Source organism: Nostoc sp. ChiVER01, assembly GCF_034531155.1.
GTDB lineage: Bacteria > Cyanobacteriota > Cyanobacteriia > Cyanobacteriales > Nostocaceae > Nostoc.
This window is the reverse complement of the sequence record NZ_JAVRBS010000002.1, coordinates 417,046-474,716: the sequence shown is the minus strand read 5'-3', so window position 1 is coordinate 474,716 and position 57,671 is coordinate 417,046. Positions and strand designations below refer to the sequence as shown.

The following is a 57,671-nucleotide window of genomic DNA, read 5'->3' as shown; positions in this document are numbered from 1 at the left end:
TTGGAACTGCTTAAAAGCTGTCACCAAGTCACCTTGATTGCGTTCCCATAGCTGACGCGCTTCTTTAAACTCTGTAATGTAATGTTCAGCTAAATAACGAAGATGTCCGTTATTGACATTATGTTCTGCTTCTAGTTCTATAAGTTCTTCTAGTTGGGTCAAGTGTGCGTCATAGCGTTCTTGCAGCAGAGGGTCACGAAGCATCGACACTAGAGGTGGTGTCATACTCATCGTGATTTTAAAGTCGATACCGTCTCGCTTTAAGCCTTCAAATACTTTCAATAATGGAATGTAGGTTTCTGTGATGGCTTCATAGAGCCATTCTTCCTCCAGCACGTAGTCACTTTCAGGGTGACGAACGAAGGGCAGATGTGCGTGAAGTACAAGCGCGACGTAGCCGATAGCCATAGTGATTTTGGGGTGATACTTGTAAGTTGAAGGTCGAGAGGTTTGGCTGAAATTAACAATATTTTAAGACTTTATGGGGATAGTGAAGATACGAGTATCAACTTTTCACATAAAAGGAACGCTTAGGCTGCTGCTTCGTGTTAACTATTCATCTGTAACCAAATTATTAATCCTAATCTCTAGTACCTACTAGATGTACATGACCTAAAGTCGTGACAAGTCTATTTTCCAACTTTTTAGGTGCATGGTGTAAAAGTAGCGAAATTGGAATATATCTGCTAATTACTATTTTCATGTTCAGCAATATATTGGTATCCAGCTTCACTAATTTCCCATCCGCGTCGGGAATCACTTTTTACAAGTCCTTCTTTCATCAATTTGTAACGAATCCATTTTGTTCTTTTTTGCCAACGAGGTTATACAACAGTATAAATACCTGCTATATTTTTATACTTATGCTCTAGATAATCTGTTCCCCAATCTGGAGTACTGAGTTGAATTATTTCTCCAGTACAAGGAATTCTACTCACTTTAAAAACTAATGCACCCGAACTCTTTTCTGTCAGTTTCCTAAATAAATTTTTCAACTTGTAGATTTGGCCCTTTTATCTCTATGTTGATCAAGTTTATTTCGTGATGTGTATGATTACCCCTACTATTTTTTGATTGGCGATCGGCAGAATTATCCAAAAAAACGCTCAACTCGAACGCCGAAGCTTGGTAACAGAGGCGATCTAATTTCGTCATTAGCCAGCAAGGTTGCAATCAGTTTTAATTGGGCTGCTTCTCGGCGATAAACTTCTAACTGCTGTAATTGCCAATTTGCAATCCAATATTCTTGCACCTCTAAGCGAAGCTATGCCGTTGGCGTTCGCGCAGCATGTCGCAGACAAGCCTCTTGAAGAGAAGCTTTAGGCTGTGCTATCGAGCGTCATAGCCCGTCGTAGACATCGCATTCCTTATTCTTCATCCCGGTATAACTGCTGCAAGTCCTGTAACTGAGTCTTGCGAGAAATTCGGCGATATTTTTTACTTTCTAGCTTGGGTTCGTATTGACTCTGCCCTTTGCCTTTGCTTTTTAACTTCATCGTAGATTCAGGATCAGCTTGTTGGTGCAGCTGAGTTTGACGAGCGATCGCATCATCCAAAAATTCTAAATAATGTTTATATCGTTCCCAGTCTCCCCGCACCACACATTCCGGCTCGTCTCGATGCAAGCAATCACTAAACCGACAGCTAGCAACTGCTAACCGCTTTCTTGCTTCTGGAAAATAATGAATTAATTCTTCTGGGATACAATCCATGTCCGGCTGATTAAAGCCGGGTGTGTCTGCAAGCATTCCACCGCTAGGCAACTCAAATAATTCTATGTGGCGAGTCGTATGACGACCACGAGCTAGTTTGCCAGAAACTTCTCCCACTCGCAACTTAGCATCAATCAGCGTATTAATCAGGCTGGATTTGCCAACACCGGAAGGCCCAGCAATTACAGTAATTTTATTACTCAAATATTTAGCTGCTTGGTCAGTATTTATACCATCTTTGACGCTGATAAATATTGGTTCATAGCCCCAACCAAGGAAGCGATCGCTAACTTGCTGCTGTTCTTGTGGTGAAATTAAATCACTTTTATTCAAACATAAAAGTACATCCAAACCAGTAGACTCAGCCTTAATCAGAAACCGACTCAGTTGATAAGGTTCCAAAGGTGGATCAGCAACAGCAAATACCAATAGGATTTGGTTGACATTAGCGATCGCTGGACGATCCAATTCACTTTGGCGGGGTAAAACATCAGCGATCGCACCCCGCCCTCCAGCCCAATCTGGCTCTTCTACCACCACGCGATCGCCTACCATCACCTGTTGACCGATTTTTTTCAGTCGTGTTCGGCGAGTACAGAGGAGGAGAAAATGAGGGGGATTGGGAAGAGGAGGATCTTGCTCCCTCATCTCCCTGATCTCCCTATTCTCTTGATCCAGCTGTACTCGGTAAAAATTAGCTTGTACAGCCACCACCGTACCCAATAACTGTCCAGTTGCAGCAAGATTTTCCCCTGTCATTGGCTAGCAACTGGACGGCGTACTAACAGAGAAAAATAACTAGTGCAGTTTGTAATTTGTTCCACCTGATAACCTGCCATTGTCAGACTATCGGGAACCTGCTCAATCGGCTCACCAGGGTCTAGCCAGACTTCTAGTAAACCTCCCAATGGCATTTTCTCTAGACGTAGTTTTGTCCGCACAAAATTAATTGGGCAAGGAGTGCCGCGTAAATCAAGTTGAGCATCAGGAGTTAAAAGAGAAGAGGGCTTCATTACTTAAATAAATTTCCCAAGAATCCTTCTAGACCGCCTTTACCAGTGCGATCTCCCTTAATTTTAGCCAGCTTCTCCAATAATTCCCTCTCCTCAGGAGTGACCTTGGTGGGAATATCAATTAATACTGTCAGCATGTGATCCCCTCGACTAACGGGATTACCCAAACGGGGTACGCCGCGATTTTCCAACTTCATCACCGTATTGGGCTGCGTTCCAGCCGGAATGATCAGTTCCACAGGCCCATCTACCGTATCTACCTCTAATCGACAACCTAAAATCGCTTGCAGGTAGCTAAGTTTGATTTCCGAGAGAATATTAATGCCATCCCGTTGGAATTCCTCGTCCTCATTTACAAACAAGTAAACGTACAAATCTCCAGGAGGGCCACTGCGTTGGCCGGCATCTCCTTCACTAGAAATCCGCAAGCGTGTGCCATTATCCACACCAGCCGGAATGGTAATTTTGAGTTTCTTTGTGACTTGATTTGCGCCCTTACCATCACAGGCATCACATTTATCTTCAATTACCATCCCTGTCCCATTACAGGTCGGACAAGTCGAAACTTGGGTAAAACTGCCAAAAGGTGTTCTAGTGACACGGCGGACTTGACCCGATCCGGTACAAGTAGAACAAGTCCGGGGGCGGGTTCCAGGTTTAGCACCAGAACCGCTACAAACTTCACAATTTTCTAAATGGGAAATGCGAATTTCTTTTTCCCCGCCAAATACCGCTTCCCGAAAGTCTAACTTCAGGTCTAGCCGCAGGTCATCACCCCTAGCAGGCCCACTGCGCCGTCTTTGTTGCGTGGGATTACCCATACCGCCAGCAAAGCCACTAAAAATGCTTTCAAAAATATCGGCAAAACCACCCATATCACCGACATCTTGGAAACCTGAGCCAGCACCTGATACACCTTCAGGGCCAAAGCGATCATAACGAGCGCGGGTTTCTGGCTCTGAGAGTACCTCATAAGCGCGGTTAATTTCTTTAAAGCGATCCTCCGCCCCCGGTTCTTTGTTCACATCTGGGTGATACTTCCGGGCTAAACGGCGATAGGCTTGTTTAATTTCTTCTTTGTCGGTGTCACGAGAGACACCCAGGATTTCATAATAGTCGCGGGCCATATAGCAAAGGTAAAAGTTAGAAGGAAGAAAGCAGAAGGCAGTAGAACGTCACGGTCACTTGCTACCCTACCGAAAAGTGTTTTGCCTATAGATGAGGCAATACAGTATCTTTTAGAGAGCGGCTTGCCGGAGGTCAGGCAGAAGATAAAATTAATTTTTGTTAATAACTGATTTTACCCTTTACCTTTTACAAAAATCACCGACAAATCTTGAGCAACAGGTGCTTTCCTCGTGGGAGACGACAAAAGCGATAGAAGTTAGCAGCAGGGGAAGCCTATGCTCAGACTTCTCGCTGCCGAGTCGGCTGTCTCTTTTACAATTGTGCTACGTAGGAGAGGAAAACCTCGCCCATCAACCAGAGGGGCTAGCCGCACCATTAGGTGTGGAAAACCACCCAGATGCAATGGAAGTGCATCTGAACTTGTACGCTGCCTAGCCCACAGTAATTTGCTTCTACAATCTAACAAACTGCTGGGGTCTTGTGAAACTTCGCTAAATTTATAATCTAAATATATAGATATATTAAAGTGCCTTAATAAAAATCTGCAACTTAGGGGGCAGGGCGCAAGGGAGAGAATAAAGAATTACCTTTTTATTTACTCTTTCCCCTCTGCTCCCTGCCCCTCTGCCTCTTGCCAATGCCCAACTCCTAATCTATTGCCTCATAATCAACGTGAGCAGTACTTTCTTCGTCAAAATCAAAGTTGAATTGTGGTATTAATGTGCCATTCATTGGTGAGTCTACTTCTGGGGTAGAAAGATTAGCTGAAGCCTCTTCAATCTCATCACTTTGGCTGTTAGCTCGATTGTAAACATCAGCACCAATTGCAAATAGAGTTTGTTGGAAGTCGTCTAAGCGTTGCTTAAATTCCACAGTGGAGATGGTGGAGTCAATCATGGCAGCTTGAAGTTGTGCAACTTTTTCACTGGCCAAGGTTTTCATTTGCTCACCGATAAAGCTGCTATTATCCTTGATGGTGGATTCGTAACTGAACAAAAGATTATCTGCTTGGTTTTTGAGTTCAACCAATTCTTTACGTCTTCTATCTTCGTCGGAAAACAGTTCGGCCTCTTGGCGCATCCGTTCGACTTCGTTGGTACTTAAACCACCTGTATTGGTAATCCTGATACTTTGTTCTCTACCTGTACCTTTGTCTTGGGCAGAAACCTTCAAGATGCCGTTGACATCGATTTCAAAAGATACTTCAATTTGCGGCACACCACGGGGCGATGGGGGAATTCCTGCTAGGAGAAACTTGCCGAGACTCTTGTTATCTCGTGACATTGCCCGTTCACCTTGGAGGATGTGAATTTCTACCGAAGTTTGCCCATCAACTGCTGTGGAAAAAATTTGTGACTTACTGGTGGGAATTGTGGTGTTGCGTTCAATAATTTTGGTGAACACTTCACCCAAGGTTTCAATTCCCAAGGACAAAGGAGTGACATCCAATAGTAAAAGATTATCGACTTCGCCACCCAACACCCCTGCTTGGATAGCTGCTCCCAATGCTACAGCTTCGTCAGGGTTGATGGAGCGATCAGGAGCTTTGCCATTGAAAAACTTAATTAGCGCGTTTTGGACTGCGGGAATACGGGTAGAACCACCGACCAAAATAATCCGATCTATATTTTGTGGTTTGAGATCCGCATCTTTGAGCGCTTGGATCATTGGTTCAATGGTAGCTTCGATTAAATTAAGTGCCAGTTCTTCAAATTTAGAGCGGCTAAGTTCCATCTCCAGATGCTTTGGGCCGGTGTCATCAGCTGTGATAAACGGCAAGTTGATGGAAGTATTCACCATGCTAGAGAGTTCAATTTTTGCCTTTTCTGCTGCTTCCCGCAGGCGTTGCAGTGCCATTTTATCTTGGGAAAGGTCGATTTTCTCTTGTTGCTGGAAGCGTTCCATCATCCAAAGGACGATCGCATTATCAAAGTCGTCTCCACCCAGTTGATTATTACCGCTAGTCGCCTTAACTTCAAAAACGCCATCCCCAAGTTGCAGGATCGATACGTCGAAGGTTCCGCCGCCTAAGTCAAATACTAAAATTAGCTGCTCTTGGTCTTGCTTGTCCAATCCGAAAGCTAAAGCCGCAGCTGTTGGTTCATTGATAATTCGCAGGACTTCTAATCCTGCAATAGTGCCAGCATCTTTAGTTGCTTGTCTTTGGGCATCTGTAAAATATGCTGGTACGGTAATCACTGCCTGAGTAACTTCCTCACCCAAGAAGCTTTCTGCATCCTGCTTAAGCTTTTGCAGGATCATGGCGGACAATTCTTGTGGTGTGTAGTTTTTTGAGCGAATATGGACATCAACGGTATCGTCTCGACCTTTGACACAGTTGTAAGGGACGCGATCGCGTTCTGTTTCAGTGTCGTCCCAACGCCGTCCGATAAATCGTTTAATACTGTAAATTGTGTTTTCGGCATTGGTTACGGCTTGGCGCTTTGCCAATTGACCAACCAAGCGATCGCCACTCTTCCCAAATCCCACAATACTTGGAGTAGTTCGTCCACCTTCAGAATTGGAGATCACCAGTGGTTGACCGCCTTCTAAAACTGCGACGCAACTGTTAGTAGTGCCTAAGTCGATCCCAATAACTTTTCCCATAATTATCAGTATTTTTACCGAGTTTACTGCTGTAATTTATCGCGGACTAAACTTTTTTGCTCCGAATCAAGGCTAGCGGATAACGTCTGTGGCATCTCTATTACTGATAGTAAGAGAGAAATTGAAACACAGAGAGTTATCCAAAGCCTTGTCTAAGTTTTAGGTACACGATGCTCGTCCTTGCTAGAACCCAGGCACTTTAGGTCAGCGAGGCGAGCGACTACAGCTTAACTGAAGGCTTGACTCGACTGATCTTCTGGTGCAGCAGGGGTATCTTCTTTGGGAGCAGCTACTTTGACCATTGCATGGCGTAGCACGCGATCACCCAAGTAATATCCGCGCACTAACTCTTCTAACACTGTTCCTTCAGGATGTTCATCCGTAGGTTCGCGCATTACTGCTTCGTGTAAGTTCGGATCAAATTCTTGGCCTTCAGGACGCATTGGTGATACACCCAAGCGCTTCAGGCTATCTACCAATTGTTTGTAAACGCCTTGGTAACTTTTGTGCATGGTCATTTCGCCTTCAGATTGCGGTTTGAGGTGCGATCGGGCCCGCTCAAAGTTATCGACTACTGGCAGCAATTCCAGAATGGTGTTCCGCTTGATCTGTGTCTCTAGCTCTTCTTTTTCTTTGCTGGTACGTTTCCGGTAATTCTCAAAATCGGCGGCAATCCGCATATATTGAGTACTACGCTCTTCTAGCTGCGTTTTGAGAGAGTCGATTTGCCCTGTCAGTTCTGCCAAAGCTGCTGTTTCCACTCCAGTTTTCTCACTTGCAGCGACGCTATTTTCTGGATTGAGATTAGCCGTATCTCCAGATACATTAGTTTGGCCTGTCACTTGCTCTGTCACCTCGCTACCAGATTCATTGAAATTAATTTGGGCTGGGGAGTCACTCTTCATTGCTTGCTTTACCTCTGTTGGTTCACCCAATTGCTGGCTTGTATTGTTTATCTGTTTATTTTCATCCATTATTGTCTACTCATTCCAGATGCTGTTGATGGCAGTGTATCTCCACAGCTTGCAACTGTCGTCATCCACGACTTGCTACTGAGGCTGATTTTTTTGCCGACAAGTTTCTGAAAATGATCTAACCGCCCTCTTATTGTGACAAATGGTGAACACGTTAGCCCAGACCCCACTAAGACGGGAACCCGAACGAATAGTGTACCTCTAAGAATCAAACGGGGCTATGTTTTAAAGATTTATTAAGTGAGTCTGTAATTTACCAAGCTACTGAGTGAACGCAAAAAAAATTCTGAGAATGCGATCGCTTACCCGCCTATCGTAAGCGATCGCAAGTTTTGACACCCATAAATTTGATTCATTTATGGAACTTTATCAGGTTAAATAAACCTACTGCAAAGGAATTCTTCTATACTGAATAATCCTTACGAAAAGGGTTTCAGGTTATTTACAGAACTTACGTAAACAATAACCAAAACCCTCATGTTCTAGTAGAGGCAATTCATGAGTTGTCCCTACCGCGTGTAGTTTTGCGTTAGTCCTAATTTATTTAGCGACTGGTCAAATTTCTTGTGAGTGCCAGGTATCAGAAATGGCAAATCAGGAAGTGGAAAAATTTTACTAAATCCAGAGGCATGAGCCAGAGAAAGAGCGGCAGCCTTCCTTGCTTAGAAGTTCGGTGACTCAGGACTTTTTTTAGAAATGAGAATTCTCTCTCCCAGCCTGGGAATACTTTAAGCAGAGGTTTCCCCAAATCAATTGCTCATTTATGAACTCGTCACCACAACGGCGCAGTACCGCTCTAACTACCAGAACAGAGTTTTCGCCCTTTGGCAACAAGCTAGTGCAATCTGGCTATGTCAATACCGAACAGATGAGGCAGGCACTAATTGAAAGCCGCAAATCTGGCAGACCCTTAACGGAAGTATTAGAGTCAATCACTGGGCAACAACTATCACCTGAGTTGCTCAGGCAATACAAAAAACAGCAGCTATTTGAACTTAAAATATTATACGGTGTTGAATTCCTCGATCCGGAAGTCAATTCATTTGGCAACACGGAGATGGCGAACCTGATCGAAACCCTCATCCCAGTAGATATTTGCCGTCGCCACCGTTTAGTACCACTATCGAAACACGAAGACCAAACCCCGCCCTCAGTTTTAGTGGCGATGGTGGCTCCAGATAATCTAGAAGCTTCTGATGATCTAAATCGCATCTTGCGCCCCCAAGGCTTGGCGTTGCAGCGCATGGTGATTACCCAAGAAGATTACCAACAGCTAATCAACCAATATTTGGATGAAATGGCTGTTAAGCAAAAGCACCTAGAACGAGAAAATGCTACAGATATTAGTCAGGATTTAGAAAATCTCGGAAATCTCGATATTGAGGATGCTCCTGAAGAAATGGAGGCTGATTTAGGAGCAGCGATGAAGGGTGCAGAGGATGCCCCAGTTATCAACCTAGTCAACAGAATCCTGGCTAAAGCTTTGCATGAGGGCGTTTCTGACATTCATATCGAACCGCAAGAAGAAAGTTTACGCATTCGCTTTCGCAAAGATGGCGTACTGCGTGAAGCTTTCCCCCTAATGCCGAAAAAAATCATCCCGGCGGTGACAGCCCGATTTAAAATCATCTCCAATTTAGATATTGCTGAACGCCGTCTACCCCAAGATGGACGCATCCGGCGGTTGTTTGAGGGACGTAAGGTGGACTTCCGTGTGAATACCTTGCCCAGTCGCTACGGGGAAAAGGTGGTGCTGCGGATTTTGGATAACTCTTCTACCCAATTGGGATTAGATAAGTTAATTACCGATCCAGAGACTTTGAATATTGTCAAGGATATGGTCAGCCGTCCCTTTGGTCTAATTTTGGTAACTGGGCCAACTGGTTCTGGGAAAACAACTTCGCTGTATTCTGCATTATCAGAAAAGAATGATCCCGGAATTAATATCAGTACTGTAGAAGACCCCATTGAATACAGTCTTCCAGGGATTACTCAAGTACAGGTAATTCGAGAAAAAGGGCTAGATTTTGCTACCGCTCTACGGGCTTTCTTGCGGCAAGATCCAGATGTGCTGCTGGTGGGTGAAACGCGGGATAAGGAAACGGCAAAAACAGCAATTGAAGCTGCCTTGACCGGTCACTTGGTATTAACTACCTTACATACCAATGATGCCCCAGGTGCGATCGCTCGTTTGGGAGAAATGGGGATTGAGCCTTTCATGGTTTCTAGTTCCCTAATTGGCGTTTTAGCTCAACGTTTGGTGCGGCGTGTATGTTCTGAATGTCGGATTGCCTACACTCCCACAACCGAAGAATTGGGTCGTTATGGTCTATCAGCTTCCTCAGATGTTGGAGTTACTTTCTATAAGGCTAACACCTTGACATTAGATGCGATCGCAGAAGCTAAAGGCAAAAATCAGCTTTGCTCAAAATGTAATGGGGTCGGCTACAAAGGGCGTTGTGGTGTTTATGAAGTCATGCGAGTCACTGAAAACCTGCAAACTCTCATAAACGAAGATGCACCTACCGAACGCATCAAGGAAGTGGCAATAGAAGAGGGCATGAAAACCTTACTGGCTTACAGTTTGGACTTAGTGCGCGAAGGTTCCACCACTCTAGAAGAAGTAGAACGGGTGACGTTTACTGATACTGGTTTGGAAGCCGAGTTAAAAGCCAAACGCAAGACTGGTCTTACCTGCCGGACTTGCGAGGCCACATTGAAACCAGAATGGCTCAGTTGTCCCTACTGTATGACATCTCGGTTTTAAGGCTAATAGTCATTGGTCATTAGTCGATGGTTAGTAACTTTAAACAAATGACAACTGACAAAGGACAAATAAAACATTAAAAGGAAGCAAAACTATGGAAATGATGATTGAAGACCTGATGGAGCAGTTGATTGAAATGGGTGGCTCGGATATGCATTTATCCGCAGGTTTGCCTCCTTACTTTCGTATCAGTGGCAAACTCACCCCCATAGGTGAGCATGTATTGACAGCCGATCAATGTCAAAGGCTGATTTTTAGTATGCTCAACAACACCCAGCGTAAAACCTTAGAGCAAACCTGGGAATTGGATTGTTCTTATGGTGTTAAGGGTTTGGCTCGGTTTCGGGTGAATGTTTATAAAGAACGTGGTGCTTATGCCGCTTGCTTACGGGCATTAAGTTCTAAGATTCCTAACTTTGAAAAATTAGGTCTGCCAGATATAGTGCGGGAAATGTGCGATAAGCCCAGAGGACTTATTCTAGTGACAGGCCCTACAGGTTCCGGCAAGACAACTACCCTAGCGGCAATGATTGACTTGATCAACCGCACTAAGGCAGAGCATATTTTAACGGTGGAAGATCCAATTGAATTTGTCTATGAACCAATTAAAAGCTTGGTTCACCAACGGCAACTAGGAGAAGATACTAAGAGCTTTGCTAATGCTTTGAAAGCAGCCCTGCGGGAAGACCCAGATATTATTCTGGTGGGGGAAATGCGGGATTTGGAAACAATTTCTTTGGCGATTTCCGCAGCAGAAACAGGACACTTAGTATTTGGTACGCTACACACCAGTTCTGCCGCCCAAACTGTTGACCGGATTATCGACGTTTTCCCCCATGAAAGACAAACCCAAGTGCGGGTGCAATTGTCTAACTCGTTAGTGGGGGTATTTAGCCAAACCTTGGTATCCAAGAAAAACCCTAAACCTGGTGAATATGGTCGGGTGATGGCTCAAGAAATTCTAATTGTTACTCCTGCTATTTCCAACTTGATTCGAGAAGGTAAAACATCCCAAATTTACTCAGCTATTCAAACAGGCGGCAAATTGGGAATGCAAACTCTGGAGAAGGTTTTAGCCGATTTTTACAAAGCCGGAACGATTTCTTTTGAAGCGGCAATGTCTAAAACTTCTAAGCCAGATGAAATCCAACGTCTCATTGGTACTTCTGTACCACCGCAGGCAGCAGGTGGGAAACCCGGTGTGGCTGCCAAAGCACATTAAAGGAACTCAGGAGATGAGGAGTTGCAGTAAGTCTTTCCCTTGTGCCCATTGCATTATATCCCATGCCCAATCCCCAATAAATAACGACTATTTTGAATTGATTTATGCCAACCTACGTTGCCCGTGTTCGGGATTCTCAAGGAAAATCCCGAACAGAAAAAATTACTGCCGAATCCTTGGTGCAAGCTCGTACTAATCTCAGAGATCAAGGTTTTGTAGTCCAAGAACTCAAACAATTTCAAGGATTTCAGCCAAATTTTGATTTAAAAAAAATCCAGAATTCCTTTGTTAAGGTTTCTGTGAAAGATAAAGCCGTTTTTTCACGTCAATTTGCCGTTTTGATGAATGCGGGAGTTGCGATCGTTAGAAGTCTAGGGGTACTTTCCGAGCAGTGTAGTAATACTAAACTCAAACAAGCCCTAATTGAGATTAGCAACGATGTGCAAAGCGGAATGAATCTTTCAGAGTCAATGCGGAAGCATCCTGATTGCTTTGATGGATTATATGTAAGTATGATTCAAGCTGGTGAAATTGGTGGTGTTTTAGACGAAGTATTAAATCGTTTAGCCAAATTATTAGAAGATGTTGCTCGCTTACAAAACCAAATTAAATCAGCATTGTCTTATCCAAGTGTTGTGGGTTTTATTGCACTTGCGATCTTTCTGGGTATGACCATTTTTCTAATTCCAGTTTTTGCCAAGATTTTTACAGAAATCGGAACTGAATTACCACCTCTAACGCAATTTTTAATGGATGCTAGTCTATTTTTGAGAAGTCCGAAGGTTTTCGTACTTATAGCTGCTCTTATAGGAGCGAAAATAGGATTTACACAATATGGTAAAACCCCTGCCGGTCGCTTAACAATTGATCGTTTTTCCCTCAAAATGCCATTGTTTGGTGACTTAATTCAAAAATCTGCGGTTGCCCGTTTTAGCCGAACTTTTGGTTCTTTGACTCGTTCAGGTGTACCAATTTTAACTTGCTTGGAAATTGTCCGAGATACATCAGGAAACGTAGTTATTGCTAATGCCATAGACGCAGCCCGTATAGAGATTCAACAAGGAGGTATGATTAGTATTGCTTTACAAAAAGATAGCGTTTTTCCAGCTATGGCAATTCAGATGATTAGCATCGGAGAAGAAACTGGAGAATTAGATGGAATGTTGATGAAAGTTGCCGATTTCTATGAAGATGAAGTCGAGCAAGCAGTAAAAGCAATGACTAGTATTTTGGAACCAGTTATGATTGTATTTGTAGGGGGTATGGTTGGAACCATTTTGCTAGCAATGTATTTACCTATGTTTAAGGTATTTGAAAAGATGGGATAGAAGATTAAAAGTTAAGAGTTAGGAGTTAGAAATTAAAACTTTTATTTCTAACTTTTAACTACTAACTGATTACTTTTATTCTTAACTCCTGTGCAGATGCGATTAATCGTATCTCTACTCCTGATTATTTAATAAACTATGACTGTGCAAAAATCTCACTATGAAGCGAGTTTGGCAGAGTACAGCAATCATCTAGCTGCGATCGCCTTACTAAAACAATATCGGCCATACTTGGAGATGATTCCCAGTCTACGCCGTCCAGATGAAAGTGTCATTACTATCCCCTTACCAATTGTCCGGCTTCGCAATACTGCTACAACAGCATCACAAACGATTTGCTTACCTTGTGATGTGGCAATTTTGATGTGCGATCCTGAGTGGAAAATCAAAACTGGAGCAGAAATTTTAATTTTTATTCATCGTGCTGATGAAGACTTTTCTGATTTGTTAGGGCGTTGGCGACAAACTCAAGTTTGGCTAGACAATGATTATGAGTGGTTGATGCCTCTCCGTCACAGTCATATTTTGAGTGAAGGAGCTAATACTATATATCCTCTATTTGTCATTTTTAGTGAGACTTTAGAACGCATCCAACGAGGACTTATAGGAGCGGAACTTCCATTTATTATACAAGCTTCGGATTCGCTGCTTGAAGAGAATTCCACAGAGATTTTCTTTCCAGAACTTCCATCAGCTTAGAAAAAATTAGGAATTAATAGTGAGGAGTTTTGAGTTTAAAATCGCAAATTCGGAGCCTCTAAATATGCTCCAAATTTGCGATTTTATATGTACAGATGCGATTAATCGCGTCTCCTAATGATTACCTAACAAACTGCGGCATAATTTCGGCAGCAGTGAATATTCCATAAATGCCGCGTTGGTGCAATTGTCTACCAGCTTTGAGATAGCCAAAAGCAGGGCCGCAGACATTGGCTGCCATGCTGGTTTCATCTCCTAAAGTAAAGGTATGGGTGGAAATTTTTCCTTCAAAGGTGCGTCCTGTTACCTTAACGTTGGTGCTGAGAGGCTTTTTAGAATTGCGAGTATCGACTACACCACCAACAGTAACGCGATCGCGCCCCACTATTCCCGCTACTTCTAACATCACATCATCAGCGTGTTCCATATTCGTCAAGGTAAGCACACCATTAGTTTTATCTAGTAGTGCTTCTACTTCTGCGTCAGTCATTGCCCTGGCAGTTTCCACTGTGTAACCAGGCATGTGGCCAATATCTTCCCGCACGGTGGCACGGTAAGCTTCCCAGTTGGCAATTCCCACCCCGAAGGTGATTTCGACTTGATGAATTTCGGCGTAGCTTTGGGCGGCTAATGCGGCAGCGGCGGTTAACAATCCAGGTGTAGCACCACAACCTGTCATGTAGGTAATCCCGGCTGCTTGCAGTTCTTCTTTCATCGCTAGTAGTTGTTCTACAGCAGTGGTGCGCTTAATCGCATCCACTAGCACCCCACGCCAACCAGATTTGATAAACTCCTTGGCAACAGAGGGAATAAAATCATTTGGCAAGTTGGGTAAAGCCAGAAAATACCCATCCACAGGTTGAGCTATTTCAATTACATCCTGGATACTTTGATTTGTTAACGTACCAACTGGCTCTAAATGACCTACCGAACCTTGGGACTGGTAGGTTGTAATGCATTGTTGAGTATTTAAACCTTCAGCAGCGTAAGCATAACCTTTTTGATCTGCTGCGGCGACTAAAATCATTTCCTGTTTAGCAGCAAGTACCTTGGCGGCGGCTTGTCCGAGTCCGCCGAAACCTAGTACTCCTATGCGTATCGCTGGCGAAATATTTAGAGAATTTTTGACTTTTTCGGAATTCATAGTCAATTGGTTAAGTTGAATCAAAAGCCTTTAGCATTCAGCATCTGCGCTTCCGGCTTGTAACTGGCGGCTGATGGCTGATAGCTCAAAGCTATAGAGGTTAATTATGATTCATTATCCTGGGTTCTTTGGCTGACTGATGTTTTTTTTATGTAAGGTACTTGTACAGTATTAAAAATTAATTTTCATCAACGAGCTGGAAAACCTTCTTCTATCAAGGTTCAGCTACCCAAAATTCTACTTACTTAATTAGAGCGTCTAACAGAGGTTTCACGGCAGAAATTAGCTTTTGACTTTTACCTTCAATCAAGATGCCCTAAAATCCCTGTGTAACTGAGATTTACCTCAAAGTAGTAGTAATTCCAAGTTAGGATCATAGTGAAATATTGACAAATAAGTGTCTAGAGTTGTTATGGTACCAACATCGCGTATTGTTCACAGTGACCCCGATATATTAGGAGGAACTACTGTCTTTGTTGGAACTCGCGTACCAATTAAGACCTTGCTTGATTATTTAGAAGCAGGTGATTCGCTAAATGATTTTTTAGATCATTTTCCCAGTGTTAGCCGTGAGCAAGCGATCGCAGCACTGGAATTAGCAAAAGAAATGCTGACTGCTTATGCGAATCCTGCTTGACGAATGTGTTCCACGCCCTCTCAAACGTGAACTCAAAGATTATGAAGTACGCACAGTTGTGGAGATGGGATGGTCAGGAAAAAAGAATGGTGAACTTTTGCAACTGATGAAACAACAAAGTTTCACCATTCTACTGACTACAGATCAAAATTTGCGATACCAGCAAAACTTAGAACAAGCAGGAGTTGCGGTTATTGTGCTAATTGCATCCAAAAATCGTCTTCCTGATTTAATGCTTTTGATACCAGAAGTACGAAAAGTTCTAAATTCCATCGTTCCGAGCGAGGTAATAGAAATAGGGCTTTCCTAAATTGGCTACACCTACGCATATTACACATCTACTATCAAGCGATCGCCTGCTTTGATGTTGCCTTGATCCAAGAAAACCCAAAATTTGCTGATATTTAAAGGTTAAAGGTTTTTATATTCTAGCGATCGCAAGTCTAAAAATCCGTTTACACCCTATCCCAGGTAAATTTACTTCTGGGTCTTCCCCACAATATTACTGTAGGATGACACCGCGCTACATGCAATCTACCTGGAAAACCTTAAGAGATTAAGGTAAATCTATTGGTAATGATAAAGCTTTTCAATAAAATTTATATTTTTGTAAATTGCCTTGCTGCCTATATTACCTCTAATGCTTATATATAGGACTTTTGAAGCTTACTTGGCAAGCTCAGTAGTTACCTTGACTAATCGATGAGGTTAAGAGAGACTAACTAAATACTGATGTCACTACTTACAAAATTAATAATTTTTGTAAAGATTCTGAGATATATATGTTGAGAGATGGAACATTATTTAACAAATGGTAAGTTTGTATCTAAGTAAAAATGTTCCTGCGGCTATATTTGTAGCCTTTTGCTAAGACAGTAGAATTTAAGCGTACTTATCGTGGTTGGCCAAGAGCATGGAGACATTAGAGTTCATAATCTATCCAGACGGTCGGGTACAAGAAAAAGTCACTGGCATTGTGGGTGCTTCTTGCGCTGAGGTTACAGCAGCAATAGAGGCACAGCTGGGGCAAGTACTTAATCATGAGCCAACCTCAGAATATTTCGCCGCGAAGGTGCAGCAATCTAATCTGGCGAATACACACACCACTTACAGCGATTGGTAAGTTTTCACAGTAGTTTAGTGTAATTAATTCACAACCACCATGTCACACTTTAGCCAAATTAAGACTCAAATCCGTAATCTTGATTCTTTGAAAGATGCTTTGACTGAATTGGGCGTAGACTGGAAGCCCGGCCCACGCGAAGTTCGTGGCTATCGCGGTCAAACCCATCCTGCGGAAGTTAGTATTGAGCAGGAAAATGGCTATGACATCGGCTTTAAATGGAATGGCAAAGAATATGAACTAGTAGCTGACTTGCAATATTGGCAGCAAAACCTGTCTGTAGACGGATTTTTACGCCAGGTGACACAGCGTTATGCTTATCAAACAGTTGTGAAAGAAACCGCTCGTGTTGGTTTTCAAGTCTCTGAACAACAAAAAAATGAAGATGGTTCAATTCGCCTGGTAGTACAGCGCTGGAGTGCGTAATGGCTGATTTTCTGCCGTCGTCGGAAGAACAAGAAGAAAATCGTTCGGGTTTGGAACCAGAATTAGGGGGTTTTTTACGGGATGCCCCTGAACGTTCTGGTTTAGAACCGGAATTGGGCGGTTTACTGCGCCAAAATGGTGTTTATGTTGATGAAATCACCTGTATTGGTTGCAAGCATTGCGCTCATGTTGCACGTAACACCTTTTACATTGAACCAGATTATGGGCGATCGCGCGTAGTTCGGCAAGATGGGGACGCTGAAGAAATTATCCAAGAGGCAATTGACACTTGTCCAGTTGATTGCATTCATTGGGTTGATTACACTGAACTAAAAAAATTAGAACAAGAACGCAAATATCAGGTAATTCCTGTAGTTGGTTATCCGGTAGAACAAGCAGTTGCTGCTAGCGAACGTCGGCGTAAAAAGCAAAAGTTAAAAACTAAAAAATCCCGTTATTAAGATAAAAACGTTTAATCAAGATAATAAAGGACTGGTATCCAGTCCTTTTGCTTTTCCTCATACTATTTAATTTTTGATGTGTAAATCACATCAAATGCTAAGAGTTAGTATTATTTGATATTGCTGAAAGGGATATCTGTTTAAATCCGATTAATCCAAAATTGGCAATCTAAAATCCAAAATTCTTATGGCTGCTTTCATTTAAAATTTAGAGGATCGTGTTGTGAAAGCAATTTTTCTACTTTTGCCTCGTCTAACCTAGCGGTTAGTCTTCTATTTTCATGCAAGTCTCTAGTAGTTTTCGCCAAAGTAAAAGTTGAGCCAACAGAGAAAGCCATACCCATACCCATAAAGCCTTTCACCCAGCTATTTACAGGTAAGTTTACAATGCCAAAGGTGGTCATAGAAATAGAAATCACAAAAGCTGCCCAAGTTTGAATAACCCAAGCTGGACTGTCTTTTTGAGTACCAATTGTTTGCATATTTTCTACTTTTGATATGAGTGATTTATACCAATTCGTAATTAATAAAAGTCAGATTTCATCTGGTTTACAGATTTGATAGTTTTATTTTAAAGAATTGGTGTTAACAGTAATTTTATTGAGTAGTAAGTTTACTAGTATTAATAGTAAGACCAGTTTATTAACTGGACTCCAAAAAACAAGCTCAAGAGCAACTAAAATAAGTAAAAAATAGCACAATCTTTGTACCACTTATAAAAGTGGCATTAAACTGAAATTTTACACCATTCTCGATAAACCATGTAGTATAGGGGCGCGAAAATAAACAGACCATTTTAAATAGCCTAAGAGCTTGGAATAAGTAGCCGGACAAAAATATTTAACCCTATTTCAAGAATCAAGGCAGAAGGGAAGAGGGTTTTACTTGTTTTTTCCATCCATAAGGGAAGCGATCGCGTTCGTAGTTCATTACGCAACTCTTAGAGACACTACCGCAAACGCTACATTCGCAATGACGTTGTGTAATTAATTCTGTATAACTTTAGAATTTTTTTGACCTTTGACTTCCGGCTTGCAATAATAGCCCGCCTCAGACTTTAGTCTGAGGCTAATAGCCAAAGTCCACTCAAGTGGACTCAAAGCGTTTCTAGTCGTCTAAAGACAACTTTAGCTATAAGCAAGAGTAATTCATTATTAGACGGTTGTTATGACTAGTGAAATATCTCAGGTTAAACTGATTAATTTACTTTTATTCATCTGGAAAAGTCTTTACCTTGCCATCAGGAGTGAGAACAACTCGAATTTTGACATTTTGTCCGCGTTTGTTGGCAGAAACAAAAGGTTTCCCAACTTCAGGCATCCCAGCGCTATCAACAAAGTCTCTTGCTGACTTATTGAGAGGAATAATTCGCTCAATTGTGCCGTCAACACTGACTATCAAACTGTACTCTAATGTTTGTCCTAGTCCTGTGGGTGGTTGCCAACGTTTTTTTAAGTATTCTCTAGCTTCTGCTACTTGAGGTGTATCAAATAATGTGCCAGTAGCTACTTGTGTAGATTTAGGACTTTGGCGTTCGTTCCCTAATTGATCGATAAAGGGATTATTATCCGCAGTTCTAGAGGAGGAAGGTTGTGAAGCAGGTTTTTCTCCAGGAGAAGGTTGCTGTAGGGAATTAATTCTTTCCTCTAGCTGTTGTGAGTTTAGTGAGGAGGGTTGGGTAGGAGTATTGCCACTATTAGGTATGGTGTCAAGAGATGGGGGGACAACTGGTGAGATATTAGTTGGTAAGCTGCTTGTGTTAGAAGATAGTCTGGGTGGCAAATCCCGCAGCTTAGGAAGAGCGCCAGGTTGGGTAGTTGACGCTGTAGGGTTTTGTGCAAGATTTGGTAATATAGCAATTTCCTGACCTGGGATTTTGCTGGATGGTGCATTAGCGTTCGCGGAGCGTTTCGTAGAGAAGCTCGCCGGAGGCATCGCCCCATTATTGGAAAGGGTCGAAGTCTTGCCTTGAGGTATTGTCAGTGCATTTAGAGGTGGCGCTGTAGAAAAAGTAGAACTAGGGGCTGTTAGAGGTGCTTGGGGTAAAGTTGATGTGGAAAGTGGAGGGGTAGAACCGAGCAAATTATCTGATGGATTGCTAAGTCCAGGTTGAGGCGTAGGAAAGTTTAGTGAGGGTGAAGTTTCTAAAGCAGCCTTTACTGCTGCTGGATCTGAGGTTTTAGCTGTCTGCTGTTGCTTTTCCCTAAGGTTGTTAGCATATTGCCAAGTAAGTGGTAATAAACCTACACCTAATACTAATACTGCGGCAACAGGGGCCCAAGTAGGGAACCTCAAAGTCGTAGTGCTTTTGAGAGTTGGGAGTGCCATGACATCAGTTGAGTACTCATCTAAAGCACTGGCCAAATCAAATAGTTGTAGCAGACTGAGTTTAATTACGGGGCCGGATGATTGGTTGGCGAGAGAACCGAGAAATAAGTTGTGAGTTAGATGGCTGCTTGGTTCTAAGCGGATATTTCCCCCAGGAATCTGGGTACTAAAAGAATTTAATGTTTTTGTAGAGGACTTTGATTCCGACTCGCCTAATGCTGTGCTTGACTCCTGGGTGTCGGAGAAACTTAGGCAAAAGCTTTCTGGAGACTGTTGGAGGAATTGCTGTACGTAGCTTGTGACTGCATCACATAAAGCTTCAAGTTGATCGCGATCGCCCCGAATTGGAACTCTATGTTCTTCTGGTAGTCTGGGATCATCAAAACGAAGCTCAAAGCTCAGGTGCTTGAGGACAGTTTTGCCCATCCAACGCGACAGAGGTGAGCTTTGCGCGAATACTTCTAGCGTGCAAGTAGGGGGTGTATAGCAACGAATGACAGAATTTGATAGAGGCATGGCAGGAACTGCGAAGAAGACTATTTGGGATTTTGCAAAAAGTTGAGCCAGTTGCTTGCAAAGAAAAGTTGAAAAGGCAGATTCTTCCACTCAGAATTTTGTTAGGTTTCTTTTGTTATGCAAACTGATGTGCAAAGAAGAAGCAGTGCTGATAATGCATTGCCCAAGTACTAACAATCATTAAAAGGGAATCCTTATCTAGCAAACTTTCATGAGCAAATTTGGTTGAGGAATTTCAAATCTAAAATCTAAAATTTTGTAGAACGGTCTAAAAGTGCTAGCCAGAGACGACGATGCCCACCAGGAGCACTGTAAAAAAGTAAATCTACAAGCAGTTTTAGGGCCAGGTTAGTTAGTAAATCCGTTGAGATTTTCTCATCCTCTTCCATCCGCTCTTGGTAGGTGTTGCAAAAAGCATCAATATAATCTCCAAGTAAAGCAGCCTGGTGAGGTTCCCGGTTATTTCCTGCCATTTGTTCCAACAGTCCGACAGCGCGGCGAATCAATTCCTGGTGCTGTTTGGCTAAGTAGCAGATGATCAGAACAAGCGATCGCGCTTCTTCCACATCTAACTTTTTTCGCCCTCCTTGACCTTTGCGTAGCGGATTTGATTGGCGCAGTCGCCATAAAGCTACGCGGTCTGGCACTCTTGACTCTAAATTCAGATCAGTTGCCGCCGAAAGCATAGCCTCTGAACCAATCCCAGTTAAGGTTTCTAGCGCCAACAGCACTAAGTCTAATTGGGTTTTGATATTGTCCCATTGAACTGTATTTGGGGCTGGAAGCTTGATTAAATCCTCCCACTGGGAATTCGGAGTGGCTGAGTTGGCGGCCGAGTGCATAACTTTTAGCATAGGTGATCAAGCTGATAGAGGATGTTGCTGTTACCCATTTTGAAACCAGACTCTTAAGAATCAAGCTTGGTTTCCCATAGCTATGAGCCAGAGGCTTAATCTAGCTTTTTTATGTGGTAAACAGCAGGTATCTTTGTCCTACTCTAGATGAAAATTTATTTTCGACAAAGTAGAAAAGTATCAATTCTAGTTAAGGTTTACCCGACTTTCGCTACAAGTTCCGTACAAGAGTATAAATAAACTATTGTTCTGAATGCTAACCGCTAATTATTGCAAAGTAATTGTGTAGAATACCTCCTAATTTCTTTATGGCTGTAAATTTTGAAATTTATCGATGTTTATTATTTGGTCTTCATGTATACATAATTACTATACAAATTTTTTGTCTATTTGCTAAAGGTGCTTCTTACTGCTGAACACGATCTCAATACGGTTTGGTCAAGCAATTTCTTGGTTAAAGCAGGCTGTTCTTGGGCGGGAGAGAAGAGAAGCTGTTCTTGAGAAAAGAATTACTGAATAATAACCCTGTTTTCTCAACTGCCTCCCCTGCCTCAAAAACTTATCCGAACTCCACCCCAGTCTCGCTTGGGTGTAGCCTGTTATTTCAAGACAGATTAAGTAACATCAGGACGATTGATGTCTCTATGTAACCGATGACAAATTTAAAAATTTAATAAAGTCAGCGTTTGAAGATGTTGGGCGATTGATTTATTCCAACTTAGTTGGTACTATAGCTCTAACCGCGAACCACGCACATATCAGAACTCATTTGTAAACTTAATGGGCAAAGGTAATAGTTTAGACATTTACCAAAACCCATTCTTCAGTATGGGTTACAGATAATTCACTGGTAAGAATAGTAACGCAATATAACAAATATGAAAAAGCATTTTTTTGCCTTTTCACTGATAGCTTGTGCTGTCGGTGTAATTATACCAACTCAGGCATTGGCGGTTAAGCTATACGGTGCTGGTAGTTTGCGCGATAGCCTCACAGAAGTAGCTGAATCTTTTAACGATAAATATGGGATTCCAGTAGAAACGCGATTTGGCCCGTCTGGGTTAACACGAGAATTTATAGAACAAGAATTCTCCGAAACTGGAAAATCCGCAGATGTTTTTGCTAGTGCAGATATTGAGAATCCTCAGAAATTGTTTGAAGAAGGTTTAAGTGAACCTGTAGTGAACTTCACTAGCAATCGCATGACTGCTGTTGTCAGATCAGAACTTGGGATCACATCAGATAATTTGTTGGATTTTTTGCTAAAACCCGACATCAAGGTGGGAACCTCTACCCCCATAGCAGATCCATCTGGTGACTATGCATGGCAGATATTTGATAAGACTAATCAGGTTAAACCTGGTAGTTCTCAAATTCTAAAGAATAAAGCTTTGCAATTAGTAGGTGGTAATCCTAATGCTCCTATAGTTCCTAATGGCAAAAATAATTTAATCTACTTTTTAGAAGAAACAAAGCAGGCAGATATCTTTTTATCTTATTACACCAGTGGGAAGACTGCCCAAGCCATAGAAGGTGGTGAAAATCTGCAAATAGTAGAATTACCCGACTATTTAGCAACGAAAGCTAATTATGGATTGGCTACACTGAAGAACGCCGAGCCTGATGGTGAAAAATTAGCTGAATATATCCTGTCACCAGAAGGTCAAGAAATTTTAGCCAAGTATGGATTTACCGCACCCTCTACTTCTGTTCCCGAACATCAGGGCGCGGGTGGAATTTTACTAGCTATAGGTGTAGTTTTCATCTTGAACAAAAAGCAATTAATTAAATTAGACTACCATAAGTAGAAAAGTTACTAATATTGTCTTATTCTGATTCAAATCAATTCAACAATACATTCAATAAGCAAAATATGAACAAGCTCTATATCTTGCGTTGTCTCTCTGGAAAAATAAATAACCAAGGCGAGTATAGGTCTGATAGCAGGAATTTCATCGAGTCTTACATTATCTTCATTTATACTACTATCCACAATCTTTTGGAGTAGCTAATTCTAACAATTTGAACTAAATCGGACTACTAATTTTCTGCCTTATCCACGCACGAAATCCTTTCATTGTTGTATTTCTGCCATTGGTTTTACTCAGCATCAAATATTCGGGAATTACTTGCTGAATTGGTAAATTGGGGAAAATAGAACTGGTATTTGATTCTAAATATTTACCATTGAACAGTACGTTGATTTCCAGTTTTCTTCCATTCCATCGCCACAATTCTGGTACTCTCAAATCTTGATAATTATTGAAACGAGTGCGGGAGGTAATATCAATTTCAATAGCCAAATCTGGAGGCGGGTCAATTTCTAAATTTATTCTATCTTTGCCCCTAACTCTAGCTTCATTTTGGATATAGAAACAATCATCTGGTTCTACCCCGGCATCCATACTTTCCTTATCAAAAGTTGTAGAACCTAAACTCCAAAATTCTAAATCGAGTTCTTCTAATAAAACTTTTACCAAGTCCCCAATAATAACTTTAGCTACTTCATGTTCTGGCAATGGAGCCATTATTTCCAGCATCCCTTGACTGTAACCTATGCGCGAACTGCGATTGTCTCCTAATTCTGCTAAAATTCGTTTGTATGCCGGCCAGGAGATATGTTTAATCAATAACTGATGACCGGCTTTAACAATTAGTTGATTGAGTTCAAGTAACATATAGCAATCCTATTTGAGTTGTGAAAAATATAGATTAGGAAACGAACCGCCAAGGACGCTAAGGACGCAAAGCAAAGAAAGAAGAAAGAGAGATATAATTTTCACGAATGATTTAGGACTGCTATATCGAATTTCCTGCCTTTATTTTATGTGAGCAACGGTAACACCAGTGCCACCATCTGCTTGTTCTGCTGGTTCGTAGTTGTTAACTCTGGGATGCTGTTGCAAAAAGGTGTGAACTCCTTGTCGCAGTTTTCCAGTGCCGTACCCGTGAATAATCCAGACTGGGCCTGTAGCTTCTGAGATGGCTTTATCTAAAATGTATTCGGCATCAGCTACCCGTTTACCACGCAAATCGATGGTATTTTGGGAAGTCCGAATTTCTGGGACACTTTGCGGTGGCGGGGTTACTGCTGCTGGGGCTGGTTTGGGTTTGACGATCGCTTCGGGTTTTTGACCATCTAGAGATTCTACGTCTTGCAACTTCACATTCATCTTCATTAGCCCAAACCGAACGCTTAACTCCCCATCTTCATCGGGGGCAGTGATCACATCCGCGATCTGTCCCAGTTTTGGAATGCGGACGCGATCGCCTACTTTGGGCATAAATCCAGCTTTTGGTTTTGCTGGCGTTGCTGGCTGATATTGTTGGCTAATTTGATTCAAAGCATTGGTTGCTTGCTGCGCCTCTTGGGCTGTGGGCGTACCTTTCTGCAAACGACGAATCACTTGGGCAATTTCACCTTTTGCTTGAGCGATCGCTTGTTGGACTGCTATTTCCTGTGAAGCCCGCAAACTGCTTTCCCTTTCTTCCAAACTTGCAGCTTTTGCGGATACTTCTTTGTATAAACGTTCCGCTTGCTGCAACAAACTTTGGGCTTCGGCTGCTTTGGTTTCTTGGCGACGGCGTTGTGCTTCTAAACCAGCAATCACCTGGTTAACTTCATCTGTGGCTTCTCCAACTTGAGTTTTTGCCTGTTCTACCACTTCTGGTTTTAATCCCAAGCGGAGGGCAATAGTTAAGGCGTTAGAACGTCCAGGTATGCCCCACAACAAACGGTAAGTAGGCGAGAGAGTACTTTCGTCAAATTCAACAGAGGCATTTTCAAAGCGCTCATCTTCGTATTTCAGGGCTTTTAATTCCCCGAAGTGAGTGGTGGCGATCGTTAGCTGGGCATGGTTAGCTAAATATTGCAACAAGGCGATCGCTAAGGCACTACCTTCAACTGGATCGGTTCCTGCGCCGACTTCATCGAGTAAAACGAGTGATTGGGGAGTGGAGAGTGGGGAGTGGGGAGTGGGGATTTCTAGATTCTCTTCTTCCCGATTCCCGATTCCCGATTCCCGATTCCCTAATGCTTCTAAAATCCGACTAATTCGGCGGATGTGTCCTGAAAATGTGGATAAACTTTGCTGTAAAGATTGTTCATCGCCAATATCTGCCAGCACTTTATCAAACCAAGGTATTTCTACTGGTTCGCGGGCGGGGACAAATAAACCCACTTTGGCCATTAATGCGGCTAATCCCAAAGTTTTTAAGGTTACAGTTTTACCGCCAGTGTTTGGCCCGGTAATTGTCACTACCCGAATTAGCGGGTTTATCAACAAATCTACAGGTACTACTGGTTGCCCTTGTTCGTGCTGTTGTTGCCACACTAACAGAGGATGTCGTAGATTCCGCAAGGTAATGATTTCATTATCTTCACGCTGGATAAATCGCGGGGGATTTGCTCCTAGCCAGTAGCTATACCGCGATCTAGCGGTTGCCAAATCTAAAGTGGTGGCGATCGCTAATAATCTCTCTAAATCTGGTTTGACTGCGGCTACTTGTTCTGTCAAAGCACGGCGAATAGCTTCTTCTTCGGCTTGCTCTCTTCTAATTATCTGCCGCAGTTGGTTGCCCAAAGGCACTACTGAATTCGGTTCCACGTATAAGGTAGCACCGCTAGTAGAGGTATCGTGGACAATACCGGGGATGGCATCTTTTTGGGGTGCTTTTACGGGGATGACAAAGCGATCGCCTCGTTGCGTAATTAGCTGTTCTTGAACTGCTCCAGATTTTGCTTGTAAGATATTTTGCAGCTTTTGGGTAATTTGGCTGCGTACTCGCCGTAAATCTGTGCGAATTTCTCCCAGTTTTTGACTCGCGCGGTCAGTTACCTGGGCCCGTTCATCAATACATCGGTGAATTTCTTGCTCTAGTTCTGGATAAGTCCGCAAATCGGCAACCAAATCAGTCAAAATCGGCAAATCTTCCTGATTGTCAATGACACGGCGCAAATTTCTCGCACCAGAGAGGGTAGTAGCGATCGCTAACAATTCATCCCCTGCCAAAACTCCACTACGTTCTGCCCGTTCTAGAGAATCGCCAATATCTTGAATTCCCTCAAATGACAGTCCCGTGGTCAGGCGAGTTTCCAGCTGGTAGACTTCTTTGGTTTGCTCTAATAACTCTTCGCTTTGGATCTGAGAATCAGGTATTTTCAGATGACGCGCAGCTGTCGCCCCCAGCTTAGTTGCCGCAAAGGTGGCAAGGTGCTGGCAGAGGCGATGCCATTCTAATAGTTCTAAGGTTTCAGATTGGATCAAGGTTTCAATATCTAATCTGAAATTATCGTAACAATTCTAGCCCCTAGATGGCTAAACTTTAAAGAAGAAAATTTTGCTTTAGTCAATAGTCGAGAAGTATATTCGCTCTCTACTTCTTAATACATTGATGTATTTTATGCTACATCAATATTTTATTTACTCTAACTCCGAACAAAATGCCACAAAAACTAATTAAGCAGCAATTATTTCTTGCACCAGAACGTAAGGCTGAACGATGAGAGTGTTAAATCGTTTAGTGCGATCGCCATTCCATTCTCCCACCTGTACTACGGTGGGTTTGGCAATCAATTGTTTATCAATCCACTGTTCCACTGATGGGATATTATCACTAGCGATCGCTACTCCAACATCCACTAAGTTTAACTCAAGCGCCACTAAAATTACTGCATCTCTTTGCACATGAGGAATTAGCCACTCCCACTCTGCCTCATCCAAAATTTCTGTCAATTCTGCTCTTAAATCCGACATCATTCCTTAATTTGTATTGCTTATAAACTATTTTACATTAATTACTACAGACGCGATAAATCGCATATTTTTTGTACAGACGCGATGAATCGCGTCTCTCTTGTACGCAATTCACCGCCCTTCTAAACCTCTGATTTCATTTCATCAATTTCAAATAAAGATACGATGACTCCAGCGATGGGAATAGATATAAAAACTCCTAGTAAACCTGCTACTTTAGCGCCTACTAGCAAAGCAAAGAATACTACTACAGGATTAAGATTTAGCGTATCTTGCATAATTCGAGGTGCAATCAAGTTGTCTTGTATCTGCTGGAGGACAATACAAGCTATTAAGACTTTCACTGCTAACCAAACACCTTGAGACAACACAACTAAAGTAACTGCACTTACTCCTAATGTCGCTCCTATACCAGGAATTATATCAAGAACTCCGACTATTACTGATAATATCAAAGCAAAAGGTACTTTTAATATTAAAAAAACTAAAAAAGTCGTACTTGTGAGAAACGCACTTAATAATAACTGACCTCTAAAAAATCCGAGAAAAGAGCGTCTGATTATAATTGTAAATCTATTGCGGCGCTGTTTTGGGATTATTTTTATGGTAAAGTTCCACAACTTGTCTCCATCCAGTAACATGAAGAAAGCTACAACTGCAATCAATATAAATGTCAAGAAGTTCGTCATGAATCCTTGTAAAACAGCCAAGCTAGTTACAAGGCTAGATATGGCTTGGTTTCGCAATTGTTCTTGAATAAAACTTAAATTTATCTGCAAATTCCGACTTCGCAAAAGCCCTTCTAGTTGCTCCAATAGAGGTATTAAAGAATTTACAAAGCCAGTTATACTGTCAATTAATTGTTGTCCTTGAGATAAAACCGTTAAGCCGACGGTAATTATCAGACTGCCAATAATCACAATGCTAAACAAGAAAACGACACCAACAGCTACGCCGTGGGGCAAAAAATGTCGCAGCCATTGTACAGGATAACTAAGTAAAAAAGCCAAAATTGCAGCAAATGTAAAAATAACAATGACTGTTTCAAAATAAGCTAAAAGTTGTACAATTGCCCAGCCAGAAGCAACTAAAAGTAAAAAGCGGACTAACGCCAGATTATTTAATCGATCCCAAAAATTTTTGGCTTCAAAGCCGCTCATAATAATTCGTAATTCGTAATTCGTAATTCGTAATTCAGACGAAAAAAACTAGTTGTGTAGCATGGGGAATTTGCCCACTCTGTGAGATGGATGATGTATTTGTTGGAAGTTCTTTAGCAAGAAAGGCAGAGGGCAGGAGGCAGAAGGCAGAAGGGAATTTTGATTCCTGCCAAGAAGCTCACGACTGAAAGGAGTAAGGGTTTAAGCCCCACACCAAAATTTTCAATTTGGTGTCTTGCAATCAGTGTAGGTCTGAAGCCTGCACTGCATTGCAGTCCTTCTGCCCTCTGCCCTCTGCCTTCTGCCTTCTTTAGATGATTACTAGAGTGAATTGATTTTAAGATTAGAGAAACTCAATAGCGATCGCTACCTCCCTAAAGCATACATCTAAGCTTGTCTAACTTATCTTCCTAAATCATGCATCTCATTTATTACTTTGGTACACTTTTGTGTTAGGGCTTCTAATTCTTCTTTATTACTGGAACTAGGAGCATCAATCAAGTTACCAATTCTTACAGTGATGGGAACTGGGCGAGGTAGGGACGATCCTTTTTGTAAAATCTCTTCAGTACCCCAGACACTCACGGGTAATATTGGGGCTTTTGCTTTCGCCGCTAGCAGCAGTGCGCCTCTTTTGGGGTCTGTAATTCGACCATCTGGGGTGCGAGTCCCTTGCAAGAAAACACCGACAGCCCAACCGTTATTGAGATATTCTAGGGCGGAACGGATGGCATTGCGATCGGCACTTCCTCGACTCACCGGATAAGCACCATACAATTTAATCGCTTGCGCCAAAACTGGGATCTTAAATAACTCTTCTTTCGCCATGTACGCTACTGGACGACGTACACAGTTAGAGACAATTGGCGGGTCAAAATAACTAGCGTGATTACTCACTATCAATAACGGCCCTGATTGGGGGACATTCTCCGTACCATAAATCTGGCCCCGAAAGTAAGCGTGAAGCATGGGGCTGACGACCGACCATTTAAAGGCGTGGTAAAGTGCCAGACTGATAAACGGTTCGCGGTTTCTGTCCACAGAAGATAATTCAAATCAGACTGAATTTAGCATACGCGATCGCAAGGCCCAGAGCAAACGCCAAAAAGCTGTGGAGATGAATTGCTTCATCCATTTGGGAATACTAACTCCAGAAAATATGAGTATTTAGCAGTATGAATAATACTACAGTCAGTATTCCCGGATATTGCATCAGTGAAGAAATTTACAATGGTTCCAGAACGTTGGTATATCGGGGATACCGAGAGATTGACTCATTACCAGTAGTGATTAAACTCCTAAAAAATCCTTATCCGAGTTTTAATGAACTCTTATGGTTTCGCAATCAGTACACCATAGCTAAAAATCTTAACTCACCCTTAATTATCCAAACTTATAGCCTAGAACAATACCAAAATGGTTATGTGTTGGTAATGGAAGATTTTGGAGGGATTTCTCTTAAAGAATGGGGAGTAGGCAGTAGGGAGTGGGGAGTGGGGGGGAGCGTAGAAGCTTTGATAGAGTTTTTACAAATTGCGATCGCGCTATCTAATACCTTAGATATACTCTATCACTCGCGCATTATTCATAAAGATATTAAACCTGCCAATATTTTAATTAATCCAGAAACTAAACAAGTTAAATTAATTGACTTTAGTATTGCATCTTTACTGCCACGAGAAACTCAAACCTTAATTAGCCCCAATGTGTTAGAAGGAACACTGGCTTATATTTCGCCAGAACAAACCGGAAGAATGAATCGAGGGATTGACTACCGCACAGATTTTTATTCTTTGGGCGTAACTTTTTATGAATTACTGGCTGGAAAATTACCATTTCAGTCAGAGGATGCAATGGAAATAGTACATTGTCATATTGCAAAAAAAGCGCCTTTAATACATGATATTAATTCTGAAATCCCATTTATATTCTCAGAAATTGTTAGCAAACTGATGGCAAAAAATCTTGAAGATCGCTATCAGAGTGCTTTAGGATTGAAGTATGATTTAGAAAAGTGCTTGGATCAACTGAAAGAAACAGGGAAAATTGAGAGCTTCCCAATTGGACAACAAGATATTTGCGATCGCTTTATTATTCCTGATAAATTATATGGCAGAGAACCCGAAGTAGAAACCCTATTGCAAGCATTTGAAAGAGTCAGCCAAGGGACAACAGAAATGATGTTAGTTGCTGGCTTTTCAGGGATTGGGAAAACTGCGGTTATCAATGAAGTTCATAAACCGATTGTTAGGCAACGTGGTTGTTTTATCAAAGGTAAATATGACCAATTTAATCGTAATATTCCCTTTAGTGCATTTGTGCAAGCCTTCCGAGATTTAACGGGGCAACTATTGAGTGAAACTGATACTAATTTGCAGCTGTGGCAGGAGAAAATTATCACAGCTTTGGGTGAAAATGCCCAAGTTATTATTGAGGTTATCCCAGAACTTGAACTAATTATTGGTTCCCAACCTCCGGCTGTAGAATTATCTGGAATGGCTGCTCAAAATCGCTTCAATCTGCTGTTCCAGAGATTTATTCAAGTTTTCACGGTACTAGAACATCCCTTAGTGATATTTTTGGATGACTTGCAGTGGGCAGATTCGGCATCACTGAAGCTGATGCAGCTACTCATGGATCAATCCCAGACAGGCTACTTGTTGCTACTTGGGGCATACCGAGATAATGAGGTCTTTCCAGCACATCCTTTAATGTTGACATTAGATGAAATAGGCAATGCGGGAGCCGTCATTAACAACATTATCCTCAGCCCACTGTGTCGAGTAAGTGTAAATCAGTTGTTAGCAGATGCCCTTAATTGTCAACTGGAATTAGCACAGCCATTAACGCAATTGATGTATCAAAAAACCAAAGGAAATCCCTTTTTTACTACTCAGTTTCTTAAGGCACTGCATCAGGATAATTATATTCAATTCAATTTTCAAAGCGGGTATTGGGAATGTAATATTGCCCAAATCAAGCAATTGGCGCTGACAGATGATGTGGTGGAGTTTATGGCACAACAGTTGCAGAAATTAACACCAGCAACTCAGGAGGTTTTAAAACTGGCGGCTTGTATTGGTAATCAGTTTGATTTACATACCTTGGCGATTGTTTATCAACAATCCCAAACCGAAACCGCCGCCGCATTATGGAAAGCATTACAGGAAGGTTTGGTTATACCACAAAGTGAAGTTTATAAGTTTTATGTAGACCAAGAAAATCAAGCTGATAATCAGGAAATAGCTCATGCCATAGCATATAAATTCCTGCATGATCGCGTCCAACAAGCTGCTTACTCACTGATTCCTGAAGATTGCAAACAGATAACCCATATCAAAATTGGCCGCCTGCTGTGGCAAAATACCCCGAAAGCTGAACTAGAAGATCGAATTTTTGCGATCGCTAATCAGCTAAATATTGGGCTTGAACATTTCTATCAACCTCAAGAACGCCATGAACTCGCACAGTTAAATCTCATGGCTGGGAAAAAAGCAAAAGCCTCAACTGCATACAGTTCAGCAATTGCATATTTGAAAATAGGTATCCGATTGCTACCATTTAACCCTTGGGAATCTAACTACAATTTAACTTTAAGCCTGTATAACGAAGCAACCGAAGCTAGTTATCTGTGCGGTGAAATTGACGCAATGGAAAATTTTGCCCAGGAAATTTTACAAAACGCCAAAGCTGTCACAGATACAGCCAATGTATGTGAAGTAAAAATTGAAGCTTACACAGTCCAAGGAAAATTATTGGCAGCGATCGATACAGCTATGCAATTTTTGCAGCCGATTGGTATTGAGTTTCCCAAAGAACCAACAGATGAGGATTTTGTTCTCGCTTTGCAAGAGACTCAAGCTACCTTGAGTGGCAAAACAATTGCTGAATTAGTTGATTTGCCAGAGATAGAGAATCTGGAATTACGTGCAGCCTTGCGTGTCTTAGTTAAAGTAACTACTCCTGCTTATCTAGCAAAACCTGAACTCCATCGCTTATTAGCGCTGAAAGAAGTTGCTCTTTCTATAAAATACGGAAATACTTCCGGTTCTGCCTTTACTTACTCAGTTTATGCACTCATGCTTTGCGGTCAACCAAATAGTATCCCAACAGGTTACGAATTGGGTAAGTTAGCGTTGCAACTGCTGTCCAAATTTCAAAATCAGGAATACCAAGCAAGAGTTGTTTTAGTAGTTCATCATTTTGTTACTCACTGGAAAGAGCATGTAATAACAACCCTCAAACCATTATTACAAGCTTATGCCATTGGGCTAGATACTGGGGATTTAGCGTATGCTGGTTATGCTGCCTACATTTATTGCTTCCAAGGTTACATCGCCGGTCAAGAACTAACCAAACTAGCTAAAGAATTAGAGATTTATGGGGCAGCAATAGAAAAAATTAACCAAAAAATCGCACTCAACTATAACAATATTTATCACCAAGTAGTCTTGAATTTAATTGAGTCAAAAACCACCCCTTGGGAATTAGTTGGTACAGTTTATGATGAAAGGTCAATGCTGACTTTACATGAACAAACTAATGATGGCACTGCTTTATGGCATATTTTTGTTAATAAATTAATTCTTTGTTATCTGTTTCAAAAACTAGATTTGGCGGTGGAATATGCCCTCAAAGCTAAACAATATTCTGGTTCAGGATATGCAATGGTAAACACTCCAGTGCTGAACCTTTATGATTCGCTGTTGCAACTGGCTTTATTTCCTACGTCGTCACCTGTAGAACAACAGAGGACTTTACAACAAGTAGCAGAAAATCAAGACACCATGCAACAATGGGCAAATTATGCACCCATGAATCATCAGCATCGATTCGAGTTGGTGGAGGCAGAAAGGTGTCGGATACTAGGACAAAAAACCGCAGCAATTGAATTTTACGATCGCGCTATTTCTCTTGCTAGAGAAAATGGCTACATCCAAGAAGCAGCACTTAGCAATGAACTGGCTGCTAAATTCTACCTTGATTGGGGCAAAGAAAAAATTGCCCAGGTCTATATGCAAGAAGCTTACTACTGCTATACCAGTTGGGGAGCCAAAAGCAAAGTAGATGACTTAGAACAACGCTACCCAGAACTTCTGCGGCCCATTCTGCAACAAAAAAATCTCAAACTTAACTTGCAAGAAACACTGAGTAACAATGTTGCATTTAATAATATTCATTCTTCAATCCATATCTCAAGTTCCTCCAGCAGCAATTCGGTGCTAGACTTTGGCTCTGTCTTTAAAGCCTCCCAGGCAATCTCTACCGCAATTCACTTAGATGAGCTAATCGAGAAGCTAACTCAGATTATTCTCGAAAATGCTGGTGCTGATCGGTGTGCGTTAATTCTCTTTCAAAATGGCTTATGGGAAGTGCGAGCGATCGCCACCTTAGAAGGTACTATGTTGCAAACAGCACTTTTAGATAATCATCCTGGTATTCCAATCAAACTAATTCAGTATGTGAAAAACACTCTAGAAACAGTTTTGATTGACGATCTCAAAACCCATTTACCTAATGTGATTGGGGAATATATGCGCCAGCATCAACCCAAAAGTGCGCTGTGTATGCCAATTCGGAATCAGGGGCAGTTACTGGGAATTTTGTACTTAGAAAATCAGATAACAATGGGTGCATTTGTAGGCGATCGCTTAGATATACTAGAATTATTAACCAGTCAAGCGGCAATTTCTCTAGAAAACGCCTTACTCTACAACACCTTAGAGCAAAAAGTAGAACAGCGCACCCAAGAACTTCATCACAAAAATCAGCAATTATCCCGTACTCTCCAGGAATTACAACAAACCCAAACTCAATTGATTCATGCTGAAAAAATGTCGAGTTTAGGGCAAATGGTAGCTGGAATTGCCCATGAAATAAATAACCCAATTAACTTTATTTACGGTAATATTACATATTTAAAAGAGTATTTTCAAGATTTACTAGAGGGTATTAATCTCTATCAACAGCAATATCCACAACCTACTACCAAAATTCAAGCTTATCTTAATGATAAAGATTTAAATTACGCAATTCAAGACGTACCAAATCTGCTGGCTTCAATACAGCAAGGTAGTCAAAGGATTCAGAATATTGTCTTATCTCTGCGGAATTTTGCCCGACTAGATGAAGCAGATATCAAAGCCGTCAATATTCATGAGGGTATTGAGAATACGCTATTAATTCTACAACATCGACTCAGTGAAATTGAAATTATCAAAAATTATGCTGATCTTCCACAAGTGAATTGTCACGCCAAACAAATCAATCAGGTAATTATGAATATTTTGAATAATGCCATTGATGCTTTAAATGAAGTCAAAATAACAACTCGTACTATTAAAATACATACCGAATTAAGCAATTCTTTAACTAAGAGTGCGAGTATTCGCATTGCTGATAATGGTATTGGAATTCCTGATGAAATCCGAAAACGAATATTTGATCCCTTCTTCACTACAAAAGCTGTCGGTAAAGGAACGGGATTAGGATTAGCAGTAGCCTACTCCATTATTTCAACTCATGGCGGACAAATTAATTTTGTTTCTAAATTAGGACAGGGGACGGAATTTGAGATTATCCTACCTGTTGGAGGATGAAGGTGGAAAGGTGGAAAGAGAAGGAACAGAATTTATGAGCAAAATTGCAACTGTCTAAAATTTTCCTCTTGTTTATAAACAATTTCATAGATTCTGGGAACACTAAATCTATAAGTATTAAAGATTTAGCAGTATGGATAGCACTCTTGTCAGTATTCCCGGATATCGCATCAGTGAAGAACTTTACAATGGTTCCAGAACGATAGTTTATCGCGGGTATCGAGATGATTCTTTACCTGTGGTAATTAAACTGCTGAAAAATCCTTATCCCAGTTTTATCGAACTGGTACAGTTTCGCAATCAGTACACCATTGCCAAAAATCTTAACTCACCTCTAATCATCCAAACTTATAGCCTGGAACCTTATCAAAATGGCTATGCGTTGGTAATGGAAGACTTTGGGGGGATTTCTCTTAAAGAATGGGGAGTAGGGAGAGACGCGATTAATCGCGTCTGTACAAGGGAGTGGGGAGTGGGGGGAAGCGTAGAATCACTGATGGAGTTTTTACAGATAGCAATCACACTTTGCAACGCCTTAGATATACTATACCGCTCGCGCATTATTCATAAAGATATTAAACCTGCCAATATTCTAATTAATTCCGAAACTAAACAAGTTAAATTAATTGACTTTAGTATTGCATCCTTACTACCACGGGAAACTCAAACACTAATGAATCCCAATGTGTTGGAGGGAACACTTAGTTATATTTCTCCTGAACAAACAGGAAGAATGAATCGAGGAATTGACTATCGGACTGACTTGTATTCATTAGGTATGACTTTTTACGAATTATTGACTGGAGAATTACCGTTTCAATCAAACGATCCGATGGAATTGGTACATTGCCATTTAGCAAAACTTCCAGCATCCCTTCGGGAAGTCAAAAGTGAAGAAATTCCACAAGTCTTGTCAGATATCGTGATGAAATTGATGGCTAAAAATGCTGAAGATCGCTATCAAAGTACATTAGGACTGAAATTTGATTTAGAAAAATGTTTATCTCAACTCCAAGAAACTGGTGAAATTAAAAGTTTCCCAATTGCCCAACGAGATGTGTGCGATCGCTTCATTATTCCTGATAAACTCTATGGACGGGAAACAGAAATAGAAACGCTACTCCAAGCATTTGAAAGAGTTAGCCTGGGTGCAACAGAAATGATGCTGGTAGCTGGTTTTTCCGGTATTGGTAAAACCGTTGTAATTAATGAAGTCCATAAACCGATTGTTAGACAACGTGGTTATTTTATCAAAGGAAAATTTGATCAATTTCAACGGAATATTCCCTTAAGTGCATTGGTACAGGCATTTCGGGATTTCATGGAGCAACTATTAACAGAAAGTGATAGCCAAATCCAGCAATGGAAAAGCAAAATATTAGCAGCTGTGGGTGAAAATGGACAAGTAATTATAGAAGTCATCCCGGAATTAGAAAGAATTATTGGTCAACAACCATCTCTTCCAGAATTATCAGGAAATGCATCACAAATTAGATTTAATTTAATATTTCAAAAGTTTACTCAAGTCTTTACCACTGCCGAACATCCATTAGTGATGTTTTTAGATGATTTACAATGGGCAGATTCAGCATCGCTGAAGTTAATGCAGTTATTAATGGCTGATACAGGACATCTTTTATTAATTGGTGCATATCGTGATAACGAAGTCGAAAAAGCACATCCGTTAATGTTGACTTTGAGTGAGATTGAAAAAACACAAACAACTATTAATACTATTACATTAGCACCACTAAATCAAAGAGAAGTGAATCAGTTAATTGCTGACACACTGAAGTGTTCTGAGGATTTAGCGTTGCCTCTTTCCCTACTTGTATCTCAAAAAACTCAAGGTAATCCATTTTTCGCTACACAATTTATCAAAGCATTACATCAAGATAAACTGATTCAATTTAACTTTGAGTCAGGCTTTTGGGAATGTGACATTGCACAAGTGACGACTCAAGCAGTTACAGATGATGTTATTGCCTTTATGGCATTTCAACTGCAAAGACTACCACAATCAACTCAAAATATCTTGCAGTTAGCTGCTTGTATTGGCAATCAATTTGATTTATCAACTTTGGCAATTGTTTCAGAATCATCAGAAATTGAAACGGCTGCTGATTTGTGGAAAGCTTTGGAAGAAGGGTTACTTTTAACTACTGGTGATGTTTATAAATTCTTTCAACACAGTGAAAATGATTCTGATTCAAAACCTTTCAATTCCAATTACCAAGTTCCAAACTATAAATTTTTACATGATCGCGTTCAACAAGCTGCTTATTCTTTAATCCCAGAAGCTCAGAAGCAGAAGACTCATTTAAAACTAGGTCGGCTACTGTTAAATAATATTTCTATCAGCGAACAAGAAGAGAAAATCTTTCAAATTGTTAGTCAATTGAACCTGGGGTTAGGGTTAATTATTCAACAGAAAGAACGAGATCAACTAGCTGAGTTAAATCTGTTAGCTGGACGGAAAGCTATAGCTGCCACTGCTTACACTGCTGCAATTGAATATCTAACGCTAGGAATAGAACTGCTAACAGCAGATAGCTGGCAAAGTCATTACAATCTTACTCTAGGGCTGTATGAAGATGCAGCAAAAGCAGAATACTTAAACACCAACTTTGAACAGGCTATCAAACTCACAGACCTGATCTTGCAGCAAACTACACAGATGTTGGATAAAGTTAAAGCTTATGAGCTGAAAGTTCAAATTTATATTGCCCAAGATCAGCAAGTTAAAGCCATTGAAACAGGGTTAAAAGCACTAGAGCAGTTAAAAATTGCGTTGAGATCGCCTGATGTAGAACCAGAGAATCGTTTAGCTCAACTACCAACTTTAACAAACTTAGCTAATATTCCAGAAATGACCAATGTGGAATCTCTGGCTGCACTGCGGTTGCTGATTAGTATTACACCTCCTGTTCATCATGTCAAACCGGATATGTTTCCGTCAGTAGCACTGACAAAGCTGCATCTTTGTCTTGAACAGGGACATTCATCTTTGGCTGCTTTTGCCTATGGAAGTTATGGTGTATTTCTTTGTGCTGTAATCGGAGATGTCGATACTGCTTATTACTCAAGTCAAATAGCTTTAAAGCTACTAGAACAATACCAGAGTAAAGAAATCAGTTCAAAAATTTATATGCTTTTTGGTGTTTTTATCTGTGCTTACAAAGAGCATGGTAGAAATACACTCACAGCTTTACGAGAAAGTATCCAGTGTGGGCTAGAAGTTGGAGATATTGAACACGCTAGCTATTCAATGATGGCTGAGTGTACGCATTTATTCTTAATTGGAGAAACTCTAGATGCTGTTGAAGAAAGGCAAACAAAATATATTAATCTACTTTTAAAACTCAAACAAAAACATTGTCTTGATTATGCCCAGGTTTGGAGGCAAGTCACCTTAAACTTACTTGGTCGATCCTCTCACCAATATTATCTGACTGGTGTTGATTTTGATGAGAAAGAAATGCTGCCGCATCTTCACAACACCCACAATCATCAGTCACTATTTGCTATCTATCTTGCTAAAACAGCTATCCTTTATATTTTTGACCAGTATGAAGAGGCTGCAAGCAATGCAGAAAAAGCCACCGAGTATATGAATGGAGCCTTTGGTCTACTCTTAGTTGTGGCACATAACTTTTACTACTCTTTGTGCTTACTTGCAAAGTATTCTAGCTGCGATCGCCAACAAGATCAGCAAGAATCTTGGTTAAATCAGGTAGTTAGCAACCAAAAACTCATGCACTATTGGGCTAGCTATGCTCCTGTTAATTTTCAGCATAAGTATGACTTAGTTGAGGCAGAAACAGCGCGGGTAATGGGAGACAAACTCAAAGCGATGGAATATTACGATCGCGCCATCTCCCTTGCCAAAGCCAATGGCTACATCCAAGAAGAAGCACTTAGCAACGAATTAGCAGCCAAATTTTATCTCGGCTGGCATAAAGAAAAAGTCGCCCAAGCATATATGCAAGAAGCATACTACTGCTACGCTCGTTGGGGTGCAAAAGCCAAAATAGAAGACCTAGAAAAACGCTATCCCCAGCTACTCCAACCCATCCTGCAACAACAACGAATCAACCTCAACTCTTCAGAAACCATTGCTTTTCATGGGACTTCCTCTTCCACTAGCACTTCTAGCGCTGGCAGCACCAGTATTTCTGATGTTCTAGATTTTACCTCTGTCCTCAAAGCTGCTCAAGCTATCTCCAGTTCTCTGGAATTAGATCAACTTGTTGCCAGCCTCACCTGCATTATCCAGGAAAACTCTGGCGCGAAAAAAGCTGCACTAATTCTTCCCCAAGAAGATACTTGGCAAGTTAAGGCAATTACCTCAAATTCCCAGATTGGTATTCAAACCATTCTTGAACCACAATTACTAGACAATTGTCAAGATATTCCTGTAAATATTATCAATTACGTCAAAAATACCAAGCAAACAGTTGTTATAGACAATTGCACAACACATATTATTGGGTTAATCGGGGAATATATGCACCGAACAAAACCCCAGAGTGTATTATGTACTCCGATTATTAATCAAGGGCGTTTGGTGGGAATTCTTTATTTAGAAAATCGACTGACGCAAGGGGTATTTACTAGCGATCGCCTTTCTATCATAAATTTCCTCTGCACTCAAGCTGCAATTTCTTTGGAAAATGCCCAATTATATAATCATCTCCAGGAGCGCGGAAAGTTCTTAAATAGTATTTACGAAGGTGTTGGCTGTCTGATCTTTGTAACTGATATCCGAGACAATGGTAGGTTTGAGTACACAGGATGGAGTAAATCGTGCGAATTAGCGGTTGGTATCTCTGCTTCCCAAGTGCTGGGTAAAACTCCGCAAGAAGTAATCGGTACTGATGAAGGTGCAGCAGTCGAGCAAAAATATCTGTATTGTTTTCAAACCGGAATACCCGTCACCTATGAAGAATATCTCACATTTAATCACCAGAAAATTTGGTGGTTAACCACACTCAGTCCATTAAAAGATGAGATGGGCAAAGTTTATCGCATAGTTGGGACAACTATTAATATTAGCGATCGCAAACAAGCTGAAGAAGGGGTAATAGAAAAATCTCAAGCGCTCGGAACAGCCTTAGCAGATTTACAACAAGCACAATTACAAATTGTTCAGAGTGAGAAAATGTCAGCACTGGGTAATTTAGTTGCTGGAGTAGCCCATGAAATGAATAATCCTTTGGGCTTTATTGCTGCGAGTCTCCAACAAGCTAAACCCACCATTGCTGATATTGTTGAACACTTAAAACTATATCAAGCAAGTCTTCTCAATCCCGATGAGCAAATCAAAGAACATGCCGAAGAAATTGATTTAGATTATACCTTAGAAGACTTACCAAAAATTATTGATTCAATGGTGATAGCGTGCGATCGCCTGAAAAATATCAGCACTAGTTTAAGAACTTTTTCTCGTGCTGATAAAGATTACAAAGTGCCATTTAATATCCACGAAGGTATCGACAGTACGATTTTAATTCTCAAACATCGTCTCAAAGAAAATGAACAGCGTCCAGCAATTGAAGTAATAACTGATTATGCTAAATTGCCCAAAATTGAATGCTTCTCTGGACAATTGAATCAGGTATTTATGAATATTTTGGCAAATGCTATTGATGCGCTGGATGAATCAAATGTGGGAAGAAGTTTTGAGGAAATTAAGTGCCATACCAACCGAATTGCAATTAAAACCTCTTTGGTAAATGAAGGCGTAAAAATTGCTATTGCTGATAATGGTAAGGGGATGAATGAAGAAGTCAAACAAAAGATTTTTGATTACTTATTTACTACAAAAGGTGTGGGAAAAGGGACGGGATTGGGATTAGCGATCGTTCGTCAAATCGTTGTAGAAAAACATGGAGGAGCAATCAAGGTAGATTCTAGACCAGGCGAAGGTACTGAATTTGTGATTCAACTACCTATATAGCATATACCTCAATACAGTTCAGTTAAGTATTTCTTTCTTCTGTCGGTGTTTTCTACCTCAAGGCTTTATGCCCCGCTATGCGCGGCATCGTCTCCCTTTGGGAGAATACCGCGCGGCTTCACCGTGTGCCTACGATAAAAAATTAATCAGGCAAATCAGCGGCACTCTGGATATTTTTTAATATTAAGTCAGGGCTAGTACGTTTAATTAAACCAGTTAGCACTTTACCAGGGCCAATTTCTATTACTTGCTGAATGCCGTTGGCTGGTAATTGTAGAGAAATTTCTCGCCATCTTACAGAACCAGTCATTTGTTTATTCAGACGTTGCTTTAAAACTTCGGCATCAATAGACGCAATTGGTTCTACATTAGACAACACTGGCACAGTAGCTGGCTGAAATTCTACAGATTCTAAAATATCTTGAAATTCTGTAGCTGCTGGTGCTATTAAATGTGAGTGAAATGCTCCAGAAACTTTTAAGGGAATAGCACGCTTTGCTTTAACTTGAGTCATTACCGCTTGTACAGCCTCGGTTGTGCCTGAAATCACCACCTGAGCCGAACTATTATCATTTGCTATCACTACATCAGGCGTTTCGGCAATGACTTTTTCTAACTGTTCGCCATCAAAGTTCATCAAAGCTGCCATCATACCACCGACGGCATTATCCATAAGTTCTGCACGGCGCTTTACTAGATATAAACCAACCGACCATTCAAAGACACCCGCTACATAAAGGGCAGAATATTCTCCTAAACTATGACCAGCCACTAAATCTGGCTGATGTCCTCGTTCTCGGAGAAGATCAGCAAGAATGCTTTCAACTACATAAAGACTTGGCTGAGTGTATAGTGTCTGTGATAACTTTTCTTCTTGGTTTTGACAGATTTCGGTTACAGACCAGCCCAAAATCTCCTCAGCTTTGGCAAGCTTATCTTTAGCCGATGGTATATCTAATAAATCCATTCCCATTCCCAGCGTTTGGGAACCTTGTCCGGGAAACACCCATGCAGTTTTTGTCATTGGTCAATAGTCATTAGTCATTGGTCATTGGTGAAGCCAGTGCGGTCTTGGGGGTTTCCCCCATAAGCAACTGGTGTTAGCGCAGCGTTAGCGAAGCGGTAGCGATAGCGCAGCGTTAGTGAGGAACGAACGTCGGAACGAGCGTCCGTAGGAGCGTCACCCGAAGGGTCATTGGTCATTGGTCATTAACAAAGGACAAATGACTAAGGACAAAATATTTACCTTCCCCATTGGAAAATTGCCGCACCCCAGGTAAGACCGGCGCCAAAGCCGGATGCAGCAATGATGTCATTGGGTCTAATTTTACCTTCCCGCACTGCTTCATCTAAAGCTAAGGGAATGGAAGCTGCGGAGGTATTGCCGTACTGGGCGAGATTACTTATAACTTTATGCTCTGGGACATTCAGGCGTTGAGCAACAGCATCAATAATTCGCTGATTGGCTTGATGCAATAACAGCCAATCTATTTTATCAACACTGAGGTTGGCTTGAAATAAGGCTTTATCAATAATTTCGGGCACTTTTTGCACAGCAAAGCGGTAGACTTCTTTGCCGTTCATGGTAATCGGTTGGTAACCGCCTTTAGTGATATTTACATTGGGAAGTAGTTCTTGGGAAGCGCCTGCATAAGCAAGATTGAGATGATGGTTTTGAGTGCCATCACTTTTAAGAGCAAATCCCAATAAGCGATCGCTTTTATCAGCCTGTAATACTACTGCCCCTGCACCATCACCGAATAATACACAAGTGCGCCGATCTTCCCAATCTACCCAGCGAGAAAGGATATCTGCCCCAATCAACAATACATTTTTATATACACCTGTTCTAATGTATTGGGCTGCTGTAACTAGACCAAACACAAACCCAGAGCAGGCTGCTGTTAAGTCAAAGGCTACTGCGTTGGTGGCTCCCAATTGTGCCTGTACTTGACAAGCACTACCAAACAAATCATCAGGGGTGGAAGTCGCTAGCAAAATTAGGTCTAGGTCTTCTGGTTTAATTCCCGAAGCTGCGATCGCCTGACTGCTGGCGGCAGTAGCTAGCACACTCAAGGATTCAGATGGCAGGGCTAATCGCCGTTGACGAATTCCAGTTCTTGTAGTTATCCACTCATCTGATGTTTCAACTACTTCACTCAATGTCTGGTTGTGTAGGGAAGTTGCTGGTACTGCCGAACCACTTCCGGTAATTGCTACGCCTAAGTTTTGCACTCCTAATCTCCCAAGCTATCAGCTTTTTGTCTTTTGTCCTTTGTCATTTGTCTTTTGTCCTTTGTCATTTGTCCTTTGCCCTTTGTCTTTTGTCCTTTACAAATAACTAATGACCAATGACTAATGATCAATGACTAACCGCTTTCGCGCTCTAGGATATATTGGGACTGAATGCGTTGTAGCACCTGGTTGTCAACAGCTTCTTTTGCCATGCGAATTGCATTAAAAATTGAAGGAGCTTGTGAGCTACCGTGACCGATAAAACAGACTCCTGCCACGCCTAGCAGTAAAGCGCCGCCGTGTTCTGCGTGATCCATGCGCTGCTTAATCCGCTTCAGGTTTGGTTTTAAGAGTGCTGAACCGATTTGACCGTGTAATCCTTGAGGTAATTCTTCCCGCAGAATTTGCAGAATAACTTCTCCAACGGCTTCGGCAAATTTTAATAAAACATTACCCACAAAGCCATCGCAGACAATAACATCAAAACGACCGGAAAGCACATCACGCCCTTCGGCATTGCCAATAAAATTTATTTGAGAATTTTCGCGTAGTAGTTGGTGGGCGCGAACGGCTGCATCATTGCCTTTAGAGTCTTCTTCACCGATATTCAGCAAACCTACCTTCGGTTCAGTTGTATTTAAAACATATTGACTGTAAGCCGATCCCATGACGGCAAACTGCTCTAAAAACTTCGGACGGCAATCTACATTCGCGCCGACATCAAGTACCAACACTGGCTTACCAGCAATAATCGTGGGGAAAACTGTCCCTATGGCTGGGCGGTCAATTCCTGGCAATCGTCCTAAGCGGAGCAAAGCTGATGCCATTGCTGCCCCAGAGTGACCGGCAGAAAACACGGCATCTGCTTTTTGCTGCTTGACTAAATCCATCGCCACATTGATAGAAGCCTTGCGTTTGCGTCTAACTGCATTTAAAGGCTCCTCATCCATAGCGATCGCTTCCTGTGCAGTCACGATCTCCACCTGCCCTAAATTCGTTTTTGGCGGCAAGGCAGCTTCTATTTGTTGAGGATCACCAACTAGTAATATATCTACACCCAATTCTTCCCTTGCTCGCAATGCGCCAGCAACGATTTCACCGGGTGCGTGATCCCCCCCCATTGCGTCAATTGCGATCCTTACGCGAGTCGATGCCATTGCTCACAGTTTCTAGAAACCTTACAAATTTTACCAGATGGCAATGCCCGAAAAAGCTTAACTTTCTGACTGCCAAATTATTTCTGTTACTATTGCAACAATTTTTGCTGGCAAGCTCAAGATAGCACGAATTGTTTGGGAGTAGGGAGTGGGGTATTGGGCATTGGGCATTGGGCATTGGGCATGGGAAATGGTTATTAATTCTTGTCCCTCACTCCCTCATCTCCCTCATCTCCCTCATCTCCCCCTGCTCCCCCTACTCCCCCTACTCCCTACTCCCTACTCCTCACTCCCTTCTACCCAATTAACTAGCGTCCGAACGCCGTAGCCAGTTGCCCCTGCGCCGTTGTAGCCATTTTCTTTATCTGTCCACACTGGGCCAGCAATATCTAAGTGCGCCCAAGGTGTATCTTTGACGAATTGCTTAAGGAAAAGGGCGGCGGTAATGGAACCACCTGGACGCGGGCCAGTATTTTTCATGTCCGCAATGCCAGACTTTAGCCCTTCAAAATATTTTTCTTCCATTGGCATCCGCCAAATCTTTTCTCCTGAAGTTTGGGCAGCTTTCTCTAATTGAGAAGCTACAGCATCATCGGGAGTATACAAACCAGCAATATCTTCACCCAAGGCTATGACGTTAGCGCCGGTTAGGGTGGCTAAATCGACGATCGCATCTAATCCCAATTTGTCGGCATACACTAAGGCATCTGCTAGGGTCAAACGTCCTTCTGCGTCGGTGTTGTTCACTTCGATTGTTTTGCCGTTTGATGCTGTAAGAATATCTCCAGGGTGCATGGCGCGACCGCTAATCATGTTTTCAGTCACAGCCGAGATGAAGTGAACTTCGGAATCTGGCTTAATTTGAGCAATTGCTTTTGCCGCACCCAAGGTTGCTGCTGCACCGCCCATATCAATTTTCATGGTTTCGATGCCGCTACCAGCACCTTTAATGTTGAGTCCGCCGGAATCGAAGGTTAAACCTTTGCCAATAATTGCTAGTTTCTTTTTGGGTGTACCTTCTGGTTTGTAAGTCAGGTGAATAAATTTAGGTGGCAAATCCGAAGCTAGGGCGACTCCCAAAAAAGCACCCATGCCCAACTTTTCACAGTCTTCTCGTTCCAAAATTTCTAGTTGCAAACCGTGATCCTTGGCGATCGCTTGAGCAGTTTCCGCTAAAGTAATTGGTGTTACTGCATTAGCTGGTGCTGCTACTAACTCCCGTGCCAAGTTTACGCCTGACACAATTTGATTAGCGCGGGTGATAGCTGCTTCTTGTCCACTGAATCCTAGTAATTCTACGGTTTCTATTTGTGAACCTTTATCTTCAGGTTCTGATTTAAAGCGATTATCTTGGTAAAGCGCCAATTCTACACCTTCTGCGATCGCTTGGGCGCTTGCGGCTGGATCGTTATTCCACAATGGGAAATTCAATCCCAAAATTTTGCTTTTTTGCTTTTTTGCCACTCTGGCTACAGCAGCAGCAGCGCGTCGCAAAGTGTCGATTTTTAGTGCATCTGGTTTACCTAAGCCTACCAAAATCAATTTCCGCACTGGGCTACCAGGATTTACACGCGTGAAAATAGTACTGTTGGCTTTACCTTTAAATTCTTCTTCAGCAATTAATTCTTTTAATACCCCGGAAAACTTTTGATCTAAAGTTGCCAATTCTCCAGTTAACTCTACTGCATCTTCAAATAATCCAATTGCCAAACTGTCGCCTGCCCACTCTAGCAAAGGCTGATCACTAAGTTGAATTGTCATGTTGGGATTTTGTGTAAATATTCCTTCTTGTACCAGTATTGCTCAAAATTCTTGTTTAATGGTGAGGGGAGTTGGGAATGGGGGAGATAAGGAAGCAGAGGCCAGTAGTTATAATGTTAGCGCTGAGAGTGTCAATCGATAATACGCTTGAAAATGTATGAAGTTTTAACCATAATAAATTAGTGGAATGGCAAGTTGAGTTTCATGATGATTTCGAGTCTGAGTTCGATGCTCTACCTCAAGAAGTAAAAAATGAGTTGCTTGCTACGGCTCAGGTATTAGAAATGTTTGGCCCACAAGCAAAACGTCCTCATGTTGATACGCTCAAAGGGTCAAAGTACGGAAACATGAAAGAGCTACGATTCTCAACTTTTGGTGGTGTTTGGCGTGTGGCATTTGCTTTTGACCCATTGAGACAAGCCATTTTATTGGTTGCAGGTGACAAATCCAGCGTTATCTAACAACTTTTTTATAAACACTTAATTCAAAAGGCTGATACACGGTACAAGAGCCATCTTAAAAAACTAAAAGAAGAAGGGTAAGAAGAATGGGCAAAAGCCTAAGAGAAAAAATTAAAGAACAGCCAATAGAAAACCAAATAAAAATTGAAAGCCGCGCTCAGGAATTAATATCTCAGGAATTAACTAGGCAAAAACTTAAATTAGATAAAAGGAAAAGGTTTAAAAAAAGAGAGGTAGTTATTTTTGGAAAAAAATTAATGATAGAACATTAATTTAGTAAGACACTAGACAAGCCTGCCAAGCCGTTGGAGTTTAGCAGGCTTTAAAGTTATTAAAAATGGCTAATTTTGTGTCTGAATACTGGTAAACTCCACTTTTTACCTCCTCTGCCTAATCCCCTATACCCCAATTGCATTTTTGTCAATATTAAATTTGCTGGCGATCGCCTCTATTATTTCTTGCTCAAGTGGTGTAGTCTTATTGTCAAGCTGGGCAATTTTGTAACACTGAGCTAACAAAGGTATGGCAAAATCACGATTTAGCTGATTGAGGAGTATATTTAAAGACTTAGGCGATTTGATATTTTGGGCAATAGCATCTAACGAGGTAGGACTGAGTTTTACAGCTTGTAATTCTGGCAACATTTCTTCCAAAGTCTTATCTGGATTACTAGCGAGGATCATGTGAACTAAGATTTGATCCATAACGGCTTCTTGAGCGATCGCACTTTCTAAATACTTTTCACTCTCTGCTTTTAATGTTGCTAGTGTCTGTGGCGATGCAAGCGAAGTTGATTCATCTAGCTTGGCTTCATAAAATCGACAAGCAGCATATCCCAATGAATAAATCATCGTTGCATTTGAACTAGCTCCTATTACTGCACCCGCTAAGGGTATATTTCGCAGCAAGCCTAATCCCGCAGCTTTTAATAGACGGCCTCCACCCAAGCCTAGACCAAAAATTGCCAAAATTTCACCTTTACGCGCAGGATCTCTTAAATCTAGCCCGTAGACAGATGCAATTTGATAAAGCATTTCTGACTGTATTTTAGTTGTGGCTGTTAAATCAATTGCCAACAATGCAACTGCTATTCCTGGTAAAACACTTGTTGCTAATCCAACTGTGCCTGCTTGAGTTGCTTTTTCTACCATGATTCGGTGAGCAATCTGGCTAGCTGATTCATTTGGATACTGTTGTTTGAGCTTGTTTACCGCCGCTTCTGCTTTTTCCAAATCAACAGCGTCAGTAGTACCAATTAGCCAATTTAAATTTAATACTCCAGATAGGTTTCTAATCAACCAATTTTCGCTCAGGCGATTCACAACTTGACCGCTAGTTTGAGTTGTTTGCTCAATAAACTTGTGTGTTTCTTTCGCTGTCGTTTCTCCCACCTCTACTGCTGTGTCTAAAACTGCTTTGCCAGTCTCAGCAACAGTTTTAATAACAAACTCTACTATAGACGGTTCATTTTCTACTGATGATTGAGCCTGAATTTGTCCTTCTGAAATTTTTCTGGGTGAATAAACTGATTTATTCATTTCTATTTCTTGTGATTTGTCTGCCATTGCTTGACACCATCTTGTAAAACCTCTCTCTTTTGGTTGTAACGAAAGTATGAGTGGCTTGACATCTTCCGACAAGTACAACTTTTCTGAGCAAATAGGAATTATTCTGATCCTTAACTATAGACATCCGAATGGTGACACAGGTTCTGATTTTATAACTGATAACCTAATGTCAACAACACTTTACCTTCTAAAATAGTAAGTATTTCTGGAGTCAGAGTGGCCACTTTTCTTTGCAATCTTGTTTTATCGATTACCCATGTGGTTAAGCTTTTTAAGGATGTAAATTATTATTTGAAGGTCACGAGATAATTTAAATGTCCTTTACCCTACCTTTTCACAGAACAAGGTAAATGAAAGGTTGTAAACCGCTTGAATTTATATGTAGCACATTATTTACTTCTTAACTCTACCTATATCAACATTACTTTCTAAAAAGTCGTTATCTTTAAGAATTTCATAGAGATTAATATCTTCTTCTAGCAAGCAAGCGTGTCCACAATGGGGCAATACCACAATTTTGGTATTTGGTAAGATATTCCCTATCCGCTTTACTTCAGTTACAGAAGGTAAAAGGCGATCGCTACCACCAGCAATCAGCAAAACTGGTTGAGTTAATCGACCTAACTGTTCGTTATCAATATCAAATTCTCGCAGTAAAGACAACCGCCAAAGAACGGTTTCTGGCGGCACAGAACGCATAGTTTTTAGCAATTCATGGCGATCGCTTTGAGAAATGCGTGGCAAAGATGCTATAAATGGCAACAAACCTAGTGCGCCAACATCATACAGCTCTGATGGTACTAAGTAAGTTATTTGCGATGCCCAATTCAACCAAGGGCGAAGACGAAAGGAAGAAGCTGGGTTAATTAAGATAATTCGCTTAAATAAATGCGGCGTTTGGATTGCTACTTTCATTGCCAAGCAACCACCAAACGACTCACCACACAGATAAACTGGCCTCTGAGAGCTTTTTTCTAATTCGGCATAGATTAAGTCCAATACACTTTTCGCTAGCACATCCCAACTGTTAAGGTCTTTGCGTGGGATCGCTAAACAACGGACATCAAAGCCAGTTTCTAATCCAGCCGTTTGCGATCGCAATAGTTGACCAGTTCCATCCATTCCTGGCAAATATACTAACAGGGGATACTCTGGCTTAACTCGTTTAGGAGTTAGAAAACAAGGATTTAGCTCAACTTCTTGAATAGTCATTGGTCATTGGTCATTAGTCATTGGTCATTAGTCAATGGTATAAAACTTTTGGATTGCTGATTGTTGCTGTTACAAGCTTCGGTACTTTTGAGCAAAAGCAAAAAAGGTATCTGAACAAGCTAACTGTTAGTTGTGAAGACAATCCAAAATCCAAAATAAAATGCCTCTAATAGCAACCTTGACGCAGTAAGGTACTAATTTCACTATGACAGTGTTCCGTCAGTTCAGCCACAACAGTTCTGGCTTGCTTGCCGTGATATTTTTGATGATGTTGGGGCGTAATCCAATAAGGGCGACCGATTAACACTGCAACCCGACGATAAAGTACCAGAGGATGCCAACCACTTTGGTTAAATAAAGGTTCTGAAGGGTCAAATAGACTCAAAAGCCTCAAGGGGAAGCCAGAAGTGTTTACTTCTTCTAAGGAAGCGATCGCGATCGGCAAAATTGCTAAATCCTGCACATCAGCCCGTAATGCCAAATGGGCAAATCCCCGTTGAAATTCACCCACCATGTTTGGCACAGTAAATTTCACCATTGGTTCAGTTCCTTCTGGAAATACTCCTACCATCTGCTTGGACTGCAATAGCACCTGCGACTGCGAAAAAAAGCTTTGCTGACGGTTTTGAGTTTCTTCCAAAGGAAAACACCCCAATTGTCCGGTGACAATCTCCCGCATTACTGGCACTTGTCCCATGTAGTGATGGCAAGCAAAGCGAATCGGATTCGATAACGCTGCCATTAAAATTAGTGCATCCATAAAGCTGCGGTGATTGCTGACTACCAAAACGCTGGCATCCTGGGGAATGCGATCCTCGTAATAACGAAACATTTGGGTTGAAAGTGCCGCCACCAAAGCACGAGAAATCTCTAGGGGGCTATTTCGACTCATACCTAATCAATATATTTTTCCGGGAAATATGACAGTTTATCTTAATTTAATTTTTACATTTCTTTACGACTGCCATGACCGTCTTAAGATAGAAATATCTAATCTACAAAACCAGATAGATTTTCCGGATTCTGGATTATGTATTTTTGATCACAATATTTTCTAATAGAAAGTATACAAAAAAATTATGAGAATGATTTACTGTTGTAGGCAAAAATGAGTTGAATTGATGCATATTACAAAACAATTTTTGATCTGAAAAGTTTGCTACTATTGAGGTATTATTGGAAAAAATAGAAATAATATTGTATAATTACTTGGTTTTTCCAATAAAAGTAAAACGTTTTATAAGTTAATTTTTATTTTGCATGAATCTAGTGAAAAAAAAAGAAAAGACATTTGCACTAACAACACCACTATATTATGTAAACGATGTGCCCCATATAGGCAGTGCTTATACAACGATCGCAGCAGATGTAGTGGCGCGATTTCATAGGCTCTTGGGGCATCAGGTATTACTAATTACAGGTACAGATGAACACGGACAAAAAATTCAGCGATCGGCAGAAACTTTAGGCAAAGCACCACAAGAGTTTTGCGATGAAATTGTCCCTAGCTTCGTTAATTTGTGGCAAATACTGGATATTCAATACGATCGCTTTAGTCGGACTACTGCATCTCGTCATGAAGCGATCGTCAAAGAATTCTTTAATCGAGTCTGGAAATCTGGTGATATTTACCAGGGGCAACAAAAAGGCTGGTACTGCGTATCCTGCGAAGAATTTAAAGAAGAACGGGATTTGCTAGAAGGACACCGTTGCTCGATTCATACTAATAAAGAAGTGGAGTGGCGAGACGAGCAAAACTATTTTTTCCGCTTATCAAAATATCAAACTAAGCTAACAGAATTTTACCAATCTAGACCGGATTTTATTCAACCAGAAAGTCGGCGCAATGAAGTTCTCAACTTTGTAAATCAAGGTCTGCAAGACTTTTCCATTTCGCGGGTAAATCTAGATTGGGGTTTTCCCGTACCTGTTGATCCCAAGCACACCCTCTATGTCTGGTTTGACGCGCTGTTAGGTTATGTAACAGCATTACTAAAACCAGATGCAGAACCAACTTTAGCAAATGCCTTAGAAACATGGTGGCCGATTAACTTGCACCTAATTGGTAAAGATATTCTGCGCTTCCATGCAGTTTACTGGCCAGCAATGCTGTTGTCAGCTGACTTACCCTTGCCAGATCAGGTATTTGGGCATGGCTTTTTGACTAAAGATGGTCAAAAGATGGGCAAAAGTCTGGGTAATACCCTTGATCCTATAGCGTTAGTTCAGCGGTATGGTAGTGATGCCGTTCGTTATTACTTCCTTAAGGAAATCGAATTTGGCAAAGATGGAGATTTTAATGAAGTAAGGTTCATTAATGTTCTGAATGCAGATTTGGCAAATGATTTAGGTAATTTGCTCAATCGCACCTTGAACATGGTGAAGAAATACTGTGCCCAGAATAATGTCCCATCAATCGGCAATGAAGGAATTTCTGACGAAAATCCATTGAAAACAATTGGTTTACGTCTAGGGGAGAATGTAAAACAAGCATATCAAGAGCTAGCTTTCAGTGAAGCCTGCGAGGCCATCCTTTCATTGGTGCAAGCCAGTAATAAGTTTATTGATGAACAGGCTCCTTGGTCATTATATAAACAGGGACAGCAGGAGTCGGTGGAAAAAGTTCTATACGCAGTTCTAGAATCGGTTAGACTAGCAGCTTATCTGCTATCCCCAATTATTCCGAACATCAGTAGCAATATTTATCAGCAGCTGGGCTTTGGAATAAACTTTAACGATCAAATACAAAGTTCAATCACCGCTCCTTTTGCCACCCATGCAACATGGGGGATACTATCTAGTAAACAACAGTTGGGTACAGCCCAACCGATTTTTAAGCGAATAGAACCCCCAAAAAACGATTAATCCTTATCAAAGTCTGATTTTGTTCAATTTCTTATTTTCTCAAAAAATTTATCGGGGCTGAACTTAAATTAGTCCCGGAGCATTATCATAAGCCGCTGTGACTAGCATCTAAAAGTTGGTAATTTGTATCAAAAATAACAGGGATAATAATTGAGGTATCACAATGATGTTGAATAATTTTGAAACCGATTCAATATTTACGCCAGAACAGGTTTTGGAGAATCGGGGTAGGGTCGCTATATTTATTGATGGCTCAAATCTATTTTACGCTGCACTGCAACTAGGGATTGAAATCGATTACACGAAGCTGTTGTATCGATTAACTGGAGGTTCTAGACTACTACGGTCTTTTTTCTACACTGGTGTAGACCGGACAAACGAGAAGCAACAGGGGTTTTTGCTGTGGATGCGTCGCAATGGCTACCGAGTCATTGCTAAAGATTTAGTCCAGCTACCAGATGGTTCTAAAAAAGCTAACCTGGATGTAGAAATAGCCGTCGATATGATGGCGCTAGTAGATTCTTATGATACCGCAGTTTTAGTTAGCGGTGATGGGGATTTGGCTTATGCGGTAAATTCAGTCAGCTATCGCGGCGTGCGGGTAGAAGTGGTGAGCTTGCGTTCGATGACTAGCGACAGCTTAATTAATGTAAGCGATCGCTACATTGATTTAGAAGCCATCAAAGAAGATATTCAAAAAACCCCTCGCCAAAGCTATCCATACCGCCCTTTATCTGGGATCGGTTTTTTGGAAGACCCCAGAACTAGTGATGGACATCTAGAAATCCAAGAATAATGGCGTATCAATTTCATCAAAGGGGGAGACAGGGCGAGAGAAAAATTAAAAATTTCTCCTCTACTCCTCCCTTCTTTATTTTCCCTTTAATTTTTTTCTTAATATTTAGTTTAGTAAGCTGTGGGGGAAAATCTCCCACAGCTTCTCAACAAAATACTACGGCTTCATCTAATAATAAAGATAGCAATTTGACTTTCTTTGATGTCACTTTAGAACAAGCAGATGAAGTAGGACGACCGATTTGGAAAGTCAGGGCTAAACAAGCACAATACACTAAAGAAAAACAAATTGGTCAAGCTGAAAGTCCTTATGGTGAACTATATCAAGATGGGAAAGTAGTTTATCAAATCAAGGCAGATGTTGCAGATATTGAACAAAATGGAAAGCAGTTATTTCTTAAAGGTAAGATATTTGCCATAGATCCTAAAAATGGTGTTGTATTGCAAGGTAATGAATTAGAATGGCGTCCTAAAGAAGATTTGTTGATTGTCCGTAACCAGATTAACGGTAGCCATAAACAACTACAAGCTGTGGCGCAGGAAGCGCGAGTCAAAACCCGCGAACAGCGCATAGAATTTTCTGGTAGGGTAGTCGCAAATTCCATAGATCCCCAGTTACAACTAAGAACTGAGCATTTAATCTGGAATATTAAAGATGAAAAATTGATTGGCGATCGGCCTTTACAAATTGACCGTTACAAAGATAATAAAATTAGCGATCGCGGCAAAGGAAATTCTGCCGAAGTCAACTTAAAAACGAAAATTGCTACTATTCAACAAAATGCTCAATTAGATTTACTAGACCCACCAGTGCAAATAACTAGTAACTCTATGACCTGGAACATGAATGCAGAAACTGTCACTACAAATTCCTCCGTGCGGATGTTCCAGCGTGCCGATAATCTTACCGTCACTGCCAATCAAGGTGAAATGAAAATACCACAAAAAACAGTTTATTTAACAGGTAACGTCAACGCCATTGGTCAGCGTCGCCAGTCTTTGAAATCTAATACATTAACTTGGTATTTAGATAATAAGTTAGTTGAAGCTCAGGGAAATGTAGTTTATCGACAAATTGACCCACGGTTAAATTTTACAGGTGAAACAGCCGTTGGTAATCTGCAAACAGAAAATATTGTTGTTAAAGGCGGTAGTTCTAGCGGTAGGGTAGTAACAGAAATCATTCCCCAAGAAAGAGCCAATCGTCAGCAGTAGAGTTAGGGGAGAAGACAGTAGGGAATAGTAAGGATGAGGGAGACAAAGCGAATAATCAATGCCCAATGCCCGATGCCCGATGCCCCATTCCCCACTCCCCACTCCCTACAAACACTAGGCTAGGATTTTAGTACTACAAATTTTCTAATAACCCATGAATGGATCAAACCGATTAAGCAAGGAATCCTTGCCAATATCCCAACAAGTAGAACATTCCCACCATCATGATACAGATCACGAGCATACAGATCATACTCATGAGGCTGGAGAGTCGGCTCATCCTCACGTCCATAGCGAAGAGTCATTACGGCGAATTGCCAATCGATTATCGCGGATAGAAGGACATGTTCGTGGTATTAAAACAATGGTGCAGCAAAATAGCCCTTGTCCTGATGTTCTACTGCAAATTGCCGCAGTGCGAGGCGCATTAGATAAAGTAGCGCGAATTGTTTTGGATGAACATTTAACTGAGTGTATTGCTAGAGCCGCACAAGAGGGTAATATTGACGTTGAAATTAAACAATTAAAGGCTGCTTTAGATCGATTTTTACCTTAAAAATTAGAAAAATAAAAAATTAACTAGCAGAACAAAGCATTTTGTAAAGATGTAATATTTGGTGTATTGACTCAGGCAAAAGGTTATTTATGCCAAAATCAAGACAAGTATTTTACGTGTTCCTTATTATGTCAACGATGCTAAAACCTCTGAAATTAATTAACTTTTTTTATCTTATTAATATCTGCGAACATTCTGCTTTGCGCTCCACTGGTAATGAAAAATCATATCAACTGAGCCTTTAGATATCACCTTTAAAAATGAATTTAAAATATAAGTTTAACTATTATTTAAATGTTAATTTAAATAAACCTCTAATTCTTTTATTACATGGCTTCATGGGAAACATTAATGAATTCGATGAAGCTATGAAAATACTAACTGAAGACTTTTCTTATCTCACCCTTGATTTACCCGGACATGGTAAAACCCAAGTTTTAGGAAGTGATGAATACTATACAATACAACCCACTGCTCAAGCAATCATCAATTTATTAGATGAATTAAAAATAGATAAATGTTACTTAATTGGTTATTCAATGGGTGGAAGGTTGGCTTTATATCTAACTCTACATTTTCCAGAACGTTTTATTAAAGTTGTATTAGAATCAGCTTCTCCGGGTTTAGCCACAGAAGCAGAACGATTAGAACGAGTTAGACGTGATACTCAAATAGCTAGAAAATTAAGCAGAAGTATTATTCAAACTGATTTTGCTGCTTTTCTTTCAAATTGGTACAATCAACCAATTTTTGGTTATATAAAAAATCATCCAGAATACGATCGCATGATAGAAAGTCGGTTACAGAATGATCCGCATGAATTAGATAAATCATTGCGCTTTATGGGAACTGGATGCCAACCTTCTTTGTGGGAAAAGCTACAAGAGAATAAAATTCCCCTGCTTTTATTAGTGGGTGAATATGATAAAAAATTTATATCTATTAATACAGAAATGGCTCAACTCTGTGAATTTACCCAACTAAAAATAATTAGTAATGCTGGACATAATATTCATTTTGAGAATACCTTGACATTTGTGGAAAATATCAAAGATTTTTTCTATGCAGCTTAAAAATTAGCATAACCTCACTGCTTTGGTAACTTCTTTACTGCCTTGCTAGAAGGAGTTGGCGATGGTGTTATCGGGGTTGTTGGTTGATTAGCTGCGGTCAATTCCTCTTGCAGCATTTTCTGATAAAGTTTAGGCAAAGAGCTACTAACAGAATTAGTTTCTATACCATATCCTAGACTTGTCCAGGTGGGAGAGAGCCGCCGCAAAACATCATTTAACTTTCCCTGACGCAATAGTTGAGAAAGATCAGCTCCCCAAACTTTAGAATCATTTAACCAACGGTAAACTACTATATCTTGATATTCTGCTTCAAAACTATAAGCAGTCCAAAACATCATCTGCATCGGTTTTGGATGATAACGGGGGGCTAAACGATACCAAGTAACGTTAATAATTTGATACCTACCAGCAGCAGTAGAACAATTACCTATGTTAGGGCCTGTAACGATTGTGACGCATATCTCAGGATGTCGGCTAAGGTCGTTGACTTGCTGCCCACCATATAATAGCGAATAGGGACGATTACCACTTGCCTCACTCGCCGAGATGGTTCGCATTAAAGCGCGGATATAGGGGTCGCCCTTTTTCATCACCAAAGGCGGTTGTTGAACTGCAAAAATTGGATCAGATGGCGATCGCAAGTCTCCAATATACCATTGCAACAAATACACAAAGCCAAGAAGCGCGGCTATTGGCCCAATAAGTTTTTCAACACCTTTGAATTCAAAGCCTTTCAGAATCCGACTCCTTCAAATTTGTTCTCTTTGCTAACAAAAATCATCGACGAACTTATTCCAGTAAAGTTCACACCTGATTGTTAGTTATCATTCCCGATTTACTCATTTTTTTAAGAATTAAGAAAAATCAGTATAAATAAGTATAACAATCAAGATACTCCCAACAATACCGATTAAGTATAAGCTCAATCGCTTCTTGTAGCATCCTACTTTTGGTAAGAAATCGCTTCCTAACTCAAATCGTGCAATTTTCGAGTTGTACTTCCAAAACTATGAGCCATAAATGCTTCAACATAAATTCATTAGAATTTAGGTAATCACGCCATAGTCACGCTGAAGCACAAAAAGTCATGATGTATTTAGTAATTAGTCATGCAAATTTAATTTTACAAGCTTGTTGAATAAAGTTTAAAAATTAAAATTTCATGACTAGTTTAATTTGCATTACTAACTATCGATATTCTCATTCTGATAAGTATTAACTGAATAATTTTTCCTCAGTTAATTAGGAAGAAACAGCTTTTTGCAATGCTATTTCTTTTAAAGAATCATGGAAAAGTATTTCCATGTAGCATTTTTTTATAATTAGAAGCTTTTTCTTACGTGTCTTCGTTGATTAAGTCCTTAGAAAATGGTTTTTAGTTTGTAATATTTGGAGCCAGTTTAAGTATGTTTGAAAGTTCTGAATTTCACCTCGATTCCTCTTTGTCATTGGATAATGCCTCAAATTGTTTAGGTAATAATTCGGTAAATCCTTTGCAAACGGATTGGACAGGATTCAATTCACATAGACTTTTAGGGTTAGCAAGCGAGACACTGAGTAACACATGGCAAAATCAAAATAACCCAACCCAAGCATTGATTTACACTCCTGGGAGTATTCTCAATATTGTTCCTACAGTGAATCAGGCAATTGATGCCACTAAAGACACCCTAACAGGATTGGTAAAAAATCCTCAGATTAATCAGATAATGGGGGTATCCTTTGGTGGGAATTATAATCATTTTGTCGCTGATAATTTGCTTAATAATTTAGCAAAACATGACTTTTCTGAAGCGCCTAATGTTGTTTTAGTATCAGGTCAAACTTTTAATGCAGCCTATGCACATCAAAATAACATCATTTATTTATCTCAGGAATTTGTAGCTAGTAATTTGAATAAGGTAGACGAAATTAAAGGGGTATTATTAGAAGAGTTTGGGCATTATATAGATACTCAAATTAATGTGCAAGATTCCCCAGGAGATGAAGGAGATATTTTCTCACGGTTAGTGCAAGGTCAATCTATCAGTAATAAAGAATTATCATCATTAAAAAGTGAAAATGATGGAAAATTTATTACTGTTAATGGACAAGAAACTTTTATTGAACAAAATACATTCCAAAGCGCAATTAGTTCATCTCCAGTCGGAGCAGGGTTTACTAAAAACAATGGTGGTTGGACTAACAATAATGATTATCCCCGAATGTTAGCTGATGTGAATGGGGATGGTAAGGCTGATATTGTTGGTCTTGGTGCTAGTTCGGTGTTTGTTTCTCTGAGTAATGGAAATGGCACATTCCAAAACGCAATTAGTTCATCTCCAGTCGGAGCAGGGTTTACTAAAAACAATGGTGGTTGG

Annotated in this window: 46 protein-coding genes and 1 pseudogene (1 of these 47 running past the window's edge); 21 read left to right on the top strand and 26 right to left on the bottom strand. The window is 40.8% G+C overall.

The features are described 5' to 3' along the window. The 6 genes and pseudogenes from RMY00_RS04485 to dnaJ form a co-directional block, all read right to left on the bottom strand. Positions 1-408 carry the beginning of a glycoside hydrolase family 57 protein gene (locus RMY00_RS04485; protein WP_322646388.1) on the bottom strand. It extends 1,182 nt beyond the left edge of the window, so only the first 408 of its 1,590 coding nucleotides appear in the window; its start codon is at positions 406-408; its stop codon lies beyond the left edge, outside the window. 278 nt (positions 409-686) lie between these two features. Further along, positions 687-809, bottom strand: a pseudogene (locus tag RMY00_RS36060) (hypothetical protein); the annotation flags it as partial. A 281-nt stretch (positions 810-1,090) separates the two neighbouring features. Next, on the bottom strand, positions 1,091-1,252 hold the full coding sequence (locus RMY00_RS04480; RefSeq protein ID WP_416212033.1) for a Uma2 family endonuclease: 162 nt from the start codon (positions 1,250-1,252) through the stop codon (positions 1,091-1,093). Positions 1,253-1,367: 115 nt separating this feature from the next. Then, positions 1,368-2,471: a small ribosomal subunit biogenesis GTPase RsgA gene (gene rsgA / locus RMY00_RS04475; RefSeq protein WP_322646387.1), complete on the bottom strand. Its 1,104-nt coding sequence runs from the start codon at positions 2,469-2,471 to the stop codon at positions 1,368-1,370. Beyond that, the gene (locus RMY00_RS04470) at positions 2,468-2,725 is read right to left on the bottom strand and encodes a sulfurtransferase TusA family protein (RefSeq protein WP_100900138.1); all 258 of its coding nucleotides are present in this window, start codon (positions 2,723-2,725) and stop codon (positions 2,468-2,470) included. Before RMY00_RS04470 ends, rsgA begins: the two co-directional genes overlap by 4 nt. Next, complete coding sequence (gene dnaJ, locus RMY00_RS04465) at positions 2,725-3,852, bottom strand: molecular chaperone DnaJ (RefSeq protein ID WP_100900137.1); 1,128 nt, start codon at positions 3,850-3,852, stop codon at positions 2,725-2,727. The genes RMY00_RS04470 and dnaJ overlap by 1 nt, the downstream gene beginning before the upstream one ends. Before the next feature lie 157 nt (positions 3,853-4,009). Between dnaJ and RMY00_RS04460 the strand changes: the two genes are divergently transcribed. Further along, positions 4,010-4,288 carry a hypothetical protein gene (locus tag RMY00_RS04460; protein WP_322646386.1) on the top strand — a complete coding sequence of 93 codons (279 nt, stop codon included), beginning with the start codon at positions 4,010-4,012 and terminating at the stop codon, positions 4,286-4,288. A gap of 213 nt (positions 4,289-4,501) precedes the next feature. Here RMY00_RS04460 and dnaK read toward each other — a convergent pair whose 3' ends face one another. Then, positions 4,502-6,460, bottom strand: a complete 1,959-nt coding sequence (gene dnaK / locus RMY00_RS04455) for a molecular chaperone DnaK (protein WP_322646385.1) — start codon at positions 6,458-6,460, stop codon at positions 4,502-4,504. Between the two features lie 227 nt (positions 6,461-6,687). Next, positions 6,688-7,437, bottom strand: a complete 750-nt coding sequence (gene grpE / locus RMY00_RS04450) for a nucleotide exchange factor GrpE (RefSeq protein ID WP_322646422.1) — start codon at positions 7,435-7,437, stop codon at positions 6,688-6,690. Between the two features lie 760 nt (positions 7,438-8,197). Between grpE and RMY00_RS04445 the strand changes: the two genes are divergently transcribed. The 4 genes from RMY00_RS04445 to RMY00_RS04430 all read left to right on the top strand — a co-directional run bounded on the left by RMY00_RS04445 (position 8,198) and on the right by RMY00_RS04430 (position 13,450). Continuing rightward, complete coding sequence (locus RMY00_RS04445) at positions 8,198-10,201, top strand: GspE/PulE family protein (protein ID WP_322646384.1); 2,004 nt, start codon at positions 8,198-8,200, stop codon at positions 10,199-10,201. A 94-nt stretch (positions 10,202-10,295) separates the two neighbouring features. Continuing rightward, positions 10,296-11,423 carry a type IV pilus twitching motility protein PilT gene (locus RMY00_RS04440; protein WP_322646383.1) on the top strand — a complete coding sequence of 376 codons (1,128 nt, stop codon included), beginning with the start codon at positions 10,296-10,298 and terminating at the stop codon, positions 11,421-11,423. 104 nt (positions 11,424-11,527) lie between these two features. Then, positions 11,528-12,751: a type II secretion system F family protein gene (locus RMY00_RS04435; protein WP_322646382.1), complete on the top strand. Its 1,224-nt coding sequence runs from the start codon at positions 11,528-11,530 to the stop codon at positions 12,749-12,751. A gap of 138 nt (positions 12,752-12,889) precedes the next feature. Further along, positions 12,890-13,450 carry a hypothetical protein gene (locus RMY00_RS04430; protein ID WP_322646381.1) on the top strand — a complete coding sequence of 187 codons (561 nt, stop codon included), beginning with the start codon at positions 12,890-12,892 and terminating at the stop codon, positions 13,448-13,450. A gap of 121 nt (positions 13,451-13,571) precedes the next feature. Here RMY00_RS04430 and bioU read toward each other — a convergent pair whose 3' ends face one another. Continuing rightward, on the bottom strand, positions 13,572-14,594 hold the full coding sequence (bioU, locus tag RMY00_RS04425) for a (S)-8-amino-7-oxononanoate synthase BioU (RefSeq protein WP_322646380.1): 1,023 nt from the start codon (positions 14,592-14,594) through the stop codon (positions 13,572-13,574). Positions 14,595-15,006: 412 nt separating this feature from the next. On the opposite strand from bioU, the gene RMY00_RS04420 reads away from it, so the two are divergent. The 5 genes from RMY00_RS04420 to RMY00_RS04400 all read left to right on the top strand — a co-directional run bounded on the left by RMY00_RS04420 (position 15,007) and on the right by RMY00_RS04400 (position 17,241). After that, positions 15,007-15,231, top strand: a complete 225-nt coding sequence (locus RMY00_RS04420) for a DUF433 domain-containing protein (RefSeq protein ID WP_322646379.1) — start codon at positions 15,007-15,009, stop codon at positions 15,229-15,231. Further along, positions 15,215-15,541: a DUF5615 family PIN-like protein gene (locus RMY00_RS04415; RefSeq protein ID WP_322646378.1), complete on the top strand. Its 327-nt coding sequence runs from the start codon at positions 15,215-15,217 to the stop codon at positions 15,539-15,541. Before RMY00_RS04420 ends, RMY00_RS04415 begins: the two co-directional genes overlap by 17 nt. A 603-nt stretch (positions 15,542-16,144) precedes the next feature. Next, positions 16,145-16,354 carry a DUF2997 domain-containing protein gene (locus tag RMY00_RS04410; RefSeq protein ID WP_179067273.1) on the top strand — a complete coding sequence of 70 codons (210 nt, stop codon included), beginning with the start codon at positions 16,145-16,147 and terminating at the stop codon, positions 16,352-16,354. Positions 16,355-16,393: 39 nt separating this feature from the next. Continuing rightward, positions 16,394-16,780, top strand: a complete 387-nt coding sequence (locus tag RMY00_RS04405; protein WP_229472741.1) for a DUF1257 domain-containing protein — start codon at positions 16,394-16,396, stop codon at positions 16,778-16,780. Beyond that, positions 16,780-17,241 carry a ferredoxin gene (locus tag RMY00_RS04400; RefSeq protein WP_322646377.1) on the top strand — a complete coding sequence of 154 codons (462 nt, stop codon included), beginning with the start codon at positions 16,780-16,782 and terminating at the stop codon, positions 17,239-17,241. Before RMY00_RS04405 ends, RMY00_RS04400 begins: the two co-directional genes overlap by 1 nt. Positions 17,242-17,438: 197 nt before the next feature. On the opposite strand, the gene RMY00_RS04395 is transcribed toward RMY00_RS04400, so the two are convergent. From RMY00_RS04395 to RMY00_RS04385, 3 genes are all read right to left on the bottom strand, one after another. Next, positions 17,439-17,723, bottom strand: coding sequence for a YiaA/YiaB family inner membrane protein (locus RMY00_RS04395; RefSeq protein ID WP_322646376.1), 285 nt, complete (start codon positions 17,721-17,723; stop codon positions 17,439-17,441). Between the two features lie 727 nt (positions 17,724-18,450). Continuing rightward, complete coding sequence (locus RMY00_RS04390) at positions 18,451-20,085, bottom strand: DUF4335 domain-containing protein (protein ID WP_322646375.1); 1,635 nt, start codon at positions 20,083-20,085, stop codon at positions 18,451-18,453. 248 nt (positions 20,086-20,333) lie between these two features. After that, complete coding sequence (locus tag RMY00_RS04385; RefSeq protein ID WP_322646374.1) at positions 20,334-20,939, bottom strand: DUF3038 domain-containing protein; 606 nt, start codon at positions 20,937-20,939, stop codon at positions 20,334-20,336. 878 nt (positions 20,940-21,817) lie between these two features. Between RMY00_RS04385 and RMY00_RS04380 the strand changes: the two genes are divergently transcribed. Next, positions 21,818-22,747, top strand: a complete 930-nt coding sequence (locus RMY00_RS04380; protein WP_322646373.1) for a molybdate ABC transporter substrate-binding protein — start codon at positions 21,818-21,820, stop codon at positions 22,745-22,747. A gap of 219 nt (positions 22,748-22,966) precedes the next feature. Here the strand turns inward: RMY00_RS04380 and RMY00_RS04375 are convergent, their stop codons facing one another. From RMY00_RS04375 to RMY00_RS04355, 5 genes are all read right to left on the bottom strand, one after another. Next, positions 22,967-23,617, bottom strand: coding sequence for a Uma2 family endonuclease (locus RMY00_RS04375; protein WP_322646372.1), 651 nt, complete (start codon positions 23,615-23,617; stop codon positions 22,967-22,969). A 141-nt stretch (positions 23,618-23,758) separates the two neighbouring features. Then, positions 23,759-26,206, bottom strand: a complete 2,448-nt coding sequence (locus RMY00_RS04370; RefSeq protein WP_322646371.1) for an endonuclease MutS2 — start codon at positions 26,204-26,206, stop codon at positions 23,759-23,761. A 192-nt stretch (positions 26,207-26,398) separates the two neighbouring features. Continuing rightward, complete coding sequence (locus tag RMY00_RS04365; protein ID WP_322646421.1) at positions 26,399-26,695, bottom strand: DUF2288 domain-containing protein; 297 nt, start codon at positions 26,693-26,695, stop codon at positions 26,399-26,401. 122 nt (positions 26,696-26,817) lie between these two features. Next, entirely contained in the window at positions 26,818-27,855 is a 1,038-nt protein-coding gene (locus RMY00_RS04360) for an AI-2E family transporter (protein ID WP_322646370.1), read from the bottom strand. 402 nt (positions 27,856-28,257) lie between these two features. Beyond that, entirely contained in the window at positions 28,258-28,896 is a 639-nt protein-coding gene (locus RMY00_RS04355) for a lysophospholipid acyltransferase family protein (RefSeq protein ID WP_322646369.1), read from the bottom strand. A 134-nt stretch (positions 28,897-29,030) separates the two neighbouring features. Between RMY00_RS04355 and RMY00_RS04350 the strand changes: the two genes are divergently transcribed. Next, entirely contained in the window at positions 29,031-34,454 is a 5,424-nt protein-coding gene (locus RMY00_RS04350) for an AAA family ATPase (RefSeq protein WP_322646368.1), read from the top strand. A 133-nt stretch (positions 34,455-34,587) separates the two neighbouring features. After that, the gene (locus tag RMY00_RS04345) at positions 34,588-40,413 is read left to right on the top strand and encodes an AAA family ATPase (RefSeq protein WP_322646367.1); all 5,826 of its coding nucleotides are present in this window, start codon (positions 34,588-34,590) and stop codon (positions 40,411-40,413) included. A gap of 142 nt (positions 40,414-40,555) precedes the next feature. Here RMY00_RS04345 and fabD read toward each other — a convergent pair whose 3' ends face one another. The 5 genes from fabD to RMY00_RS04320 form a co-directional block, all read right to left on the bottom strand. Beyond that, complete coding sequence (gene fabD, locus RMY00_RS04340; RefSeq protein ID WP_322646366.1) at positions 40,556-41,437, bottom strand: ACP S-malonyltransferase; 882 nt, start codon at positions 41,435-41,437, stop codon at positions 40,556-40,558. A gap of 17 nt (positions 41,438-41,454) precedes the next feature. Further along, positions 41,455-41,616, bottom strand: coding sequence for a hypothetical protein (locus RMY00_RS04335; RefSeq protein ID WP_322646365.1), 162 nt, complete (start codon positions 41,614-41,616; stop codon positions 41,455-41,457). A gap of 39 nt (positions 41,617-41,655) precedes the next feature. After that, a complete protein-coding gene (locus RMY00_RS04330; RefSeq protein WP_322646364.1) occupies positions 41,656-42,648 on the bottom strand; it encodes a beta-ketoacyl-ACP synthase 3 in 993 nt (330 codons plus the stop codon). A 134-nt stretch (positions 42,649-42,782) separates the two neighbouring features. Further along, the gene (gene plsX / locus RMY00_RS04325) at positions 42,783-43,805 is read right to left on the bottom strand and encodes a phosphate acyltransferase PlsX (protein ID WP_322646363.1); all 1,023 of its coding nucleotides are present in this window, start codon (positions 43,803-43,805) and stop codon (positions 42,783-42,785) included. 279 nt (positions 43,806-44,084) lie between these two features. Next, positions 44,085-45,566 carry a leucyl aminopeptidase gene (locus tag RMY00_RS04320; RefSeq protein WP_322646362.1) on the bottom strand — a complete coding sequence of 494 codons (1,482 nt, stop codon included), beginning with the start codon at positions 45,564-45,566 and terminating at the stop codon, positions 44,085-44,087. A gap of 182 nt (positions 45,567-45,748) precedes the next feature. Between RMY00_RS04320 and RMY00_RS04315 the strand changes: the two genes are divergently transcribed. Together RMY00_RS04315 and RMY00_RS04310 are read left to right on the top strand one after the other, a co-directional pair. Then, positions 45,749-46,027, top strand: coding sequence for a type II toxin-antitoxin system RelE/ParE family toxin (locus RMY00_RS04315; protein WP_416212032.1), 279 nt, complete (start codon positions 45,749-45,751; stop codon positions 46,025-46,027). A gap of 86 nt (positions 46,028-46,113) precedes the next feature. Further along, on the top strand, positions 46,114-46,299 hold the full coding sequence (locus RMY00_RS04310; protein WP_322646361.1) for a hypothetical protein: 186 nt from the start codon (positions 46,114-46,116) through the stop codon (positions 46,297-46,299). A gap of 126 nt (positions 46,300-46,425) precedes the next feature. Here RMY00_RS04310 and RMY00_RS04305 read toward each other — a convergent pair whose 3' ends face one another. From RMY00_RS04305 to RMY00_RS04295, 3 genes are all read right to left on the bottom strand, one after another. Next, on the bottom strand, positions 46,426-47,592 hold the full coding sequence (locus tag RMY00_RS04305) for an EcsC family protein (RefSeq protein WP_322646360.1): 1,167 nt from the start codon (positions 47,590-47,592) through the stop codon (positions 46,426-46,428). A gap of 396 nt (positions 47,593-47,988) precedes the next feature. Beyond that, positions 47,989-48,807, bottom strand: coding sequence for an alpha/beta hydrolase (locus RMY00_RS04300; RefSeq protein WP_322646359.1), 819 nt, complete (start codon positions 48,805-48,807; stop codon positions 47,989-47,991). A 166-nt stretch (positions 48,808-48,973) separates the two neighbouring features. After that, entirely contained in the window at positions 48,974-49,699 is a 726-nt protein-coding gene (locus RMY00_RS04295) for a 1-acyl-sn-glycerol-3-phosphate acyltransferase (protein ID WP_322646358.1), read from the bottom strand. Between the two features lie 368 nt (positions 49,700-50,067). On the opposite strand from RMY00_RS04295, the gene metG reads away from it, so the two are divergent. The 5 genes from metG to menH all read left to right on the top strand — a co-directional run bounded on the left by metG (position 50,068) and on the right by menH (position 55,311). Continuing rightward, on the top strand, positions 50,068-51,672 hold the full coding sequence (metG, locus tag RMY00_RS04290) for a methionine--tRNA ligase (RefSeq protein WP_322646357.1): 1,605 nt from the start codon (positions 50,068-50,070) through the stop codon (positions 51,670-51,672). 166 nt (positions 51,673-51,838) lie between these two features. Further along, positions 51,839-52,468 (top strand): NYN domain-containing protein, encoded by a 630-nt coding sequence (locus RMY00_RS04285; protein WP_109011619.1) that lies wholly within the window; start codon positions 51,839-51,841, stop codon positions 52,466-52,468. After that, positions 52,468-53,682 (top strand): LPS export ABC transporter periplasmic protein LptC, encoded by a 1,215-nt coding sequence (gene lptC / locus RMY00_RS04280; RefSeq protein WP_322646356.1) that lies wholly within the window; start codon positions 52,468-52,470, stop codon positions 53,680-53,682. The genes RMY00_RS04285 and lptC overlap by 1 nt, the downstream gene beginning before the upstream one ends. 154 nt (positions 53,683-53,836) lie before the next feature. Next, entirely contained in the window at positions 53,837-54,238 is a 402-nt protein-coding gene (locus RMY00_RS04275) for a metal-sensing transcriptional repressor (RefSeq protein WP_322646355.1), read from the top strand. Positions 54,239-54,498: 260 nt separating this feature from the next. Further along, positions 54,499-55,311 (top strand): 2-succinyl-6-hydroxy-2,4-cyclohexadiene-1-carboxylate synthase, encoded by an 813-nt coding sequence (menH, locus tag RMY00_RS04270; RefSeq protein ID WP_322646354.1) that lies wholly within the window; start codon positions 54,499-54,501, stop codon positions 55,309-55,311. Between the two features lie 14 nt (positions 55,312-55,325). Here menH and RMY00_RS04265 read toward each other — a convergent pair whose 3' ends face one another. Continuing rightward, the gene (locus RMY00_RS04265; RefSeq protein WP_322646353.1) at positions 55,326-55,982 is read right to left on the bottom strand and encodes a glycoside hydrolase family protein; all 657 of its coding nucleotides are present in this window, start codon (positions 55,980-55,982) and stop codon (positions 55,326-55,328) included. A 966-nt stretch (positions 55,983-56,948) separates the two neighbouring features. Here RMY00_RS04265 and RMY00_RS04260 point away from each other — a divergent pair. Next, positions 56,949-57,671, top strand: a 723-nt coding sequence (locus RMY00_RS04260; protein WP_322646352.1) for a VCBS repeat-containing protein, incomplete at its 3' end; no start/stop codon positions are given.

Bases quoted from the DNA above. Each gene is read 5' to 3' on its own strand.
- RMY00_RS04365 (WP_322646421.1), bottom strand. From the start codon at position 26,695: ATGTCGGATTTAAGAGCAGAATTGACAGAAATTTTGGATGAGGCAGAG.
- lptC (WP_322646356.1), top strand. From the start codon at position 52,468: ATGGCGTATCAATTTCATCAAAGGGGGAGACAGGGCGAGAGAAAAATT.
- RMY00_RS04440 (WP_322646383.1), top strand. From the start codon at position 10,296: ATGGAAATGATGATTGAAGACCTGATGGAGCAGTTGATTGAAATGGGT.
- plsX (WP_322646363.1), bottom strand. From the start codon at position 43,805: ATGGCATCGACTCGCGTAAGGATCGCAATTGACGCAATGGGGGGGGAT.
- RMY00_RS04305 (WP_322646360.1), bottom strand. From the start codon at position 47,592: ATGGCAGACAAATCACAAGAAATAGAAATGAATAAATCAGTTTATTCA.
- RMY00_RS04320 (WP_322646362.1), bottom strand. From the start codon at position 45,566: ATGACAATTCAACTTAGTGATCAGCCTTTGCTAGAGTGGGCAGGCGAC.
- RMY00_RS04300 (WP_322646359.1), bottom strand. From the start codon at position 48,807: ATGACTATTCAAGAAGTTGAGCTAAATCCTTGTTTTCTAACTCCTAAA.
- RMY00_RS04310 (WP_322646361.1), top strand. From the start codon at position 46,114: ATGGGCAAAAGCCTAAGAGAAAAAATTAAAGAACAGCCAATAGAAAAC.
- RMY00_RS04445 (WP_322646384.1), top strand. From the start codon at position 8,198: ATGAACTCGTCACCACAACGGCGCAGTACCGCTCTAACTACCAGAACA.
- RMY00_RS04435 (WP_322646382.1), top strand. From the start codon at position 11,528: ATGCCAACCTACGTTGCCCGTGTTCGGGATTCTCAAGGAAAATCCCGA.
- RMY00_RS04385 (WP_322646374.1), bottom strand. From the start codon at position 20,939: ATGCTAAAAGTTATGCACTCGGCCGCCAACTCAGCCACTCCGAATTCC.
- dnaK (WP_322646385.1), bottom strand. From the start codon at position 6,460: ATGGGAAAAGTTATTGGGATCGACTTAGGCACTACTAACAGTTGCGTC.
- RMY00_RS04395 (WP_322646376.1), bottom strand. From the start codon at position 17,723: ATGCAAACAATTGGTACTCAAAAAGACAGTCCAGCTTGGGTTATTCAA.
- RMY00_RS04275 (WP_322646355.1), top strand. From the start codon at position 53,837: ATGAATGGATCAAACCGATTAAGCAAGGAATCCTTGCCAATATCCCAA.
- RMY00_RS04400 (WP_322646377.1), top strand. From the start codon at position 16,780: ATGGCTGATTTTCTGCCGTCGTCGGAAGAACAAGAAGAAAATCGTTCG.
- RMY00_RS04285 (WP_109011619.1), top strand. From the start codon at position 51,839: ATGTTGAATAATTTTGAAACCGATTCAATATTTACGCCAGAACAGGTT.
- RMY00_RS04390 (WP_322646375.1), bottom strand. From the start codon at position 20,085: ATGCCTCTATCAAATTCTGTCATTCGTTGCTATACACCCCCTACTTGC.
- fabD (WP_322646366.1), bottom strand. From the start codon at position 41,437: ATGACAAAAACTGCATGGGTGTTTCCCGGACAAGGTTCCCAAACGCTG.
- RMY00_RS04375 (WP_322646372.1), bottom strand. From the start codon at position 23,617: ATGTTACTTGAACTCAATCAACTAATTGTTAAAGCCGGTCATCAGTTA.
- RMY00_RS04405 (WP_229472741.1), top strand. From the start codon at position 16,394: ATGTCACACTTTAGCCAAATTAAGACTCAAATCCGTAATCTTGATTCT.
- RMY00_RS04380 (WP_322646373.1), top strand. From the start codon at position 21,818: ATGAAAAAGCATTTTTTTGCCTTTTCACTGATAGCTTGTGCTGTCGGT.
- RMY00_RS04295 (WP_322646358.1), bottom strand. From the start codon at position 49,699: ATGAGTCGAAATAGCCCCCTAGAGATTTCTCGTGCTTTGGTGGCGGCA.
- RMY00_RS04430 (WP_322646381.1), top strand. From the start codon at position 12,890: ATGACTGTGCAAAAATCTCACTATGAAGCGAGTTTGGCAGAGTACAGC.
- RMY00_RS04335 (WP_322646365.1), bottom strand. From the start codon at position 41,616: ATGACCAATGACCCTTCGGGTGACGCTCCTACGGACGCTCGTTCCGAC.
- rsgA (WP_322646387.1), bottom strand. From the start codon at position 2,471: ATGACAGGGGAAAATCTTGCTGCAACTGGACAGTTATTGGGTACGGTG.
- RMY00_RS04410 (WP_179067273.1), top strand. From the start codon at position 16,145: ATGGAGACATTAGAGTTCATAATCTATCCAGACGGTCGGGTACAAGAA.
- RMY00_RS04470 (WP_100900138.1), bottom strand. From the start codon at position 2,725: ATGAAGCCCTCTTCTCTTTTAACTCCTGATGCTCAACTTGATTTACGC.
- RMY00_RS04360 (WP_322646370.1), bottom strand. From the start codon at position 27,855: ATGAGCGGCTTTGAAGCCAAAAATTTTTGGGATCGATTAAATAATCTG.
- bioU (WP_322646380.1), bottom strand. From the start codon at position 14,594: ATGAATTCCGAAAAAGTCAAAAATTCTCTAAATATTTCGCCAGCGATA.
- RMY00_RS04420 (WP_322646379.1), top strand. From the start codon at position 15,007: ATGGTACCAACATCGCGTATTGTTCACAGTGACCCCGATATATTAGGA.
- RMY00_RS04415 (WP_322646378.1), top strand. From the start codon at position 15,215: ATGCGAATCCTGCTTGACGAATGTGTTCCACGCCCTCTCAAACGTGAA.
- RMY00_RS04345 (WP_322646367.1), top strand. From the start codon at position 34,588: ATGGATAGCACTCTTGTCAGTATTCCCGGATATCGCATCAGTGAAGAA.
- menH (WP_322646354.1), top strand. From the start codon at position 54,499: ATGAATTTAAAATATAAGTTTAACTATTATTTAAATGTTAATTTAAAT.
- dnaJ (WP_100900137.1), bottom strand. From the start codon at position 3,852: ATGGCCCGCGACTATTATGAAATCCTGGGTGTCTCTCGTGACACCGAC.
- RMY00_RS04350 (WP_322646368.1), top strand. From the start codon at position 29,031: ATGAATAATACTACAGTCAGTATTCCCGGATATTGCATCAGTGAAGAA.
- metG (WP_322646357.1), top strand. From the start codon at position 50,068: ATGAATCTAGTGAAAAAAAAAGAAAAGACATTTGCACTAACAACACCA.